The 57,671-nt window shown below is 71.2% G+C and carries 54 protein-coding genes (2 of these 54 only partly in view); 34 read left to right on the top strand and 20 right to left on the bottom strand.

From position 1 onward, the window contains the following. The 7 genes from AW274_RS28200 to AW274_RS28170 form a co-directional block, all read left to right on the top strand. Positions 1 to 654: the 3' portion of a hypothetical protein gene (locus AW274_RS28200; protein WP_062437824.1), read on the top strand. 195 nt of this gene lie to the left of the window's left edge; 654 of the gene's 849 nt are visible here — the last part of the coding sequence; its start codon lies beyond the left edge, outside the window; the stop codon is at positions 652 to 654. Then, positions 651 to 2,219, top strand: coding sequence for a murein biosynthesis integral membrane protein MurJ (gene murJ, locus AW274_RS28195; protein WP_062437821.1), 1,569 nt, complete (start codon positions 651 to 653; stop codon positions 2,217 to 2,219). Before AW274_RS28200 ends, murJ begins: the two co-directional genes overlap by 4 nt. Then, on the top strand, positions 2,216 to 3,232 hold the full coding sequence (locus tag AW274_RS28190) for a glycosyltransferase family 4 protein (RefSeq protein WP_062437819.1): 1,017 nt from the start codon (positions 2,216 to 2,218) through the stop codon (positions 3,230 to 3,232). The genes murJ and AW274_RS28190 overlap by 4 nt, the downstream gene beginning before the upstream one ends. A 245-nt stretch (positions 3,233 to 3,477) precedes the next feature. Then, a complete protein-coding gene (locus tag AW274_RS28185; protein ID WP_062437817.1) occupies positions 3,478 to 4,467 on the top strand; it encodes a TerC family protein in 990 nt (329 codons plus the stop codon). A gap of 139 nt (positions 4,468 to 4,606) precedes the next feature. Continuing rightward, the gene (locus AW274_RS28180; RefSeq protein ID WP_062437814.1) at positions 4,607 to 5,239 is read left to right on the top strand and encodes a phosphatidylserine decarboxylase; all 633 of its coding nucleotides are present in this window, start codon (positions 4,607 to 4,609) and stop codon (positions 5,237 to 5,239) included. Beyond that, on the top strand, positions 5,226 to 6,056 hold the full coding sequence (gene pssA / locus AW274_RS28175) for a CDP-diacylglycerol--serine O-phosphatidyltransferase (protein ID WP_062437812.1): 831 nt from the start codon (positions 5,226 to 5,228) through the stop codon (positions 6,054 to 6,056). The genes AW274_RS28180 and pssA overlap by 14 nt, the downstream gene beginning before the upstream one ends. Before the next feature lie 28 nt (positions 6,057 to 6,084). Next, positions 6,085 to 6,357, top strand: a complete 273-nt coding sequence (locus AW274_RS28170; protein ID WP_062437811.1) for a hypothetical protein — start codon at positions 6,085 to 6,087, stop codon at positions 6,355 to 6,357. On the opposite strand, the gene AW274_RS28165 is transcribed toward AW274_RS28170, so the two are convergent. Both AW274_RS28165 and AW274_RS28160 read right to left on the bottom strand, forming a co-directional pair. After that, positions 6,358 to 6,996, bottom strand: a complete 639-nt coding sequence (locus tag AW274_RS28165; RefSeq protein WP_062437809.1) for an MBL fold metallo-hydrolase — start codon at positions 6,994 to 6,996, stop codon at positions 6,358 to 6,360. Positions 6,997 to 7,000: 4 nt separating this feature from the next. Continuing rightward, entirely contained in the window at positions 7,001 to 7,702 is a 702-nt protein-coding gene (locus AW274_RS28160) for a maleylpyruvate isomerase N-terminal domain-containing protein (protein WP_062437806.1), read from the bottom strand. A gap of 147 nt (positions 7,703 to 7,849) precedes the next feature. Here AW274_RS28160 and uvrA point away from each other — a divergent pair, with 147 nt between their 5' ends. From uvrA to AW274_RS28145, 3 genes are all read left to right on the top strand, one after another. Then, the gene (gene uvrA / locus AW274_RS28155) at positions 7,850 to 10,690 is read left to right on the top strand and encodes an excinuclease ABC subunit UvrA (protein ID WP_062437803.1); all 2,841 of its coding nucleotides are present in this window, start codon (positions 7,850 to 7,852) and stop codon (positions 10,688 to 10,690) included. A gap of 107 nt (positions 10,691 to 10,797) precedes the next feature. Continuing rightward, positions 10,798 to 11,385 (top strand): Rieske (2Fe-2S) protein, encoded by a 588-nt coding sequence (locus AW274_RS28150; RefSeq protein ID WP_062437801.1) that lies wholly within the window; start codon positions 10,798 to 10,800, stop codon positions 11,383 to 11,385. 690 nt (positions 11,386 to 12,075) lie between these two features. Continuing rightward, on the top strand, positions 12,076 to 12,363 hold the full coding sequence (locus AW274_RS28145; RefSeq protein ID WP_062437799.1) for a hypothetical protein: 288 nt from the start codon (positions 12,076 to 12,078) through the stop codon (positions 12,361 to 12,363). Between the two features lie 958 nt (positions 12,364 to 13,321). Here the strand turns inward: AW274_RS28145 and AW274_RS28140 are convergent. Next, positions 13,322 to 14,185 carry a hypothetical protein gene (locus AW274_RS28140; protein ID WP_062437797.1) on the bottom strand — a complete coding sequence of 288 codons (864 nt, stop codon included), beginning with the start codon at positions 14,183 to 14,185 and terminating at the stop codon, positions 13,322 to 13,324. Between the two features lie 131 nt (positions 14,186 to 14,316). Between AW274_RS28140 and AW274_RS28135 the strand changes: the two genes are divergently transcribed. The 10 genes from AW274_RS28135 to AW274_RS28090 all read left to right on the top strand — a co-directional run bounded on the left by AW274_RS28135 (position 14,317) and on the right by AW274_RS28090 (position 24,087). Next, positions 14,317 to 15,375 (top strand): hypothetical protein, encoded by a 1,059-nt coding sequence (locus tag AW274_RS28135; protein ID WP_062437794.1) that lies wholly within the window; start codon positions 14,317 to 14,319, stop codon positions 15,373 to 15,375. A gap of 51 nt (positions 15,376 to 15,426) precedes the next feature. Then, a complete protein-coding gene (gene uvrC, locus AW274_RS28130) occupies positions 15,427 to 17,328 on the top strand; it encodes an excinuclease ABC subunit UvrC (RefSeq protein WP_062437791.1) in 1,902 nt (633 codons plus the stop codon). Next, positions 17,325 to 18,209 (top strand): RNase adapter RapZ, encoded by an 885-nt coding sequence (gene rapZ, locus AW274_RS28125; protein ID WP_062437789.1) that lies wholly within the window; start codon positions 17,325 to 17,327, stop codon positions 18,207 to 18,209. Before uvrC ends, rapZ begins: the two co-directional genes overlap by 4 nt. Then, the gene (locus AW274_RS28120; protein ID WP_062437786.1) at positions 18,206 to 19,153 is read left to right on the top strand and encodes a gluconeogenesis factor YvcK family protein; all 948 of its coding nucleotides are present in this window, start codon (positions 18,206 to 18,208) and stop codon (positions 19,151 to 19,153) included. The genes rapZ and AW274_RS28120 overlap by 4 nt, the downstream gene beginning before the upstream one ends. 63 nt (positions 19,154 to 19,216) lie before the next feature. Next, complete coding sequence (whiA, locus tag AW274_RS28115) at positions 19,217 to 20,197, top strand: DNA-binding protein WhiA (protein ID WP_030452232.1); 981 nt, start codon at positions 19,217 to 19,219, stop codon at positions 20,195 to 20,197. 165 nt (positions 20,198 to 20,362) lie between these two features. Continuing rightward, positions 20,363 to 21,367 (top strand): type I glyceraldehyde-3-phosphate dehydrogenase, encoded by a 1,005-nt coding sequence (gap, locus tag AW274_RS28110; RefSeq protein ID WP_062437783.1) that lies wholly within the window; start codon positions 20,363 to 20,365, stop codon positions 21,365 to 21,367. Further along, complete coding sequence (locus tag AW274_RS28105) at positions 21,367 to 22,554, top strand: phosphoglycerate kinase (RefSeq protein WP_062437780.1); 1,188 nt, start codon at positions 21,367 to 21,369, stop codon at positions 22,552 to 22,554. The genes gap and AW274_RS28105 overlap by 1 nt, the downstream gene beginning before the upstream one ends. A gap of 1 nt (position 22,555) precedes the next feature. After that, positions 22,556 to 23,320, top strand: a complete 765-nt coding sequence (tpiA, locus tag AW274_RS28100) for a triose-phosphate isomerase (RefSeq protein WP_083974893.1) — start codon at positions 22,556 to 22,558, stop codon at positions 23,318 to 23,320. A gap of 116 nt (positions 23,321 to 23,436) precedes the next feature. Further along, positions 23,437 to 23,667, top strand: a complete 231-nt coding sequence (gene secG / locus AW274_RS28095; protein ID WP_061300674.1) for a preprotein translocase subunit SecG — start codon at positions 23,437 to 23,439, stop codon at positions 23,665 to 23,667. Positions 23,668 to 23,739: 72 nt separating this feature from the next. Continuing rightward, positions 23,740 to 24,087, top strand: coding sequence for an RNA polymerase-binding protein RbpA (locus AW274_RS28090; protein ID WP_081898407.1), 348 nt, complete (start codon positions 23,740 to 23,742; stop codon positions 24,085 to 24,087). Between the two features lie 46 nt (positions 24,088 to 24,133). Here the strand turns inward: AW274_RS28090 and AW274_RS28085 are convergent, their stop codons facing one another. Beyond that, positions 24,134 to 25,723, bottom strand: coding sequence for an amidohydrolase (locus tag AW274_RS28085; RefSeq protein WP_062437777.1), 1,590 nt, complete (start codon positions 25,721 to 25,723; stop codon positions 24,134 to 24,136). 1 nt (position 25,724) lies between these two features. Continuing rightward, positions 25,725 to 27,113, bottom strand: coding sequence for an NAD(P)/FAD-dependent oxidoreductase (locus AW274_RS28080; protein ID WP_062437774.1), 1,389 nt, complete (start codon positions 27,111 to 27,113; stop codon positions 25,725 to 25,727). A 189-nt stretch (positions 27,114 to 27,302) separates the two neighbouring features. On the opposite strand from AW274_RS28080, the gene AW274_RS28075 reads away from it, so the two are divergent. Beyond that, entirely contained in the window at positions 27,303 to 28,334 is a 1,032-nt protein-coding gene (locus AW274_RS28075; protein WP_062437771.1) for a GNAT family N-acetyltransferase, read from the top strand. Between the two features lie 59 nt (positions 28,335 to 28,393). Here the strand turns inward: AW274_RS28075 and AW274_RS43195 are convergent, their stop codons facing one another. Next, a complete protein-coding gene (locus tag AW274_RS43195; protein ID WP_062437768.1) occupies positions 28,394 to 29,011 on the bottom strand; it encodes a Clp protease N-terminal domain-containing protein in 618 nt (205 codons plus the stop codon). Between the two features lie 38 nt (positions 29,012 to 29,049). Further along, positions 29,050 to 29,556 (bottom strand): GNAT family N-acetyltransferase, encoded by a 507-nt coding sequence (locus AW274_RS28065; RefSeq protein ID WP_062437765.1) that lies wholly within the window; start codon positions 29,554 to 29,556, stop codon positions 29,050 to 29,052. Positions 29,557 to 29,579: 23 nt separating this feature from the next. Here AW274_RS28065 and AW274_RS28060 point away from each other — a divergent pair, with 23 nt between their 5' ends. Beyond that, positions 29,580 to 30,332, top strand: coding sequence for a hypothetical protein (locus tag AW274_RS28060; protein WP_062437762.1), 753 nt, complete (start codon positions 29,580 to 29,582; stop codon positions 30,330 to 30,332). On the opposite strand, the gene AW274_RS28055 is transcribed toward AW274_RS28060, so the two are convergent. From AW274_RS28055 to tkt, 8 genes are all read right to left on the bottom strand, one after another. Next, complete coding sequence (locus tag AW274_RS28055) at positions 30,319 to 31,275, bottom strand: quinone oxidoreductase family protein (RefSeq protein WP_062437759.1); 957 nt, start codon at positions 31,273 to 31,275, stop codon at positions 30,319 to 30,321. The genes AW274_RS28060 and AW274_RS28055 overlap by 14 nt on opposite strands. Before the next feature lies 1 nt (position 31,276). Then, entirely contained in the window at positions 31,277 to 32,167 is an 891-nt protein-coding gene (locus AW274_RS28050) for a dioxygenase family protein (RefSeq protein WP_062437755.1), read from the bottom strand. Between the two features lie 164 nt (positions 32,168 to 32,331). Then, positions 32,332 to 33,057: a 6-phosphogluconolactonase gene (gene pgl, locus AW274_RS28045; protein ID WP_062437753.1), complete on the bottom strand. Its 726-nt coding sequence runs from the start codon at positions 33,055 to 33,057 to the stop codon at positions 32,332 to 32,334. Positions 33,058 to 33,120: 63 nt separating this feature from the next. Next, positions 33,121 to 34,026, bottom strand: a complete 906-nt coding sequence (locus tag AW274_RS28040; RefSeq protein ID WP_062437750.1) for a glucose-6-phosphate dehydrogenase assembly protein OpcA — start codon at positions 34,024 to 34,026, stop codon at positions 33,121 to 33,123. Next, the gene (gene zwf, locus AW274_RS28035; protein ID WP_232320423.1) at positions 34,023 to 35,633 is read right to left on the bottom strand and encodes a glucose-6-phosphate dehydrogenase; all 1,611 of its coding nucleotides are present in this window, start codon (positions 35,631 to 35,633) and stop codon (positions 34,023 to 34,025) included. Before zwf ends, AW274_RS28040 begins: the two co-directional genes overlap by 4 nt. A 53-nt stretch (positions 35,634 to 35,686) precedes the next feature. Beyond that, the gene (locus AW274_RS28030) at positions 35,687 to 37,297 is read right to left on the bottom strand and encodes a phosphoglucose isomerase-related protein (protein ID WP_062437747.1); all 1,611 of its coding nucleotides are present in this window, start codon (positions 37,295 to 37,297) and stop codon (positions 35,687 to 35,689) included. A gap of 3 nt (positions 37,298 to 37,300) precedes the next feature. After that, positions 37,301 to 38,407, bottom strand: coding sequence for a transaldolase (tal, locus tag AW274_RS28025; protein ID WP_062437745.1), 1,107 nt, complete (start codon positions 38,405 to 38,407; stop codon positions 37,301 to 37,303). Positions 38,408 to 38,409: 2 nt separating this feature from the next. After that, on the bottom strand, positions 38,410 to 40,512 hold the full coding sequence (gene tkt, locus AW274_RS28020; protein WP_062437742.1) for a transketolase: 2,103 nt from the start codon (positions 40,510 to 40,512) through the stop codon (positions 38,410 to 38,412). Positions 40,513 to 40,769: 257 nt separating this feature from the next. On the opposite strand from tkt, the gene AW274_RS28015 reads away from it, so the two are divergent. The 5 genes from AW274_RS28015 to AW274_RS42725 all read left to right on the top strand — a co-directional run bounded on the left by AW274_RS28015 (position 40,770) and on the right by AW274_RS42725 (position 47,449). After that, positions 40,770 to 41,693 (top strand): heme o synthase, encoded by a 924-nt coding sequence (locus tag AW274_RS28015; RefSeq protein ID WP_062340442.1) that lies wholly within the window; start codon positions 40,770 to 40,772, stop codon positions 41,691 to 41,693. Between the two features lie 60 nt (positions 41,694 to 41,753). After that, positions 41,754 to 42,890: a PrsW family intramembrane metalloprotease gene (locus AW274_RS28010; protein WP_232320421.1), complete on the top strand. Its 1,137-nt coding sequence runs from the start codon at positions 41,754 to 41,756 to the stop codon at positions 42,888 to 42,890. A 98-nt stretch (positions 42,891 to 42,988) separates the two neighbouring features. Continuing rightward, the gene (locus tag AW274_RS28005; RefSeq protein WP_083974889.1) at positions 42,989 to 45,592 is read left to right on the top strand and encodes a M14 family zinc carboxypeptidase; all 2,604 of its coding nucleotides are present in this window, start codon (positions 42,989 to 42,991) and stop codon (positions 45,590 to 45,592) included. Between the two features lie 111 nt (positions 45,593 to 45,703). Next, positions 45,704 to 46,135, top strand: coding sequence for a cellulose binding domain-containing protein (locus AW274_RS28000; protein ID WP_062437734.1), 432 nt, complete (start codon positions 45,704 to 45,706; stop codon positions 46,133 to 46,135). Positions 46,136 to 46,309: 174 nt separating this feature from the next. Beyond that, positions 46,310 to 47,449, top strand: coding sequence for a lytic polysaccharide monooxygenase (locus AW274_RS42725; protein WP_063813619.1), 1,140 nt, complete (start codon positions 46,310 to 46,312; stop codon positions 47,447 to 47,449). Positions 47,450 to 47,566: 117 nt separating this feature from the next. Here AW274_RS42725 and AW274_RS27990 read toward each other — a convergent pair whose 3' ends face one another. Then, positions 47,567 to 48,232, bottom strand: coding sequence for a SanA/YdcF family protein (locus AW274_RS27990; protein ID WP_062437732.1), 666 nt, complete (start codon positions 48,230 to 48,232; stop codon positions 47,567 to 47,569). A gap of 6 nt (positions 48,233 to 48,238) precedes the next feature. Continuing rightward, entirely contained in the window at positions 48,239 to 49,180 is a 942-nt protein-coding gene (locus tag AW274_RS27985) for a COX15/CtaA family protein (RefSeq protein WP_232320419.1), read from the bottom strand. Positions 49,181 to 49,252: 72 nt separating this feature from the next. Between AW274_RS27985 and AW274_RS27980 the strand changes: the two genes are divergently transcribed. The 6 genes from AW274_RS27980 (at position 49,253) to AW274_RS27955 (ending at position 54,431) form a co-directional block, all read left to right on the top strand. Next, positions 49,253 to 50,344 (top strand): NAD(P)/FAD-dependent oxidoreductase, encoded by a 1,092-nt coding sequence (locus AW274_RS27980; RefSeq protein ID WP_232320417.1) that lies wholly within the window; start codon positions 49,253 to 49,255, stop codon positions 50,342 to 50,344. Then, entirely contained in the window at positions 50,341 to 50,577 is a 237-nt protein-coding gene (locus AW274_RS27975; protein ID WP_062437726.1) for a (2Fe-2S)-binding protein, read from the top strand. Before AW274_RS27980 ends, AW274_RS27975 begins: the two co-directional genes overlap by 4 nt. Further along, complete coding sequence (locus AW274_RS42195) at positions 50,574 to 51,818, top strand: NAD(P)/FAD-dependent oxidoreductase (RefSeq protein WP_063813617.1); 1,245 nt, start codon at positions 50,574 to 50,576, stop codon at positions 51,816 to 51,818. Before AW274_RS27975 ends, AW274_RS42195 begins: the two co-directional genes overlap by 4 nt. Further along, positions 51,815 to 52,684: a dihydrodipicolinate synthase family protein gene (locus tag AW274_RS27965; RefSeq protein ID WP_232320415.1), complete on the top strand. Its 870-nt coding sequence runs from the start codon at positions 51,815 to 51,817 to the stop codon at positions 52,682 to 52,684. The genes AW274_RS42195 and AW274_RS27965 overlap by 4 nt, the downstream gene beginning before the upstream one ends. Position 52,685: 1 nt before the next feature. Continuing rightward, positions 52,686 to 53,687 (top strand): proline racemase family protein, encoded by a 1,002-nt coding sequence (locus AW274_RS27960; RefSeq protein WP_062437721.1) that lies wholly within the window; start codon positions 52,686 to 52,688, stop codon positions 53,685 to 53,687. 66 nt (positions 53,688 to 53,753) lie between these two features. Next, positions 53,754 to 54,431 carry a GntR family transcriptional regulator gene (locus AW274_RS27955; RefSeq protein ID WP_062437719.1) on the top strand — a complete coding sequence of 226 codons (678 nt, stop codon included), beginning with the start codon at positions 53,754 to 53,756 and terminating at the stop codon, positions 54,429 to 54,431. A 1-nt stretch (position 54,432) separates the two neighbouring features. Here the strand turns inward: AW274_RS27955 and AW274_RS27950 are convergent, their stop codons facing one another. The 3 genes from AW274_RS27950 to AW274_RS27940 form a co-directional block, all read right to left on the bottom strand. After that, positions 54,433 to 55,305, bottom strand: coding sequence for an EamA family transporter (locus tag AW274_RS27950; RefSeq protein ID WP_232320413.1), 873 nt, complete (start codon positions 55,303 to 55,305; stop codon positions 54,433 to 54,435). Positions 55,306 to 55,401: 96 nt separating this feature from the next. Further along, entirely contained in the window at positions 55,402 to 56,166 is a 765-nt protein-coding gene (locus AW274_RS27945; RefSeq protein WP_439648791.1) for an ABC transporter permease, read from the bottom strand. After that, positions 56,163 to 57,071, bottom strand: a complete 909-nt coding sequence (locus AW274_RS27940; protein WP_062437713.1) for an ABC transporter ATP-binding protein — start codon at positions 57,069 to 57,071, stop codon at positions 56,163 to 56,165. Before AW274_RS27940 ends, AW274_RS27945 begins: the two co-directional genes overlap by 4 nt. A gap of 150 nt (positions 57,072 to 57,221) precedes the next feature. Between AW274_RS27940 and AW274_RS27935 the strand changes: the two genes are divergently transcribed. Next, positions 57,222 to 57,671, top strand: partial view of a VOC family protein gene (locus tag AW274_RS27935; protein WP_063813615.1) — the 5' portion only. It continues 327 nt past the right edge of the window; the window shows 450 of its 777 coding nt (coding positions 1-450); it begins with the start codon at positions 57,222 to 57,224; its stop codon lies beyond the right edge, outside the window.

Below are 57,671 nucleotides of genomic sequence, written 5' to 3'. Positions count from 1 at the left end.
GCGCTCACGCCCGGCCTGCCGCCGAAGGTGAAGGCCGCCGGGGTGCTGACCTCCCTGGCCTGCGGCGCGCTCGGCGCCTACGACGACGTGTTCGGCACCAGCGCCTCCAAGGGCTTCAAGGGGCACCTGTCGGCGCTGCGCCGGGGGCAGGTCACCAGCGGTGCGGTGAAGATCCTCGGCATCGGCGCGACCGGCCTGGCCGCCGCCGCGCTGACCCGCCGGAACGTGGCCGACATCGCCATCGACGGCCTGCTGATCGCCGGGTCGGCCAACCTGGCCAACCTGTTCGACCTGCGGCCCGGCCGGGCGATCAAGGTCGGCCTGCTGGCCGGGGCGCCCCTCGTGGGCTCGCCGCTGGCGGCCGTGCCGCTCGGTGCGGCCGCGGCGCTGCTCCCCGACGACCTGGCCGAACGCGCGATGCTCGGCGACACCGGGGCCAACGCGCTCGGCGCGCTGCTGGGGCTGGCCGCCGCGCAGCGGCTGGGGCGTCCGGGCCGGCTGGCCGTGCTGGGCACGGTCGCGGCGCTGACGGCCGCCTCGGAGAAGGTGTCGTTCACCAAGGTCATCGCGGGGAATCCGGTGCTGAACCGGCTCGACATGCTCGGGCGGCGCCCGGTGCCGCCTCCGGCCGAGGTCATCCGGCCCACCCCTTGACCGCCCGGGGGGTCGCGGGCGCGGCCCTGCTCATCGGCGTCATCACGATCGCGGCGCGGGTCACCGGCTTCGCCAAGCAGCTCGTGTTCGCCAAGACGGTCGGCACCGGCTGCCTGTCGACGGCCTACTTCACCGCGAACGCGATGCCCAACCTGATCTTCGAGATCGTCGTCGGCGGCGCGCTGGCGGGCATGGTCGTGCCGGTGCTCGCGGGCGCGGCCGAGCGCGGCGACCGTGAGACCGCCGGGCGCATCGCGTCGGGGCTGCTGACCTGGGTCGTCGTGCTGCTGGTCCCGCTGAGCGTGCTGGCCGCGCTGTTCGCCGGCCCTGTCGTGGGGCTGTTCGTGCCCGGCACGCTCGACGGCTGCGACGCCGGCGACGTCGTGGTGCTCGCCGCCCACATGCTCGTCGTCTTCGCGCCGCAGATCCTCCTGTACGGTCTGGCGGTCGTCCTCTACGGCGTCCTGCAGGCCCACCGGCGCTTCGCCGGGCCCGCGCTGGCCCCGCTGATCTCCAGTGTCGTCGTCATCGCGGCCTATCTGGCGTTCGTCCCGCTCGGCGGCACGGTCGACGTCGCCGGGCTGCCCCGTGCGGCCGAACTCGTGCTCTCGGTCGGCACCACCCTCGGCGTGCTGGCCCTGGTGCTGACCGTGGTGGGGCCGGTCGCCCGGCTCGGTCTGCGCTGGCGGCCGACGCTGAGCTTCCCGCCCGGGGTCGCGCCCCAGGTCAAGCGCCTGGCGGCGGCCGGGCTGAGCGCCCTGCTCGCCCAGCAGGCGGCGATGGCCGTGGTGGTCAAGCTCGCCAACGAGGGCGGCTCGGGGCGGCTGGCCGCCTACAACTACGCGTGGGCCGTCTATCTGGTCCCGTACGCCGTCCTCGCCGTCCCCATCGCGACCAGCGCGTTCCCCGTGTTGTCTGCGCGCTGGGAGGCGGGCGACCGCCGGGCGTTCGCCGAGCTGGCCGCCCGCACCACCCGCGCGGTGGTCCTCATCTCGGGCCTGGCGGCGGGTGCGCTGGTCGCGGTCGCCGTTCCGGTCGCCGAGGTGTTCCTGACGACCAAGTCCGACGTGCCGCCCGACCAGCTGGCGCTCGGCATCGCCGCCTTCGCCCCCGGCCTGATCGGCTACGGCCTGATGGCCCACCTGTCCCGCGTCCTGTACGCGGGCGGCCACGGCCGTCCGGCCGCCCGAGACCAGGTGGTCGGCTGGCTCGTGGTGATCGTCGCCCAGGTCGCCCTGGTGCTCACGCTGCCCGACCACTGGGCGGTCGGCGCCCTCGGCCTGGGCGGCACGATCGGCATGACCACCGCGGGCGTGCTGCTGCTGCTGGCGGTCAGGCGGGCGTACGGCCCGCTGGAGGGCCTGCCCCGGGCCGCGCTCGCCTCGGTCGCCGGGGGCGTGACGGGGGCGGCGGCCGGGTCGGCCGTCGTCTGGCTGCTCGGCACCCCCGGCCTGTGGGGCAGTGTGCTGGTGGCGGGCCTGGCCGGGATCGTGGCGGCCGGCTTCGGCGGAGCGGTCGCCGCCGCGATCGACCGCGACGACCTCAGGGAAGTGATCAGACGGTGAAGATCCTGCTGACCCTCGGCACCAGCGCCGGGGGAGTGGGCCGCCACGTGCGCACCCTCGCCGACGGCTTCGCGGCCAGGGGGCACGAGGTCGTCGTCGCCGGCCCGGCCGAGACCCGCGAGCGGTTCGGCTTCACCCAGACCTTCGCCGCGATCCCGGTCTCCGACCGGCCCCACCCGGTCAACGACGCCCGCACCGTGGCCCTGCTGCGCCGGATCACCGCCGACGTCGTGCACGCCCACGGGCTGCGCGCCGGGGCGCTGGCCGCACTGGCCCGGCCGCGCCGGCTCGTGGTCACCCTGCACAACGCGGTCACCGCCGGGGGCGCGATCGGCGCGGTCTACGCGACCCTCGAACGGGTGGTCGCCCGGCGGGCCGACGTGGTCCTGGGCGTCTCACCCGACCTGTGCGACCGCATGACGGCGCTCGGCGCGCGGGCCGTCGGCCCGGCCGTGGTGCCCGCGCCGCCTTTGGCTGACTTGCCCGCCACCACCGAGTTCGGCGGCAAGAGGGTGCTGCTGACCGTGGCGCGGCTGGCCCAGCAGAAAGGGCTGGAGACGCTGCTCGACGCGGCGGCGGGGCCGTACCCGCCCGAGGTGCTCTTCGCCGTCGCCGGAGAGGGACCGCTGCGCGGCGCGCTCCAGGAGCGCGTGAGCCGCGAGAACCTGCCGGTGGTCCTGCTCGGCCCGCGCGACGACGTGGCGGCGCTGCTGAAGGCGGCCACCGCCCTGGTGGTGCCGAGCCGGTGGGAGGGGCAGCCGCTGACCGTCCAGGAGGCGCTGCGGGCCGGGGTGCCCGTCGTGGGCTTCGCGGTGGGAGGCGTCCCCCCGATGGTGGGCGACGCGGGCCTGCTGGCGCCGCCCGGCGACGCGGAGGGGCTGCGGTCGGCGCTGCTGCGGCTGCTGGGCGACGACGGCCTGGCGGGAGAGCTGCGGGCGGCCGCTTCGGCGCGCGGGAAGACGCTGCCGGACGAGGCCGACGCCGTTGAAGCGGCCTTGAAGAACTACGGCTGAGCGGGGAATCACCCGGGCTTGTTCCGGGTTGAGAGGAATAATTCGTTCAGGAAACCTGCCCCTGGGGTTCAGTAGCCCTTGCGGCGGGTCTCTATACTGTTCGCGTTGGGGGGGAGTATCCCTTCGCGACGGTCCCGTCATCACGGTGTCAGCACCCGGGGCCGTCGGTCCGTGTCTGGAGCTTTTCCAGGGGCGGGAGAGACCTCCGGCAGTGTGTTTCGTCGCGCGCCGGAGGGATTAAGGAATTGGACATTCCCGTGTGGGGTTGGGCTGCCGTCATCATCGGCCTGCTCGTGGTCATCGCCGTCGACCTGTGGGTCGTCGACAGAGGAGAGCCCAAGGAGTTCTCCCTCCGTCAGGCGGGCTTCTGGGTGGGTCTGTACGTCGCGCTCGCCGTGCTGTTCGGGATCGGCCTGCTGATCTTCGCCGGTCCGCAGCAGTCGGGTGAGTTCTTCGCCGGTTACATCACCGAATACAGCCTGAGCATCGACAACCTGTTCGTGTTCTTCATCATCATGTCCAGGTTCGCGGTGCCGAAGGCCTACCAGCACAAGGTGCTGACGATCGGCATCCTGATCGCGCTGGTCATGCGCGGGTTCTTCATCGTCGTCGGCGCCGCCGCCCTCAACTCCTTCCACTGGCTCTTCTACGTGTTCGGCGCGATCCTCCTGTACACCGCGTACACGATGATCCGCGACCACAACAAGAGCGAGGACGACTTCGACGAGAACATCCTGCTGCGCTACGCGCGCCGGGCGTTCCCGACCACCCCCGACTACGTCGGCTCCAAGATGATCGTCCGGGTCGACGGCAAGAAGATGGTCACCCCGATGCTGATCGTCATGATCGCCATCGGCAGCACCGACCTGCTGTTCGCCCTCGACTCGATCCCCGCGATCTTCGGTCTGACCACCGACGCGTTCATCGTCTTCACCGCCAACGCGTTCGCCCTGATGGGCCTGCGGCAGCTGTACTTCCTGCTCGGCGGCCTGCTCCAGCGCCTGGTCTACCTCAGCTACGGCCTGGCGTTCATCCTCGCCTTCATCGGCGCGAAGCTGATCCTCGAGGCCATGCACGACGTGGTCGACTGGGCGCCGAAGATCCCGATCCAGGTCTCGCTGGGCGTCATCATCGGCACGATGGTGATCACGACGGTGGCGAGCATCGTCAAGTCCCGCCGCACCCCGCCGGCCGTCGAGAAGGACGCCGCCGCGGAGCAGGCGGAGCACCACTGAGCCTCGAAACCCCTCTGGGGTGCCGCGCTTGACGCGAAAGAGGACGGTTAGGGACTGTGGCATCGGTAACATAACTGCTTAAGTCGCAAATCCGTCCTCTAGTCGCAAAAGAGTACAAAGGCTCCTAGTGTCGAACGAAATGGAAAGTCCTCGCCCGCGCGTACGGCTCGCGCGCGGTGTGTCGCCGTGGCTGGCCCCGACTGCGGCCGCGGCGGCCGTGACCGCGGCCCTGACCGCTCGGTCTCCCAAGTGGGCTCTCGCGGCGGTGCCGCTGACGGCCCTCACGGGAGGGATGCTCTGGTTCTTCCGCGATCCTGACCGTTCGCCCGGCGCCGGGCGGCTGCTCTCGCCCGCCGACGGCGTCGTGCAGAGCGTCGACCCCTGGTCCGACGGCCGCACCCGCGTCGCCATCTTCATGAGCCCGCTGAACGTCCACGTCAACCGCGCCCCCGCCGCCGGGACCGTCGTCTCGGTCGAGCACGTCGCGGGGGGCTTCGTGCCCGCGTTCAACAAGGACAGCGACAAGAACGAACGTGTGGTGTGGCACATCGACACCGCACTCGGCGACATCGAGATGGTCCAGATCGCCGGGGCCGTCGCGCGCCGAATCGTCCCCTACCTGCAGGCCGGCGCGAAGGTCGCCCAGGGCGACCGCGTCGGGTTGATCCGATTGGGCTCCCGGGTCGACCTCTACCTGCCCGAGGGCGTCGAGCCCGCCGTGACCGTCGGCGACAAGACCGTGGCTGGGGTGACCCGCATTGACCGCGCCTGATATCAGGGCCGGAGGCTGGTCCGTCGAAGACGAGGAAGAACCGATAGGGCCGGTCGGCAAGGCGTTCCGGCTGTCGGCCGCCGACCTGCTCTCGCTGGGCAACGCGCTGTCGGGCTTCCTGTCGGTGGTCGTGCTGGCGTACAGCGCGATCGACCAGCTCAGGACGACCGGCAAGTTCGAGCCCGACCCCCGGTTCTTCGGCACCGCCGTCGTGCTGCTGCTCGTCGGGGCGACCTGTGACCTGTTCGACGGGCTGGTGGCCCGCCGGTTCCGGGCCTCGGCGATGGGCGCCGAGCTCGACAACCTCGCCGACGTGATCAGCTTCGGCTTCGCGCCGGCGTTCATGATCGTGATCTGGGGCGGTTTCGACGCCCCGCTTCCCCTGTGGCTCGTGCTGGCCGCCGCGGCGTCGGTGCTGCTCGCGGGGGTGACCCGGCTCGCCCGGTTCGCCTGCGTGAAGACCAAGAGCGGCGACTTCATGGGCCTGCCCATCCCCATGGGCGCGATGACGATCGTCTCGATCGTGCTGCTGTTCCAGCCGACGATCTGGACCGTCCTCGGCATCTTCGCCACGTCCTACCTGATGATCAGCCGGATCGAGTACCCCAAGCCCAAGGGCAACCTGGCGGCGGTCGTCCTCGGCTGGATGATGATCAACGTCGCCTGCCTCACGATCTGGGCGGCCGGGCTGCCCGGCGGCGACCAGCTCATCCAGGTCGGCGCGATCATGCAGATCGCGATCGTGTCGGCGATCCCGCTGCGGGTGCTGATGTTCCGGCGCGCCAAGCGCAAAGAGCGCTTGTCGAGCTCTGGTTAGCCGACCTCGCCGGGCGTTCAATGAAGGTATGGCGACCGCCCCGCGTGAGCTCACCCGGTCCTACTTCCTCGGCAAGCTGGCGCGTGAGCTCGAACAGCGCGGCTTCGACGTCACCCTGCGGCTCGCCCCTCCGTCGCTGAAGGTGAGCGACCCCGAGGCCGCCCTGCTCAACGAGACCGTCGACTGCGTCTCGCTGCAGGGCGGCTGGTTCTACCGGTGGTCGTGGGGCGAGGTCGTCGAGAGCGCCGACGACCCCGACGCCGCCGCGGCGCTCATCGCCAAGGTGCTGGGCGCGCGCTGACTACCAGCCGCGCGCCTTCCACTCGGGCAGCGCGGGGCGCTCGGCCCCGAGCGTGGTGTCCTTGCCGTGGCCCGGGTAGACCCACGTGTCGTCGTCGAACCGGTCGAAGATGCGCTCCACGACGTCGGTGTAGAGCTGGGTGAAGCGCTCCGGGTCCTTCATCGTGTTGCCCACGCCGCCCGGGAACAGCGAGTCTCCTGTGAAGACGTGCCCCGGGTAGTAGAGGGCGATCGAGCCGGGCGTGTGCCCGCGCAGGTGGATCACCTCCAGGTCGGTCACGCCGACGGTCACCCGGTCGCCGCCGTCGACGGGCCGGGCCTCGACCGGCAGCGCGGCGGCGTCTTCACGGCCCGCCACCACGGTCGCGCCGGTCGCCCTGGCGACCTCCTCCAGCGCGCCCCAGTGGTCGCCGTGCTGGTGGGTGGTCACGATCACGCTGATGGGCTGGCGCCCGATCAGCTCCAGGATGCGCTCGGGCTCGGCGGCGGCGTCGATCAGCATGCCGTCGCCGGTCTCGCGGCAGCGGATCAGGTAGGCGTTGTTGCCGAAGTCGCCGACCTCCATCTTGGCGATGGTGATCTTCTCCAGCTCCCGGACGTCGGCCGGGCCGCCCTTGGACACGTCTCCCGTATAGGTCATGGGATCACGCTAGGCCGTCGGGGGCGGTGCGGACCATCCAGGGCGGGGGAGCGGGGAAACCGTCGGGCACGTGGCGGCCGATCATCCAGGCGACCAGCTCCCGTTTGGGGGCCTGGAGGTCGGGGCCGTCGGTCCCGCCGATCTTCTCGCCGGTGTCGGTCGCGGTGACGCTCCGGTACGTCGGCTCGCCGAGCAGCGCCGGGGAGTCGCGCCACTCCCAGTCGACGTAGCGCTCGGGCCAGTCGCGCCAGGTGTAGGCCGTGCCGAGGTCGCCGTGGTGGATCTCGACCTCGCGCAGGCGGCGCATCACGACGTACCAGGCCGGGTGCTCGGGCGGGCGGGTGCCGCTGATCAGGACGCTCCAGCGCTCCGGCGGGACGGCGTCCACGGCCGCCGCGAAGCGGGCGGTGCTCTCCTCCAGGTCGGCGAGCTGCTCCCCGGCGGGTCTGGCGTGGCCCGCCTCGATGCCGGCGTCGCGTTCGGCGGCGTCGCGGTACTGCGGGGTGACCACGCCCGTGCGGGCCCAGGTGAGCAGGTTGACCAGGGAGTCGGCGTTGCGGGCGACGTGGGTGACCACGTGGCCCCGGGTCCAGCCGGGCAGCGCCGAGGGGGCGCGCATCTCCGCGTCGGACAGGGCGGCCACGGTGGAGATCAGCCGGGCGTCGGCCGCGGTCAGCTCCGCCCGGTAGTCGTCAAGAAGGGACATGTCTTCATCCTGGTCCACGGGACACGGGTTTGACCGCCTGCATACTCTGGATGAGCAGGGGGAGACCGGCCCGGCCGGTTTTTGTCGGTGGCGGCGGATAGCCTGCCCGACGCACACCTGTAGACCCCAACGACCATCGGGAACGCTGTGGCTGACCGTCTCGTCGTGCGTGGCGCGCGCGAACACAATTTGAAGGACGTCTCTCTCGATCTCCCCCGAGACGCCCTGATCGTCTTCACCGGGCTGAGCGGCTCAGGCAAGTCGAGCCTGGCCTTCGACACGATCTTCGCCGAGGGCCAGCGGCGCTATGTCGAGTCGCTGTCGGCGTACGCCCGGCAGTTCCTCGGCCAGATGGACAAGCCCGACGTCGACTTCATCGAGGGCCTGTCGCCCGCGGTCTCGATCGACCAGAAGTCGACCAGCCGCAACCCCCGGTCGACCGTCGGCACGATCACCGAGGTGTACGACTACCTGCGGCTCCTCTGGGCCCGCATCGGCAAGCCCCACTGCCCGACCTGCGGGCGGCCGATCGCCCGGCAGACCCCGCAGCAGATCGTCGACCGCGTCCTGGAGCTGGAGGAGGGCACCCGCTTCCAGGTGCTCGCGCCGGTCATCCGGGGCCGCAAGGGCGAATACGCCGAGTTGTTCCGCGAGCTCCAGACCAAGGGCTACGCCCGCGCCCGCGTCGACGGCACGATCATCCGCCTCGAAGAGCCGCCGACCCTCAAGAAGTACGAGAAGCACGACATCGAGGTGATCGTCGACCGGCTGGCGGTCAAGGAGTCGGCCCGCCGCCGCCTGACCGACTCGGTCGAGACCGCGCTGCAGCTGTCGGGCGGCACGATCACCCTCGACTTCGTCGACCTGGAGGCCGACGACCCCAACCGCGAGCGCTTCTACTCCGAGCACCTCTACTGCCCCTACGACGACCTGTCGTTCGAGGAGCTGGAGCCCCGCTCGTTCTCGTTCAACTCGCCGTTCGGCGCCTGCCCCGAGTGCACCGGCCTCGGCACCCGCATGGAGGTCGACCCCGAGCTGGTCGTGCCCGACCCCGAGAAGACCCTCGGCGACGGCGCGCTCACCCCGTGGGCGGGCGGCCACACCAGCGACTACTTCGAGAAGCTGATGGAGGGCCTGGGCAACGCGCTCGGGTTCGACCTCGACACCCCGTGGGAGAAGCTGACCAAGGCCCAGCAGAACGCCCTGCTCCACGGCCACGACGAACAGGTCCACATCCGCTACAGCAACCGGTTCGGCCGCCAGCGGTCCTACTACACCGACTTCGACGGCGTGATCCCGTGGATCCAGCGCCGCCACGCCGAGTCCGAGAGCGACGCGGTGCGGGAGAAGTTCGAGGGCTACATGCGGGAGATCCCGTGCCCGGCCTGCAAGGGCCGCCGCCTGAAGCCGGTCTCGCTCGCGGTGACCGTCGGCGGGTCGTCGATCGCCGAGGTCGCGGCCCTGTCGATCGGCGAGTGCGCCAGGTTCCTGTCGGGGTTCAAGCTCTCCGAGCGCGACATGCACATCGCCGAGCGGGTGGTCAAGGAGATCAACGCCCGCCTGGGCTTCCTGCTCGACGTCGGCCTCGACTACCTGACCCTCAACCGGGCCGCCGGCACCCTCGCCGGCGGCGAGGCCCAGCGCATCAGGCTCGCCACCCAGATCGGCTCGGGCCTGGTCGGGGTCCTGTACGTCCTGGACGAACCCTCGATCGGCCTCCACCAGCGTGACAACATGCGCCTGCTGGAGACCCTGATCCGGCTGCGCGACATGGGCAACACCCTGATCGTCGTCGAGCACGACGAAGACACCATCGCGGCGGCCGACTGGGTCGTCGACATCGGCCCCGGCGCGGGGGAGCACGGCGGCCAGGTGGTCGTGTCGGGCACCGTCGAGGAGCTGCTGTCCAGCGAAGAATCGCTGACCGGCGCCTACCTGTCGGGGCGGCGGGCCATCGCGGTGCCGAAGAAGCGCCGCAAGCGCGACCGCAAGCGCCAGCTGGTGGTCAAGGGCGCCCGCGAGCACAACCTGGGCGGCATCGACGTCGAGTTCCCGCTCGGCGTCTTCACCGCCGTGACCGGGGTGTCCGGGTCGGGCAAGTCGACGCTGGTCAACGACATCCTCTACAACGCGCTGGCCAAGGAGCTGCACGGCGCGAAGACCGTGCCGGGGCGGCACTCGCGGGTGAACGGCGTCGACCAGCTCGACAAGGTCGTCCACGTCGACCAGTCGCCGATCGGGCGCACCCCGCGCTCCAACCCGGCCACCTACACCGGGGTGTTCGACCACGTCCGCAAGCTGTTCGCGCAGACGACCGAGGCCAAGATCCGGGGCTACCAGCAGGGCCGGTTCAGCTTCAACGTCAAGGGCGGCCGCTGCGAGGCGTGCGCCGGCGACGGCACCATCAAGATCGAGATGAACTTCCTGCCCGACGTGTACGTCCCCTGCGAGGTCTGCCACGGCGCCCGCTACAACCGGGAGACGCTGGAGGTCCACTACAAGGGCAAGACGATCGCCGAGATCCTCGACATGCCGATCGAGGAGGCGCTCGAGTTCTTCGAGGCCATCCCGGCCATCAGCCGCCACCTGCGCACCCTCAACGACGTCGGCCTCGGCTACGTCCGGCTCGGGCAGCCCGCCACCACCCTGTCGGGCGGCGAGGCCCAGCGCGTGAAGCTCGCCTCCGAGCTCCAGCGGCGGTCGACCGGCCGCACGATCTACGTGCTCGACGAGCCGACCACCGGCCTCCACTTCGAGGACATCCGGCGGCTGCTGGGCGTGCTCGAACGGCTGGTCGACGCCGGCAACACGGTCATCGTGATCGAGCACAACCTCGACGTCATCAAGACGGCCGACTGGGTGATCGACATGGGCCCCGAGGGCGGTTCGGGCGGCGGCCGCGTGGTCGCGACCGGCACCCCCGAAGACGTCGCGCTGGTCGACGGCAGCCACACCGGGCTGTTCCTGCGAAAGATCCTCGGCCTGTAAGTGCATTTCTTCATATTCCGGTGGGATCCGGTAGGCCAGGCTGAACCGCGAACGGGGTTGGGCCCGTACCTACCAATGATCGGGAAGTCCCCCAGCGGAGGATGGAAATGAACGTTAACGGCACCTCTGAGCAGGATCAGGTCACGAGCGCGCTGACGCGGCGGGGCCTGGTCTTCGCGGTGGGCGGCGCCGGGCTGGCCGCCGCCCTGACGGCGTGCACCGGCTACTCCTCCGGCACGGCCACCAGCGCCGAGCCGCCGGGGTCGGTGCCCGCCGACCAGGCGAAGCCGGCCTGGGGCGACGACCCGCCCCCCGCCGGCGACGCCGAGTCGGAGGCGCCCCCGGCCGACCAGCCGGAAGAGGAGCCCGCCGACCCGCCCGCCGAGGAGGAGCCGCCCGCGCAGGCCGCCAACGCCTTCGCCAAGACCGCCGACATCCCCGAGGGAGGCGGCAAGATCTTCGAAGCGGAGAAGGTCGTCATCACCCAGCCGACGCCGGGCAACTTCAAGTGCTTCACCGCGGTCTGCACCCACGCGGGCTGCACGGTGGCCAGCATCTCGGGCGGCACCATCAACTGCCCGTGCCACGGCAGCAAGTTCAAGATCGCCGACGGGTCGGTGGCGGGCGGCCCGGCGCCGTCGCCGCTGGAGGAGAAGAAGATCACGGTGAGCGGGGACAGCATCGTCCTCGCGTGATCTACTGCGCGTGCTCCGCACGCGCGGCTCGGCTGCGCCTGTGTCTTCCCTCGTGGTTCCGGTTCGCTTCGCTCTCCTGTGCTCCTCGGCGCTTGACCAGAGGTCGAAGGGGTTACCCGCCTCTCTGCTCTCCGGCGATGATCTGCCGGGGAGTGGAGAGCTGACGGGCAGGAAGTATCTGCGTGTGTGAGGACCGGGCTCGGCGTATGAAGTCGCCGGGTCAGCAGCACGAGGATGTGTCGAAGGGTCGTTATTCGGCTCGGCGGCGTCGGCATCGCCAGTGCGTGATCTGACGCACCCGCTTGAATCGCCGAATTGTTCTCATAGATGTCAGGGGCGACGCTCCGCGCCGCCACCGCCGCGCACGGCGGGCGAACCTGGGCGACCTGCCGGCCGATCCCCGCCTCCGTCAGGCCCTTAGCCGCCGCCAAACCGGCGAGCATGCGGCCTTTCGGGCCGACCCCCGGACCGCCCGGCGGCCACCATGTCCACCCTTGATCTTAAGATCATTGAGAATAGAGTTGCGGAGGCCCTTCAAGATCAGCCCACTCGCTCGTGACCAGGAGACGCGGACTCCGCGACCGCCGGTCCATCTCCCCGATTGCCTATCTGCGCCTTTCGGATTACAAGGCCGCTCCTCCGTCGCCCACCTCTCTTCTCAGGGAATCCAGGCGCTGTCACAGTGATCACATGACAGAACAGGTAGAGGCCGCCGGCCGGGTCGGTCGCCGCCCCCGGTTCCAGTCCTTACGTGCTGTGCTCAACATCCTGGTGATCATCTTCGGTGTGCTTGTGATCATCGTCCAGACATCCGGTCTACTTGCGGGCGAACCATCGGATGCTTTCGAGGTCATGTTCGGCTGGGACATGGGTTCCTGGTCGTGGATCGGCCGCGTCGTCATGATCATGGGATGGCTCGCCATCATCTACTACCGCATCCAGGCTCTCAGGCGCACACGTGCAGCAACGCAATCGTGAGCTCCTAACCTAGGTACCCGCCTCCCGAGTGCCGTCTCCACCTCATCCCGCAGATCGAGGGCATCAGAACGGGCGTATCCGATGTGGTGAGACAGATGCTCAGGCAGATCGACGCCGGGATGCTTGCTAACCGGACCGGTGCCCCGTGCCGAGCCAGTACCGCAATCAGGGAGAGCCTCGCTCACCGAAGGCCGATGCGATCATCGTCGCCCCGGCCATGTACAACACGATTGACCAATGGGCCCAGGGCGCCAGCGAGACCTACGCACTCGGCATCCTTGCCGAGGCTCCCGGACCTCGCATCCCCGTAGTGGTCTGCGAGGGCCACACGTGTGCCCTTTCAACGCACGTCACAGACCGACGTGCCGAAGGAGTTCCATACCTTGCTCGGGCCAGGAGAGTTCGAACCTCACCCCCCGGGCCAAGGTCGACATCTACCCCTGGCAACTAGCACTCGCCCCAGTCGAGAAGCAGTGCTGAGCAGAGACCAAGGCGAACTCGGATCGGCATCACCGTAAGCTCTGCACTCGCCGCCTGATTGCCCGGGTTCCGTCAAGGACCGGACTGCACGTAAGCCAACCACCGGGCGAGGAAGGCCGCCGGGCAGGGAACGCGCGAGGCCATCCTTGACTGGCCGCCGTCTGAAAGTCCCGGAAGGGGCAGCTAGCGGGAGCAGCGCCGGGTGGCACACGCGCCGGAAGCACGCACGAGAGACGTTCGGCTGAACCAGTTCTGTGGGGGGCGGCCCGGACTCGGGCACCGGATGGCACGCGAGGGTCATGGTTCGGCTGCGCCTGCAGATGGCCTATAAGCCCAGGTCAGGGTTTCGCTAGGTCACTCTAGAAGGTCCGTTCGTCCAGACACAGGCGCGCCCGAGCGGACCTTTCACGGGCAGGATGGCTCTCCGGCTTGCGGGGTTCTCCCACGCGGGTCTGTGTAGGCCATGGCGGGCGCGGTTTCACGGGCGGTCCCAATCGGCTCGTACGACTCCGTCCGGGTCCGGCACCACGGCGCATGAGGTGAACGCGGACTCCAGGAGGGTGAGGGAGAAACCGCTCGCCACGGTTCCTTCGACGTCTTCCGAGCCGCACGCGAAGAACCTGTGAGCGAGTCGTCCGGGTTGCGGGGACGGGGCGAAGGCCGTGAAGCCGTGTTCCGTCAGGTCCAGGTCGGGGCGCAGATCCGGCGCCACGGCGACGCAGATAAGGGAACGAGGGCTGACCGCCGACGCGATCAGCCGCACGTTGTCTTGTGTGACCCGGTACCACGTGGATCCGTGGGCCCCGTCGGCCCAGCGTTCGCACAGCAGCGTCAGCCGGTCGGCGGCGGCTTCGGCGACGGAATTCCAGAAGGCGTCGTCAGCGACCTCTTCGACGGGGTCGACCGCCGGTTCGTCCACGTCCAGGACTCCCGGCCTGGTTTCGATGATCAGAGCCTCGTCGTCGGTCGAGGGGAGCAGCATCCGGGCGGCCGCTTCCGCCGTCAGAAGAAGGTGGATCGCCCCGTCCCAGCCGCTGACGATCTGCAGTTTGCCGGGGTGCGAGAGCATGCAATACGGGCCATCGCCTCCTGCCATGCCGATGGCCAGCTCCGCCGCGCGGGCCGCCGTGATCTGCTGGCCGTTTCTCAGCGTGGAGTCGGGGCCGCTGGGCGGGGTGCTGACCATCAGGCCGCTGATCTCCAGCTCTCGGATTCCGCCGGCGTCGAGACTTCGCCGCAGCGTGCCGCGTAATGCCTGTGCGTAGGCGGGCCATCCCTGTGCGGTGGTGAGCCCGTCCTCCACCGTCTCGTCTCGGGGGCTGAGGATCATGTCGGTGATCACGCAGGTGTCCGTTTCGTTCCGGGGGCATGGGCGGCGTCGAGATCGTATGGATCGGCCGGTGTGGTTCGGGGGAAAGGGCGCGGCTTGGGGTGTCGGATACGGTCGGTTGAACGTCGGTTGATGATCATGGAGTGGTGTGGGGGTTCGCGCGGGCCGGTCGGTCGGGGTGGTTCGTCCTGGCCGCGGGGGCGGTGCTGGGGTGGGGGGTGCTCGTTGCCTTCCGGCACGCCTGGTTGTCCGATTGGGACCTGCACGTCGCCACCCTGCGGGCGATGCTCGACGAGCCGCCGGCCGGCGGCTGGACGCCGACGCCTTACGTGCTCGGGCTGGCGATGCTCGCGCGGATGTCCGGCGCGGAGCCGGAGACCGTGCTCGGGGCCGCCGGGATACTGAACGTCCTGTTGCTGCTCGTCGCGTTGCGGGGGTTCGGGCGGGAGCTCGGGGCGCGTGACTCCGTCGCGGCGCTGGCGGCGGTCTTCACCGTCGTGTTGTGGGGGGTCAGCGGCTTCGGGGCCACCGGGTTCCCCGGGCTGACCTCGTTGTCGTTCTCGTTCGCCTTTCCCTCCACGCCCGCGTTGGCGTTGATGGTGCTGACCTGGGCGGTGTTCGTGCGGTTCCGGGAGACCGGGCGCGGGCTGGTCGGGCTGGTGCTGCTGCCGCCGGTGATCCTGCTCGTCCATCCGTTCGCGGCGGTGGCGACGTTGCTCGGGGTGGTGGGCATCCTCGTCGCGCGGCGGTGGGAGTGGCGGCGGCTGGTGCTGATCGTGCCCGCGGGGGTGGGGGCGATCGCGCTGGCGCTCGCGTGGCCCTATCCCGACGTGACCGGGGTGCTCGCCGATTCGCCGGAGTTCTCCGAGGTGCACGCGCCGCTGCTGGAGGATCCGCTTCTTCGGTACGGCCTCGCGCTGATCGGCGTGCCCGCCCTCCTCTACGGGGTGCGCCGCCCGCTCGGGCGGGAACTGCTGATCATCGCGGCCCTGGGGACCGTGGTCGTGGGGGTGGCCGCGTGGCTCGGGCGGTACGAGTTCGCCCGCTTCGTTCCCGTCGTCGTGCTGGTGTGCCATCTGGCGCTGGCGCGGCATCTGGGGGAGCGGATGACGGGCTGGCGGCCCTACGCCGTCGTGACCGCGATCGGGTGTATCGCCGGGTTCGTGGCGGCGATGCCGCAGATGGTGGAGACGCTCCCGTGATGTCGTCGATCATGGAATCGGAATGTCAGCGGGGGCGGATAGTCTTTGGGGGTGGCTGATCCGGCAACCTATCGGCCCGCACCCGGATCGATCCCCGAGTCCCCCGGCGTCTACCGTTTCAGGGATCCCTCCGGCCGGGTGATCTACGTGGGCAAGGCGAAGAGCCTGCGGCAACGACTGAACTCCTACTTCGCCGACTTCGCGAGCCTCCACTTCCGCACGCAGTCGATGCTGACCACCGCCGCCCGCGTCGACTGGACCGTCGTCGGCACCGAGGTCGAGGCCCTCCAGCTCGAATACTCCTGGATCAAGGAGTTCGACCCCCACTTCAACGTCAAGTACCGCGACGACAAGTCCTATCCCTACCTCGCCGTGACGATGTCCGACGAGTTCCCCCGCGTCCAGGTCATGCGCGGCGCCAAGCGCAAGGGCACCCGCTACTTCGGGCCCTACAGCCACGCCTGGGCCATCCGCGAGACCGTCGACCTGCTGCTGCGGGTCTTCCCGGTGCGCACCTGCTCGGCGGGGGTGTTCAAGCGGGCCGGGCAGATCGGGCGGCCGTGCCTGCTCGGCTACATCGACAAGTGCTCGGCGCCCTGCGTCGGCCGGGTGACCCCCGAGGAGCACCGCGAGCTGGCCGAGGACTTCTGCGACTTCATGGCCGGCAACACCACCCGCTTCATCCGGCGCATCGAACAGGAGATGCGCGAGGCCGCCGCCGTCGAGGAGTACGAACGCGCGGCGCGGCTGCGCGACGACGTCCAGGCCCTGCAGAAGGCGCTGGAGAAGCAGGCCGTGGTGCTCGGCGACGCCACCGACGCCGACGTGGTGGCGCTGGCCGAAGACGACCTCGAGGCGGCCGTCCAGGTCTTCTACGTGCGCGGCGGGCGCATCCGGGGGCAGCGCGGGTGGGTCGTCGACAAGGTCGAGGAGTCCTCGTCCGGCGACCTGGTCGAGCACTTCCTCATCCAGATGTACTCCGAGGCCGAGATCCCGCGCGAGATCCTCGTGCCGGCCAACCCGCCCGACCTCGACGCCGTGGTCGAGCTGCTCTCCGAGGCGCGGGGCGCCCGCGTCCAGGTGCGGGTGCCGCAGCGCGGCGACAAGAAGGCGCTCATGGAGACCGTCGAGCGCAACGCCAAAGAGGCGCTCACCCAGCACAAGCTGCGCCGCTCCAGCGACCTGACCTCCCGCAGCAAGGCCCTCCAGGAACTCGCCGAGGGGCTCGCGCTCGACCAGGCGCCGCTGCGCGTCGAGTGTTACGACGTCTCCCACATCCAGGGCACCAACGTGGTCGCCTCGATGGTCGTCTTCGAAGACGGGCTGGCCCGTAAAAGCGAATACCGGCGGTTCCAGATCAAATCCGCCGAAGGCGACGTCGCGTCCATCCACGAGGTCATCACCCGGCGTTTCCGCCGCTACCTCGAGGAGCGCAGCGCCACCGGCGAGCTCGGCGGCGAACCGACGGGCGAGCCGATCGACCCCGAGACCGGCCGGCCGCGCAAGTTCGCCTACCCGCCCAACCTGGTCGTCGTCGACGGCGGTCCGGCGCAGGCGGCGGCCGCCCAGCGGGCCCTCGACGAGCTCGGCATCGACGACGTCGCGGTGTGCGGCCTGGCCAAGCGCCTCGAAGAGGTCTGGCTGCCGGGCGACGACCAGCCGGTGATCCTGCCGCGCACCAGCGAGGCCCTCTACCTTCTGCAGCGGCTCCGTGACGAAGCGCATCGCTTCGCGATCACCTACCATCGTGCCAAGAGGTCCCGATCGCTCAAAGAGAGCGCTCTGGACGCGGTCCCCGGTCTCGGTCCCGCCCGGCGGCAGGCTCTTCTCCGTCACTTCGGCTCCGTGAAACGCCTAGGTGACGCGACGGCCGCCGAGATATGCGAGGTTCCCGGCATCGGGCCGGCGACGGCCGAGGCCATCGTCGCGGCGTTGAAGGGGGAGAACGCATGACCGACACCAACGACGGCACCGGCGAGCCGGGATTCGTGATCGTCACCGGCATGTCCGGTGCGGGGCGCAGCACCGCGGCCAAGGCGCTGGAGGACCTGGGCTGGTTCGTCATCGACAACCTGCCGCCCGGCCTGCTGTTCTCGCTGGCCGAGGAGGCCGGGCGGGTGAAGCTGGCCGCCGACCACGTCGCGGCCGTCGTCGACGTGCGGTCGCTGGCGTTCACCACCGACCTCAACGCCGCCATCGAGGAGCTCGACGGGCGGGGCGTCGAGGTCCGCGTGGTGTTCCTGGAGGCCAGCGACGACGAGCTGGTGCGCCGGTTCGAGAACGTCCGCAGGCCCCACCCGCTCCAGGGGGAGAACCGCCTGGTCGACGGGATCGATCGCGAGCGGGGCATCCTGCGCGAGGTCCGGGCCAACGCCGACCTGGTGATCGACACCTCCAAGCTCAACGTCCACGAACTCCGCAAGAAGATCGTCTCGTTCTTCGGCGGGGAGGACCGGCCAGGCCTTAAGGTCAACGTGGTGTCGTTCGGTTACAAATACGGCCTTCCGGTCGATGCCGACCTCGTGGTCGACTGCCGTTTCCTGCCCAACCCTCACTGGGTGCCGGAACTGCGGCCGATGAACGGTCTCGACGTTCCGGTGAGGGAATATGTGCTCAGCCAGCCCGGCGCCAAGGAGTTCCTCGACGGCTACGAGGAGGTCTTCGGCGTCGTCGCCGCCGGTTACACCCGCGAGGGCAAGGGCTACGCCACCCTCGCCGTCGGCTGCACCGGCGGCAAGCACCGCAGCGTCGCCATGTCCGAGCAGCTCGGCGCGCGGCTGCGCGAACGCGGCATGGACGTCCAGGTCAGCCACCGCGATGTGGGTCGCGAGTGAGTGACGGCGACCCCGGGAGACCGAGGGTCGTAGCGCTCGGAGGCGGCCACGGTCTGCACGCCTCGCTCTCGGCCCTGCGCCGGGTCACCACCGACCTCACCGCGGTCGTCACGGTCGCCGACGACGGCGGCTCCAGCGGCCGGCTGCGCCGCGAGCTCGGCGTGCTGCCGCCCGGCGACCTGCGCATGGCGCTGGCCGCGCTCTGCGGCGACGACGAGTGGGGCCAGACGTGGTCCCGGGTCGTCCAGCACCGTTTCCACGGCGAAGGCGACCTGCAGGGACACGCGGTCGGCAACCTGCTCATCGTGGCGCTCTGGGAGCTCCTTGACGACCCTGTCAAGGCGCTCGAGTGGGTCGGCCGCCTCCTCGGCGCCCACGGGCGGGTGCTGCCGATGGCCTCGGTGCCGCTCGACATCCAGGCCGAGGTCGAGCTCGACGGCACGGTCACGACCGTCCGGGGGCAGGTCGCATGCGCCCTCACGCCCGGTCGTGTGCGGGCGATTTCGCTCGTTCCATCCGATCCGCCGGTGTCTCCCGAGGCGGTCGGCGCCATCCACGAGGCCGACTGGGTGGTGTTCGGGCCGGGCTCCTGGTTCACCAGCGTGCTGCCGCACCTGAAGGTGCCGGGCCTGGCCAGGGCGCTGGCGACCACCAGCGCCCGGCGGCTGGTCATCCTCAACCTGGCTCCCCAGCCGGGGGAGACCGACGGCTTCTCGCCCGAGAACCACCTCGAGGTGCTCCGCGACCACGCGCCGGGGCTGCTCATCGACGCCGTCGTCGCAGATCGGGGCGTGGTTCCCGAACCGGGCGAACTGGAGAAGGCCGTGGTGGCCCTCGGGGGGCGTCTGGTATTGGCGGATGTGGGCGCCTCTGACGGATCTCCCAGGCACGACGCACCACGCCTTGCCGCTGTCCTGGACGAGATTTTCCGCGAGAAGCGGTGATACCCCCTAGTCAGCGTGCGAGAGACTAACGGCCATAGTCTGTTTGGGGGAGGACACGCGCTAATGGCCATGACAGGCGTGGTAAAAGACGAGCTGAGCCGTCTGCCGGTGCTGAAGCCCTGCTGCCGCAAGGCCGAGGTGTCGACGCTGCTGAGGTTCGCCAGCGGGCTCCATCTGGTGGGCGGCCGGATCGTGATCGAGGCCGAGCTCGACACCAACGTGACGGCCCGCCGCCTGATCAAGGACATTGGCGAGGTGTTCGGCCACAAGGCCGAGGTCCTGGTGCTGGCCCCGGCCGGGCTCAGAAAGGGCTCCCGCTACGTCGTCCGGGTCTACAAGGACGGCGAGGCGCTGGCGCGGCAGACCGGTTTGATCGACAACCACGGCCGCCCGGTTCGGGGCCTGCCTCGACAGGTCGTGTCAGGAGCGACGTGCGACGCCGAGGCCGCCTGGCGGGGGGCGTTCCTGGCCCACGGCTCGCTGACCGAGCCGGGCCGGTCGATGTCGCTCGAGGTGACCTGCCCCGGCCCCGAGGCCGCCCTGGCGCTGGTCGGGTCGGCCCGCCGCCTGAAGATCCACGCCAAGGCGCGCGAGGTGCGCGGCGTCGACCGCGTGGTGGTCCGCGACGGCGACGCCATCAGCGCCCTGCTGACCCGCCTGGGCGCCCACGACAGCGTGCTGGCCTGGGAGGAGCGCCGGATGCGGCGCGAGGTCCGGGCCACCGCCAACCGCCTCGCCAACTTCGACGACGCCAACCTGCGCCGCTCGGCCCGCGCGGCCGTGGCCGCCGGGGCGCGTGTCCAGCGGGCCCTGGAGATCCTCGGCGACGACGCCCCCGAGCACCTCGTGATCGCCGGGCGGCTCCGCGTGGAGCACAAGCAGGCGTCACTGGAGGAACTGGGCCAGATCGCCGACCCGCCGCTGACGAAGGACGCCATCGCCGGCCGCATCCGCCGCCTGCTCGCCATGGCCGACAAGCGGGCCCAGGACCTCGGCCTGCCGACCACCGAGGCGAGCCTCACCGCCGACATGCTGAGCGGCTGAAGCCCCGGTTACGGCGCGATTTTTTACAGAAAGTCGCCCCGCTTTGCGGCTTTCTTACGCTGTGCCGCCCTGCGGCAGACCCACTTGGTCTAAACCAATTTGAGTCCGATAGGGTCTGCACCGAGGTTTCAGTCACGTAACGACGGACGAGGAGAACGGATCCCCGTGACCATCCGCGTAGGCATCAACGGCTTCGGCCGCATTGGCCGCAACTTCTGGCGAGCCGCCGCAGCCAGCGGCAAGGACATCGAGGTCGTCGCTGTCAACGACCTCACGGACAATGCCACGCTCGCGCACCTGCTCAAGTACGACAGCATCCTGGGCCGGCTGCCCTACGAGGTGAAGGCGACCGCCGACGAGATCATCGTCGACGGCAAGGCCATCAAGGCCTTCGCCGAGCGCGACCCGGCCAACCTTCCCTGGGGCGACCTGGGCGTCGACGTCGTCGTCGAGTCGACCGGCTTCTTCACCGACGCCAACAAGGCCAAGGTCCACGCCGAGAACGGCGCGAAGAAGGTCATCATCTCCGCTCCGGCGAAGAACGAGGACGTCACCGTCGTCATGGGTGTCAACCACACCTCGTACGACCCGGCGAACCACACGGTCATCTCCAACGCGTCGTGCACCACCAACTGCCTGGCCCCGCTGGGCAAGGTCCTCAATGACTCCTTCGGGATCGAAAAGGGCCTCATGACGACGATCCACGCGTACACGCAGGACCAGAACCTGCAGGACGGCCCGCACAGCGACCTCCGCCGTGCCCGCGCCGCCGCGCTGAACATCGTCCCCACCTCGACCGGCGCCGCCAAGGCGATCGGCCTGGTGCTGCCGGAGCTCAAGGGCAAGCTCGACGGCTTCGCGCTGCGCGTGCCGATCCCCACGGGCTCGGCGACCGACCTGACCGTCGAGCTCAAGCGCGACGTCACGGTCGAAGAGGTCAACGCCGCGTTCAAGGCCGCCGCCGAGGGGCCGCTGAAGGGCTACCTGACCTACACCGAGGACGACATCGTCTCCAGCGACATCGTCACCGACCCGAGCTCCTGCATCTTCGACGCCGGCCTGACCAAGGTCTTCGGCAACCAGGTGAAGGTCATCGGCTGGTACGACAACGAGTGGGGTTACAGCAACCGCCTCGTGGACCTCATCGAGTACGTGGGTGCCTCGCTCTGATGCGTGGTCTCGACGAGCTCGACGTGAAGGGTCGGCGCGTCCTGGTGCGCGCCGACCTGAACGTTCCCCTCGACGGGGACGTGATCACCGATGACGGCCGCATCCGCGCCTCGCTCCCGACGATCAAGGAGCTGGCCGGCAAGGGCGCCAAGGTGATCGTCTGCGCTCACCTGGGCCGTCCCAAGGGCCAGGTCAAGCCGGAGTTCTCGCTGGCCCCCGTGGCCGCGCGGCTCTCCGAGCTGCTGGGCGAGCCGGTCGCCTTCGCCGCCGACGTGGTGGGCGACTCCGCCCGCGCCACCGTCGCGGCGCTGGAAGAGGGCCAGGTGGCCCTGCTGGAGAACCTGCGCTACGAGCCGGGCGAGGAGTCCAAGGACGACGCCGCCCGCGCCGAGTTCGCGGCCCGCCTGGCCATGCTCGCCGACCTCTACGTCGGCGACGGCTTCGGAGCGGTCCACCGCAAGCACGCCTCGGTCTACGACGTGCCGCAGCAGCTTCCCCACGCCGTCGGCGGCCTGATCGCCGCCGAGGTCGAGGTGCTGAAGAAGCTGACCGAAGACCCGGCCCGCCCCTACGCGGTCGTGCTGGGCGGCGCGAAGGTCTCCGACAAGCTCAAGGTCATCGCGAACCTGCTGACCAAGGTCGACCGCCTGCTCATCGGCGGCGGCATGGCCTACACCTTCCTCAAGGCCCAGGGCTACGAGGTCGGCAAGTCCCTCCTGCAGGAGGAGCAGCTCGACACCGTCCGCGGGTTCCTGAACGAGGCCGCCTCGCGCGGCGTCGAGCTGGTCCTGCCGGTCGACATCCTCGCCGCGACCGAGTTCGCCGAGGACGCCGAGTACGAGGTCGTCGACGCCACGGCCATCCCGGCCGACCGTGAGGGCCTGGACATCGGCCCGCGCACCCGCGAGCTGTTCGCCCAGAAGCTGTCCGACGCCAAGACCGTGTTCTGGAACGGCCCGATGGGCGTGTTCGAGTTCGAGGCGTTCTCGGGCGGCACCCGCGCCGTCGCCGAGGCGCTCGTGCGCTCCGAGGCGTTCACCGTGGTCGGCGGCGGCGACTCCGCCGCGGCGGTGCGCAAGCTCGGCCTGCCGGAAGACGGCTTCTCGCACATCTCGACCGGCGGCGGCGCCTCTCTCGAATACCTCGAGGGCAAGGAACTGCCCGGCCTGATCGCGCTGGAGGACTGACGTGAGCCGCAAGCCGCTCATCGCCGGCAACTGGAAGATGAACAAGAACCACCTTGAGGCGATCAAGCTGGTTCAGGAACTCGCCTTCTCCCTGACCGACAAGGACTTCGACAAGGTCGAGGTCGCGGTGCTGCCGCCGTTCACCGACCTGCGCAGCGTCCAGACGCTGGTCGACGGCGACCGGCTCCGCATCGTCTACGGCGGCCAGGACGTGTCCGCCCACGACGGCGGCGCCTACACCGGGGAGATCTCCGGCGCCATGCTCGGCAAGCTCGGCTGCACCTTCGTGGCGATCGGCCACTCGGAGCGCCGGCAGTACCACGCCGAGGACGACGCACTGGTCAACGCCAAGGTCCAGGCGGCCTACCGGCACTCGGTGACGCCGATCCTGTGCGTCGGCGAGGGCCTGCCGGTCCGCCAGGCGGGCAACCAGGTCGAGCACACGCTCGCTCAGGTCGACGGCGCGCTCAAGGGCGTGTCGGCCGAGCAGGCGAAGACGATCGTGATCGCTTATGAGCCGGTCTGGGCGATCGGGACCGGCGAGGTCGCCACTCCCGACGACGCTCAGGAGGTCTGCGGCGCGATTCGCGTGCGACTCGCCGAGCTGTACGACGCGGAAATCGCCGACGCGGTCCGTATCCTCTACGGAGGCTCGGTGAAGTCTGACAACATCGCGGGGATCATGGCGCAGCCCGACGTCGACGGCGCTCTCGTCGGTGGGGCGAGCCTCGACCCGGCGGAGTTCGTGAAGATCTGCCGTTTTTAGCGCAGATGTCGGCCTAGCTGGGTCATTATGGGGGTGCGACTTGACACCAGGTCGTACCCTCATAGAGCACGTTTGAATCGTCATGCCGCTCAGGCGCTATCCGGAAAAGGTCTGCCGTGACTATCGGAATCTCCATCGCCCTCATTCTGTCGAGCGCTCTCATGGTGCTGCTGGTTCTGCTCCACAAGGGCAAGGGTGGCGGTCTGACGGACATGTTCGGCGGCGGCTTCGCGTCGTCGTTCGGCGGTTCGTCCGTCGTGGAGCGCAACCTTGACCGTCTGACGGTCATCACCGGCGTCGTGTGGTTCGTCTGCATCATCGCGCTCGGCCTGCTGCTCAAGCCGTAGCAGCCCCAAGCGTCACATAGGGTTCATTCTCTCCCCGTGTTCCCCGCGGGGCGATCGAGCGAGGAGTAATCCGTGGGTAGTGGCAACGCGATCCGTGGCAGTCGAGTCGGAGCCGGCCCGATGGGCGAGGCCGAGCGCGGCGAGGCGGCCCCTCGAGTGCGTGTCGCCTTCTGGTGCGCGAATCTTCACGAGACGCGCCCCAGTTTCGCCAGTGACGCGGCCGTCCCCGAGTTCTGGGACTGCCCCCGTTGCGGCCTGCCCGCCGGTCAGGACCAGGCCAACCCGCCTGCTCCGCCGCGCAATGAGCCCTACAAGACCCACCTTGCCTACGTGAAGGAGCGCCGGAGCGACAAGGACGGCGCGCAGATCCTCGCGGAGGCGCTGGAGCGGCTGCGTTCCTCCTCGCGTCCGATCTACTAGGACTCGCCGGAACGGCCCCGCTGCGCAGGCAGCGGGGCCGTTTCGTTTATCCGAAGACCTGCCGGCCGTCGATGAACGTGGCCCTGACCTCGGTGAGGGCGATCTCCCCGGCGGGCTGGGCGAAGGGGTCGCGGTCGAGCACGACCAGGTCGGCGGGCCGGCCCGGTTCGATCACGCCCGCCGGCGACCCGTTGAGCCAGGCGCTTCCCTCCGTGTACGCCGTCATGATCGTCCGCAGGTCGAGCGCCTGCCCCGGGAGGAACGGGGTCGCCGAGTGCCCGGCGTGGTGGGAGGCGGGCGGCTCGACCCGGTTGACCGCGACGTGCATGCCCTCGATGGGGTTGGCCGAGGACACCGGCCAGTCCGACCCCGCCGCCAGCCGGGCGCCCGAGGCGACCAGGTCGCCGAACGGGTACTGCCACGACGCCCGGGGTTCGCCCAGGTAGGGGATGGTCAGTTCGTCCATCTGGGGGCTGTGGGCGGCCCAGAGCGGCTGGAGGTTGGCGACCGCGCCGAGCTTGGCGAACCGGGGCACGTCGTCGGGCGTGATGATCTGCAGGTGCGCGATGTGGTGGCGGTTGGCGGGGTCGGTGCCCTCCAGGGAGTCGAGCACCTCCCTGACCGCGCGCTCGCCGATGGCGTGGAAGTGCACCTGGAAGCCCAGGGCGTCGAGCTCCCGCACATGGGTCTTCAGCAGGGCCGGATCGACGTAAGAGAGGCCCGTGCCGCCGCAGCGGCAGTAGGGCTCGATCACCGCCGCCGTGTAGTTCTCGGCGATGCCGTCCTGCATGATCTTGACGGCGCCGGCGCGGAAGCGGTCGAGGCCCTCCGCCGAGGCGCGGCGTTCGACCAGCGAGGGGATCTGCTCGGCGCCCTTCGTGCGGTCCCACCACAACGCGGCCACCACGCGGGCCGTCAGCAGGCCCTTCCCGGCCACCGACAGGTAGGTGGGCAGCTGGTCGTCGGAGCCCGCGTACGAGCCGACGATGGCGTCCTGCCAGCCCGTGATGCCCAGGGAGAACAGGTGCCGCTGGGCGTCCAGCAGCGCGGCCTCCTGGTTGGCGGCGGTGGGGCGGGGGGTGAGCAGGCCGACCAGGTCCATCGCGCCCTCGTGCAGGACGCCGGTCGGGGTGCCGTCGGGGTCGCGTTCGATACGCCCGTCGGCGGGGTCGGGGGTGTTTCTGGTGATGCCCGCCCGTTCCAGGGCGCGGGTGTTGACCCAGGCCGCGTGGTGGTCGCGCTGGATCAGGTAGGCCGGGCGGTCGAGGAAGTCGAGCTGCTCGCGGCGGGGCAGCCCGCCGGGGAAGGCGGCCATGTCCCAGCCGCCGCCCTGGATCCATTCGCGGTCGGGGTGGGCGGCGGCGTACTCCGCCACCACGCCGAGGTAGGCGTCCAGGCCGTACACCTCCGACAGCTCGCACAGCGCCCGTTCGAGGCCGGCCTGGACCGGGTGGACGTGGCTGTCGGTGAATCCCGGCGTCAGCAGGCCGCCGGCCAGGTCGAACGGCTCGGCGCCCGGGGTTCTGACGTCGTCGAGGGTTCCCACGGCGGCGACGGCACCGTCGCGGACGAGCGCCGCTTCGGCGAAGCCGCCGGGGGTGAAGACGCGGCCTCCGTGGAACAGGGTCTCGGTCAATTCAGTGTCCTGTGATCTTGTCGGCGATTCTGGCCAGCACGGACGTGCGGGGCACGCCCCCGGCCTCCCGGGCGTCGGCGAGCCGGTAGAGACGGTACATCGCGTGCACCCCCGTCCAGCGCAGGGGCTCGGGCTCCCACTTGCGCACCCGGCGGCCCACCCAGGGCAGCGCGGTCAAAGGGGTGTCGCGGCCCAGCACCAGGTCGCGCAGGGTGCGCCCGGCGACGTTGGTGGCGGTGACGCCGTGGCCGGTGTAGCCGCCGGCCCAGCCGAGGCCGGTCGAACGGTCCAGGCCGACGGTGGCGCACCAGTCGCGCGGCACGCCCAGCACCCCCGACCAGGCGTGCGCGATCCGGGTGGAGCGGGCGGCGGGGAAGAAGCCGAGCAGCAGCTGCCACAGGGCGTCGACGGTCCAGCCGTGGGTGTGGCCCCGGTCGTCGACCCGGGAGCCGTAGAGGTAGGGGCGGCCCCGGCCGCCGAAGGCGATGCGGTCGTCGGCGGTGCGCTGGGCGTACATGTAGTAGTGGGCGAAGTCGCCGAGGAGCTCGTGGCCCTGCCAGCCGACCTCGTCCCAGAAGCTCCGCGGGAGCGGCTCGGTGACGATCATGGAGCTGTTCATCGGCAGCCAGTCGCGGTGGTTGTCCTTCAGCGTCGCGGTGAAGCCCTCGGTGCAGCGCAGGATCACGTCGGCCCGGACCGCGCCGCGCGCCGTCGTCACCCGGCCGGGCGCGATCCCGGTCACCTCGGTGCCCTCGTAGAGCTCGACCCCCAGGTTCTGGACGACCCCCGCCAGCCCCCTGGCGAGCTTCGCCGGCTGCACCCGCGCGCAGTGGGGGCTCCAGGAGGCCGTGAGGGCCCCCTCGACCCGGATGCGGTCGGCGACCGGCACCACCGCCACGTCCTCGGGCCCCCAGCCCCAGGCGTGCTGCCCCTCGACCTCCTGCTCCAGGCGCAGCGCCTGCGCCGGGGTCCGGGCGACGTTCAGCACCCCGCCCTTGACCACGTCGGCGTCGATGCCCTCGGCCGTGCAGACGGAGATGACCTCGTCGACGGCGGTGAACAACTCCCGCTGGAACGCCCGCGCGGCCTCCGCGCCGTGGGTCTGGGCGTAGCGCCGGGGGCTGCCCGGCAGCAGCCCGGCCAGCCAGCCGCCGTTGCGGCCCGAGGCGCCGAACCCGGCGAACTCCTTCTCCAGCACGACGACGTGCAGCGAGGGGTCGGCCTTCACCAGGTAGTAGGCGGTCCACAGGCCCGTGTAGCCGCCGCCGACGATCGCCACGTCGGCCCGCAGGTCGCCGTCGAGGCGGTGGGCGGGCTCGGGGACGCCGAGCGCCCGGTACCAGTAGGAGACGTCACCGTTGGCGAAGGAATCGGAGAGCGGAGCGTTCATAGGGGCAATCCTGCTCTATTCGTCACCGACGCCGCATCTCACGACGGAACGCGTCGTCCAGGGTGGCATTAAGCCCCGTTATGCGAAGTCTTAACAGAATTTGTCATGACGAAACGGTCGGCATACCGGCATGTAGCAAATGCGTAACAACGCTGCTCCAGGCTGGGACGCAGCGGAGGGAGAGATGTTATGGGGTTTCTGCGGATCAGGACGACGGTCGACGAACGTCCCGGGCGGCTGGCGTCACTCGCGTCGGCGCTCGCGGCCAAGGGCGGCAACATCCTCGGACTGTCCGTGCAACCCGACTCCGACGGCACCGTCGACGAGTTCATCGCCGACATCCCGGCCTCGGCGGACGACGTGCGGGTCGCCCTCGAAGAAGCCGGCGGCCGCCGGGTCAGGGTCGTCCCGGCGACCGCCCACGAACTGACCGACGAGCCGACCCGGGTGCTGCTGCTGGCCGCGCGGCTGCGGGCGATGCCGTGGCGGCTCCCGGAGATCCTCGGCGACCTGCTGCGCGCCGACGACGCCCGCTGGGTGTTCGGCGCCGTCAAGGGCGAGCTGCCCGACCCGACCCTGCTGGTGGTGCCGGTGGCGCCGCGCCGGGCGATCCGGCTGCGCCGTACCGGCCTGCCCTTCACCATGACCGAGGCGGCCCGCGCCGCCGCGCTGGTCCGGCTGGCCCAGCCGCCGGCCGACCCCGTCTCGGCCGAGCGCGACCTGACGCTGGCCGACGGCACGCAGGCGCAGGTCAAGTCGCTGGCCCCGATCTACCGCGAGGCCGTACGGGACCTGCACGAACGCTGCTCCCCGGAGACCCGCAGGTTCCGCTACTTCACCTCCTCGCCCAGCCTGCCCCCGAGGGTCTTCGACCGGCTCTGCGACCGGTCGAAGGGCCACTCGCTGGTGGCCGGGCACGACGGCCAGGTGGTCGCGCTGGCGAGCCTGAACTTCGGCGCCGAACCCGGCACCGCCGAGTTCACCCTGCTGGTCGAGGACCGCTGGCAGGGCCGGGGTCTGGGGGCCGCCCTGACCCGGATGCTGCTGGAGGAGGCCCGGGACCTGGGCCTGGCCGAGGTGCGGGCCACGTTGCTCTCCGACAACACGCGCATGCGGAGTCTCCTGATCTCCCTCGGCGCCACGCTCGGCTACACCGATGACCCCGGTGTGGTCGAGGCGCGGATCGCCGTGGGTGTGCTGGCGCCGGTCGTCCCGGCCTAGACCGCGCCGCACGAGAACATTCCGGTCCGGGGCGGCTCAGGGGCCCCGGACCGGAATGATCACTTCTCCGGGTCGGGCGGCGCGCCCATCGCGTCGAGCCGCCGGTGCAGGCTTTCGAGGCTGTCGAGGACCTGCCTGAGCAACTGCCGGTCGGCGGTGTGGCGGCGCAGGGTGGTCCTGATGGCGTCGTCGCCGGGCGCGGTCAGCCGGTCCATGGCCGACCGGTCCTTGGCGGCCTGGTCGTCCATCCGGGCGAGGAGGGCCTGCCGGAGCACCTCGGGTTCGACGCCGCACTCCTGGAGGGCGAGCACGCCGGCGTTCCCGCCCTCGTTCAGCGCGCTCAGCAGCAGGTGCTCGGTGCCGATGTGCTTGTCGTAGCGCCGTAGGGCCTCCAGGTGCGACATCTCCAGGACCTTCTTCGCCCGTGGGGTGAAGGGGGTGTGGTTCGGCTTCGGGGAGCCCGGGTCGGACGCGCCGGTGAGACGGGCGACGGCGGCCCTCATCTCGTCGAGCCGCGCGCCGCAGTCGGCCAGGGCTTGGGCGGCGAGACCCTGACCCTCCCTGATCAGCCCCAGCACGATGTGCTCGACGCCGATGTGGTGGTGGTCCAGTTCCCGGGCTTCCTCGTTGGCGAGGACGACGACCTGGCGGGTGCGGTCGGTGAAACGCTCGAACACGGGTTTCCTCCGTGTGGAGTGTGGGGGGACTGCCCCCACTATGCGCCGGAAACGGCGGGCGCGCGAAGCGTGTAGACGTGGACGGGCCCGTGCTCGCCCGCCCGGGTGCGGGTGCGGATCATGCCGAGCTTCTCGGCCAGCCGCTGCGAGGCGGTGTTGGCGGCGTCGGTCTCGGCCACCACCTCGGGCGCGCCGCGCTTCTCGAAGGCGAACCCCACCACCAGCCGGGCCGCCTCCAGCGCGAGCCCCCGGCCCTGCCATCTTGGATCTACACTGTAAAGGAGCTCGGCCGCGTGGTCGTCGGTGGTGCGCAGCCCGCACACCCCGATCTCCTGCCCGTGGACGATCGCCCACAGCCCGTAGCCGTGGGAGCCGAAGTCCTCCCGGCTGTCGCCCACGATCTCGGTCACCAGCTCCGCCGAGACCAGCGCGTCGTCGAACAGGTGCCGCCGCACGCTCGGCTCGTTCCAGTGGACGAGCAGCCACGCGGCGTCCGAGGGCACGATCGGGCGGAGCGTCAGCCGGTCTCCGCGCAACTCGGTCATGCGGGCCAGGGTATGACCTCTCCGTGAACCGTGAAGAGGCTGCCGACCAGCTTTACGCCCTGCCCCCGGTGGAGTTCACCGCCGCACGGAACCGGCTCGTCAAGGAGACCGGCGACAAGGAGATCGGGAAGCTGCGCAAGCCCACCGTGCTGGCGTGGGCGGTCAACCAGGTGGTGCGCTCCCATCCCGCCGAGATCGGCGAGCTGCTGACCGTGGGGGAGGAGATGCGGGCCGCCTGGGCCTCCGGCGACGGCGACGCCCTGGCCGCGCTCGGCCCGCGCCGCTCCGCCGCCGTGGCCGCCGTCTCCCGCCTGGTGCTGGCCGCCGCGTCCGGGCGGTTGACCTCGCCGGCCGAACTGGAGCAGACCCTCGACGCCGCCGTGGTCGACGCCGGCGCGGCCGCCCAGGTCCGTTCGGGGCGGCTGGCGGGGGCCCTGAGCTACAGCGGCTTCGTGCCCACCGCCGTCCCGCCCACCTCTTCGGTACGCCGCCCGCCCGCCGCCCCCGACCCGTCGATCAGGGCCGCGGCCGAGGCGGCGGTGGAGTCGGCCAGGGAACGCCACGCCGAATGGGCCGACCAACTCGGACCGGCCGTCGCGGAGCGCGACGCGGCCCTCGACGGCGTCGCCGAGGCCGAACGCGATTTGGCCAAGGCGCGCAAACGGGCGACGGCGGCCGGGCAGCGCCACGACGTCGTCGCGAAGGAGGAGGCCAAGGCCCGGCAGGCGCTCGCCGACGCCGAGAGCGCCCTGCGGCGCGCCGCTACGGGCAGATGACGACCCGCCCGGGAGGCCGCTTCGCGACCGCCTCGTAGGCGTCCCCGGCCAGCTCCAGGCCGAAGGTGAACGCGATCGGCGGCGGCCGGAAGTCGCCCGACTCCAGGTAGGACGCCACCAGGGCGAGCCGCTTGCCGCACTGCATCGCGCACAACCGCCGGCTGTCGACGCCCAGCATGCGCACCTCGCGGTGGTAGAAGTCGGGCAGGTCGATCTCGACCTTCCGCGTCCCGGTCGAGCCGATGACGACCAGCCGGCCGCCGTGGGCCAGGCAGGCCAGCGCTGCCGGAGTGGTGACGCCGCCGACGGCGTCGTACACGACCTCGGCCCCGATGCCCCGGGTCAGCCGCCGCACCTCGCCCGCGACGTCGTCGTGCAGCAGGACGAAATCGTCGAGGGCGGCGTCGTCGAGCGGGGGCTTGCGGGCGATGCCGATGACTTTCGCCCCCCTGACCCGGCCGATCTGCGCCACCGCCGAGCCGACGCCGCCGTCGACGCCGAAGATCACGATCGTCTCGCCCTCGTCCAGCTGGGCGATCTCGACCGCGCCGAGCCAGCCGACGACGAAGTTGACCCCGATGACCGACGCCTCGGCGAAGCTGAGCCGGTCGGGCTTGCGGATCAGCGCCGAGGTGGGCACCACGACGAGTTCGGCGTGCGAGCCGTCGCGGGTGTAGCCCAGGTCGCCGCCGGTGCCCCACACCTCGGCCCCGATCCAGTCATGCGGCCCGCCGACGACCACCCCGGCGAAGTCGCGGCCGGGCACCCGCGGCAACGAGGTGCCCGGGATGTAGCCGGAGACGGTCTTCAGGTCAGACGGGGTGACCGAGGCGGCCTTGATCGCGACGAGGGCGTCGCCGCCGTTCAGTTCGGGTTCGGTGACGTCGACGACCTCCAGCACCTCGGCGGGCGAGCCGTAGCGGGCGAACCGCAGCGCGCGCATGTCACGCCCTCCTCTCCGGCGGCCGGCTCCTGCTGAGCGTGAACGTCCAGTCGAGCGTCTCGAACGGCTCGCCCACCTCGGTGCCGTCGGGGGCGGTGCCGGATTCGTGCCGGACGAAGTCGGCCACCAGCGACCGCTTCACCGCGAAGACGGCGTCGTGTTCGAGGTAGTCGTCGTCGCGGCGGAACAACATGGTGATCAGCGGCTGGTAGCCGTCGGCGTGCAGCCGGAAGTGGACGTGCTCCGGCCGCATGGGCGAGCGGTCGGCGGCGCGCATGATCTCCCCGCACGGCCCGTCGACCGGCACCGGGTAGAAGCGCGGCGCGATCGACCGGTACCAGAAGCGGCCGTCGTCGTCGGTGGTCAGCAGCGCGCGCATGGCCGGGCGGCCGTGCAGCCGCTCCTCCTGCTGGACGTCGTAGTGCCCCTCGCCGTCGCTGTGCCAGGTGTCGACCCTCACACCCGCGACGGGCTCCCCATCAGGGCCGACGACCCGGCCGGTGACGAACATCGGCGTGCCCGGCACCCCGCCGGAGATGTCGGAGCCGTTGGCCGCGCTCGGCCGCCCCTCGACGAAGAAGGGGCCGAGCAGGGTGCCGTCGGTGGCGTGCGGCCCGTGGTGCTCGTTGATCAGGTCGACCAGGACGCTCAGCCCGAGGATGTCCGACAGCAGGACGTACTCCTGGCGCGCGGGCGTGGTGACCGCGCCGACGCGGGCCAGGAAGTCCATCGCGGTGAACCACTCGTCGCCGGTGAGGCGCGTCTCGCGGGCGAAGTCGTGCAGGTGCCGGACCAGCTCGACGAACAACTCGCGGGTGCGCTGGTCGCGGCATCCGTCGAAGGTGCTCTGCACCTCTTTGGTGATGGTGTCCTCGGACAGGTCGATCGACATACTTTCGACACTATCCCCAGGTCACAGAGGGGTTCGGGGCCTCCGGGGCGGGCCGGTAAAGGCGGGGCAAGGCCGGGCCAGGAGGCGCCGGGAGGGGCCGTCTGCCCGCAAGGCCGGGCTCCGGGCCCGGCCAAGCGGCGGCAGCGCCCGCGTAAAACCCGGCTTTACCCGGGGATCTCGGCCGAGGCCGCCCGGTCGATCAGGAACAGCGTGCGCTCCCGCCCCCGGGCGCCCGCCGCCGGGGCCGAGAGCTGGTCGCACGTCAGGCCGACCCGCACCGCGGCCGCCTTCTCCGCGCCTGAGGCGATCACCCACACCTCGCGGGCCGCCTGGATGGCCGGGAAGGTCAGCGACACCCGCGTGGGCGGCGGCTTGGGGGAGTCGTGCACGGCCACGACCTGCCGGTCGTCCACGTGCAGGGCGGGGTGTTCCGGGAACAGCGAGGCCACGTGGGAGTCGGGGCCCATGCCCAGCATCAGCACGTCGAACGCCACCCCGGAGCCCAGCGCCGCCGCGTAGCGGTCGGCGGCCTCCTCGGCCGACAGGCCGGTGTCCGAGGCGGGCATCGGGTGCACCCGCGCCGGGTCGAGGTCGAGCACGTCGAGCAGGGCCTCGCGGGCCTGCTTCACGTTGCGGTCGGGGGAGCCGGCCGGGACGAACCGCTCGTCGCCCCACCAGACGTCCACGGCGCTCCAGTCGACCGCGTCGCGGGCCGGGGAGGCGGCCACGGCGGCCAGAGAGGCGATGCCGATCGTCCCGCCGGTCAGCACGACCGAGGCCGTCCCCCGTTCCGCCTGCACGTCGGCCAGCCGGGTGATCAGCCGGGCGGCCACGGCCTGGGCCAGGACGCCCGGGTCCCGGTGGACCACGACGAAGGGGACTGCGCTCATGACGTACCTCCGATAAAAGAGAAACCGCCCGTCTCCCGAAGGGGAGACGGGCGGTCGACGATCTTATTGTCCGGCGAGATGCTTCAGCGCGCCCGCGTAGATCTCGTCGGGGTCGAGCCGCCGCAGCTCCTCGGCCAGCAGCTCCGACTCGGTGCGGCGGGCCAGCGCGACGTTGCGGTCAGGCTGCCCCGGCCGCGACAGGGTCGCCAGCCGCGCGTCGCCGCGCACCAGCGACAGCTCGCCGCCCTTGGCCAGCGTCAGCCGCACGGACGTCAGGCCCGGCCCCTGCGACTCGCCGACGGCGATGTCGGTGCCGAGCTTGTCGGACAACCACGACGCCAGCAGGCAGGCACTCGGGTGCCCGGCCGTCGCCTCGACGACGCCGCCGGTGACCGGGCCGACCGGGAGGTCGAACGCCGCCGCCAGAAGCGAACGCCACGGCGTCAGACGGGTCCAGGCCAGGTCGGTGTCGCCCGGGACGTACCCCTCCCAGCGCGACCGGATGACCTTGGCGCCGTCGTGGGCGGTGCGGGCGTCGACGATCCGCCGCGTGGCGAGGTGCCCGATCGGGTCCTTCGCCGGCGCGGACGGCCCGTCGGCCGGCCACCAGACCACCACCGGGGTGTCGGTCAGCAGCAGCGGGCTGAGCACCGAGTCGGCGTGCTTGGTCAGCTCGCCGTAGAGGCGCAGGATGACGACCTCGCCGGGCGACGACTCGCCGACGCGCAGTTCCGCGTCGAGCCGGTCGGCCTCCCGGGCGTCGCGCCGGATCACCACGAGGATCCTCGACGGGTGCTCGCGCGCCGCGTCGGTGGCCGCGCGCACCGCGTCGTACTGGCCGGCCTCGTCGGAGACCACCACCAGCGTGAGCACCATGCCGACGGCCGGGGCCCCCATCTGGTGGCGCAGCTTGGTCAGCGCCGAGCTGATCTTCGAGGCGGTGGTCGCGGTCAGGTTGAAACTGGTCACAGCCGCCTCCAGACACGCCCGTCGCGGGCGAGCATCTCGTCGGCGCCCGCGGGACCCCACGTGCCGGCCGGGTAGCCCTCGGGACGGCCGTGGGTGGCCCAGTACTCCTCGATCGGGTCGAGGATCTGCCACGACAGCTCCACCTCCCGCTGGTGCGGGAACAGCGGCGGGTCGCCGATCAGCACGTCGAGCAGCAGCCGCTCGTACGCCTCCGGGCTGCTCTCCATGAACGACTCGCCGTAGGCGAAGTCCATGGACACGTCGCGGACCTCCATGGCCGTGCCGGGCACCTTCGACCCGAACCGCACCGTGATGCCCTCGTCGGGCTGGACGCGGATCACCAGGGCGTTCTGGCCCAGGATCTCGGTGTCGTCCTTGCTGAACGGCAGGTGCGGCGCCCGCTGGAACACCACGGCGACCTCGGTCACCCGGCGGCCCAGGCGCTTGCCCGCGCGCAGGTAGAACGGCACCCCGGCCCAGCGCCGGTTGGCCACCTCGAGCTTGATGGCGGCGTAGGTGTCGGTCAGCGAGTCCTTCGGGATGCCGTCTTCCTCGAGGTAGCCGATGACCTTGTCACCACCCTGCCAGCCCGCGGTGTACTGGCCCCGGATCGCGCCGGTCGCCAGGTCGTCGGGCAGCCTGACCGCCTTGAGGACCTTCTCCTTCTCGCGGCGCAGCGAGTTGGCGTCGAAGGACGTCGGGTCCTCCATCGCGACCAGCGCCAGGAGCTGGAGCAGGTGGTTCTGGATGACGTCGCGGGCCGCGCCGATGCCGTCGTAGTAGCCCGCCCGCGAACCGATGCCGATGTCCTCGGCCATCGTGATCTGCACGTGGTCGACGAAGCTGCGGTTCCAGATGGGCTCGTAGAGGTTGTTGGCGAAGCGCAGGGCCAGGATGTTCTGGACCGTCTCCTTGCCCAGGTAGTGGTCGATCCGGAAGACCGAGCTCTCCGGGAAGACCGCGCTGGTGATCCGGTTGAGGTCCTGCGCGCTGGCCAGGTCGTGGCCGAACGGCTTCTCGATCACCACGCGGCGCCACGACCCGTCGGGGTGCTGCGCCAGGCCGGTGCGCTTGAGCTGCTCGACGACGGTCGGGAAGAACTTCGGCGGGACCGACAGGTAGAAGGCGTAGTTGCCGCCCGTGCCCCGGGTCTCGTCGATCTCCTTCAGCATCATCGCCAGGCAGTCGAACGCGCCGTCGTCGTGGAACTCGCCGGGGCAGAAGTGGATGCCCTCGGAGATCTGCTTCCAGACCTCCTCACGGAACGGGGTCCGGGCGTGCTCCTTGACCGCGTCGTAGGTGACGGCGGCGAAGTCCTCGTGCGCCCAGTCGCGGCGGGCGAAGCCGACCAGGGAGAAGCCCGGCGGCAGCAGGCCGCGGTTGCCCAGGTCGTAGATCGCCGGCAGCAGCTTGCGCTTGGCCAGGTCGCCGGTCACGCCGAACAGCACCAGGACGCACGGCCCCGCCACCCGGGGCAGCCGCTTGTCTCTGGGGTCGCGCAGCGGGTTGGCGGCGATGGTCTCCTCGTTGGTCGCCACCGCCGCGACGGCCGCGGTGGCGACCTGCGTCTCCTCCGCGAGCGCGGCGGGCTCGTTGTCAGACATCATTCGGCGCCCTCCTGTACGACGGCTCCGTTTTGATCTCATGCGCTCTCATCGGGTCAGAGCTCCTCCGCCACCGCCAGCAGATGGGCGACGCCCGCCCGCCGGTCGGTGAGGTGGAGCCGCACGGTCGGACGACCCCGGGACTGGAGCGCCCCCAGGTCGCCCAGCGCCTGCGCGAACTGGAGCTCGGCCAGGCCGTAGGGCTTGCCCGGGACCTCCACGTCGTCGCCATTGGCGCCGGTGATCTGCAGGAACACGCCGACCTGCGGGCCGCCCTTGTGGTACTGGCCGGTCGAGTGCAGGAAGCGCGGGCCCCACCCGAAGGTGACGGCCCGCTCGGTGCGGTAGTCGAGCAGGTTGCGCAGCGTCGCGACGTCGGCCCTGGCCCACGCCTCGGTGGTCTGCTCGAAGTCGGCCCCGCCGAGCACCGCGGCGTCGAAGGCGGCCTCGCGGTCGAGGTAGGCCATGATCGCCAGGTAGCCGTCGGAGGGGATCTCCCGCAGCAGCAGGGTCAGCACGTCGGCCAGGTTGCGCGAGTCGCCGACCTCGCCGTAGATCTCGACCGGGCCGTCGACCAGCGCCGGGGCGCCGACCTGCGGGGCGGACGAGAGGATCTTGCTGGTGTTCTCCTTCGACTCGGCCACGTTGGGCTGGTTGAAGGGGTCGATCTCGAGCACCCGGCCGGCGATCGCGGTGGCGTACTCCCAGACCAGGAACTGCGCGCCCAGCGGGCCGTCGACGCGGACGTCGCCCTCGGGGCCGATGTCGACCGCGAACTGGTCGTGGCCCTCGGCCGAGTCGGCGCCGACGACGGGCAGGATGCCCTTGCCGGACTTGCCGGTCGACTCGGCGATGAGCTGCTCGATCCAGTCGGGCAGCCCGGCGATGTCGGTCAGCGCGTCGCGCAGGATGAGCTTGTCGCGCCCGCCCAGCGCCTGGGCCCCCAGCAGGGCGCCCAGGTCGAGACCCGGGTTGCCCTCGTTCTGGCCCAGCAGCGCGGCGATCTCGGCGGCGTCGTCGAGCAGCCTGCCGACGTCGGCGCCGGCCAGCGCGCTCGGCACCAGGCCGAACGCGCTGAGCGCGCTGTAGCGCCCGCCGACGTTCGGGTCGGCCAGGAAGACCTGGTAACCCGCCTCGGTGGCGGACTTCTCGAGAGGTGAACCCGGGTCGGTCACGACGACGATCCGCTCGGCCGGGTCGATGCCGGCGTCACGGAAGGCCTTCTCGTAGATCCGGCGGTGGCTGTCGGTCTCGACGGTGCCGCCGCTCTTCGACGCGACCACCACGACCGTGTTCTCCAGCCGGTCGCCCAGGGCGCGCAGCACCTGGCCGGGGTCGGTGGTGTCGAGCACGGTCAGCGGCACGTCCTCGGTCGCGCAGATGACCTCCGGCGCCAGCGACGAGCCGCCCATGCCGGCCAGCACGACGTGGTCGAGCCCTTCGGCCCGCACCCGCTCCACCAGTTTGGTCAGCTCGGGAAGCAGCTCCCGGCTGGTGGTGGGCAGGGTCAGCCAGCCGAGGCGGATCGCCGCCTCGGTCTGCGCCTCGGGCCCCCAGAGGGTCGAGTCGCCCGCCGCGAGCGCGGCCGGCACGCCCTCGGCGACCAGCTTGTCCTTGACGGCCGCCGCGGCTTCGGCCACGGGACCCAGGGTCACCTCTACCGCCATGAGTTATCGGGCCTTCCCCAGCTCGGTGGTGACGGTCTCCAGCAGTTCGTTCCACGAGACGGCGAACTTGTCGACGCCTTCGTCCTCGAGCGCCTTCACGACGTCGTCGTAGTCGATGCCGACGTTCTTCAGGGCGGCCATGGCGTTCCAGGCGGCCTCGTAGAACGGGCGGATCGTGTCGCCCGAGATACGGCCGTGGTCGGCCACGGCGTTCAGCGTCTTCTCCGGCATCGTGTTGACGGTGCCGGCGGTGACGAGCTCGTCGACGTAGAGGGTGTCGGGGTAGTCGGGGCTCTTGGTGCCCGTGGAGGCCCACAGCGGGCGCTGGGGACGCGCCCCGGCCGCGCGAAGCTCCTGCCAGCGCGGGGTGTTGACGATCTCCTCGAAGGCGGCGTACGCCAGGCGCGCGTTGGCGACGGCGGCCTTGCCCTTGAGCTCCAGCGCCTCGGGAGTGCCGATCTTGTCGAGCCGGGCGTCGATCTCGGAGTCGACACGGCTGACGAAGAACGACGCCACCGACTCGATCTTGGACAGGTCGAGGCCCTTGGCCTTGGCCTGCTCCAGGCCGTCGAGCCAGGCGTCCATGACCGCGCGGTAGCGCTCGAGGGAGAAGATCAGCGTGACGTTGACGCTGATGCCCTCGGCGATGGCCGCGGTGATCGCGGGCAGGCCCTCGACGGTCGCCGGGATCTTGATGAACAGGTTCTCGCGGTCGACGAGCCACCACAGGGCGCGGGCCTCGGCGATGGTCGCCTCGGTCTCGCGGGCCAGGCGGGGGTCGACCTCGATCGACACGCGGCCGTCGACGCCGGAGGTGGCGTCGAAGACCGGGCGCAGCACGTCGGCGGCCCAGCGGATGTCGAACGTGGTGATCGCGCGCACGGCCTCGTCGACCGAGACCTTGCGGACCGCCAGGTCGTGGAGCTGGGTGTCGTAGGCGTCGCCCTTGCTCAGCGCGGACGCGAAGATCGTCGGGTTGGACGTGACACCGGTCACGTTCTTCTCGCGGATCAGCGCCGCGAGGTTGCCGGTGCGCAGACGCTCGCGGCTGATGTCGTCGAGCCAGATCGACACGCCGAACTTGGTCAGCTTGGAGAGGTTCTCACTCATATTCAGTTTCCCGTCGTCTCGCCCTTGTCGGCGCCGGTCTTGGCGAGCGAGGCCTTCGCCGCCGCGGCCACGCGCTCCGCCGTGAGGCCGAACTGCTCGTAGAGGGTCTTGTAGGGGGCCGAGGCGCCGAAGTGCTCCAGGCCCACCACGACGCCATCGTCTCCTACGAACTCACGCCAGCCCAGCGCGATTCCCGCCTCCACGGCGACCCTCGCGTGAACATTCGGTGGCAGGACCTCCTGCCGGTAGGCGGCGTCCTGCGCGTGGAACCACTCGACGCACGGCATCGAGACGACGCGCGTCGGGATGCCCTGCTCCTCCAGGCTCTTGCGGGCGCCGAGAGCGATCTCGACCTCGGAGCCGGTGCCGATGATGACCACCTTCGGCTGCCCGTTCGAGGCGTCTTCAAGCACGTAGCCGCCCTTGGCGACCTTGCTCGCGTCGGCGGTGCCGGCGTAGACCGGCAGGTTCTGCCTGGTCAGCGCGAGCGCGGCGGGACGGTCGTTGTGCTCCATGATGATGCGCCAGACGGCGGCGGTCTCGTTGGCGTCGGCCGGGCGGACGACGTCGAGGCCCGGGATGGCGCGCAGCGCCCACAGGTGCTCGACCGGCTGGTGGGTCGGGCCGTCTTCGCCGAGGCCGATGGAGTCGTGCGTCCAGACGTAGGTGACCGGCAGCTTCATCAGCGCGGCCAGGCGCACCGCGGGGCGCATGTAGTCGCTGAAGACCAGGAAGGTGCCGCCGTAGGGGCGGGTGCCGCCGTGCAGGGCGATGCCGTTGAGGATCGCGCCCATGCCGTGCTCGCGGATGCCGAAGTGGAGGGTGCGGCCGTAGGGCCCGCCGGGGAACTCCTTGGTCTGGAACTCCTCGGGGATGAACGACGGCTCGCCCTTCATCGTGGTGTTGTTCGACTCGGCCAGGTCGGCCGAACCGCCCCACAGCTCGGGCAGCACCGGCGCCAGGGCGCTCAGCACCTCGCCCGACGCCTTGCGGGTGGCCATCGAACCGCCGGCCTCGAAGGTCGGCAGCGCCTCGGTCCAGCCGATGGGCAGTTCCTTGGCGCTCAGGCGGTCGAGCAGGGCGGCCCGCTCGGGGTTGGCGGCGCGCCACTCCTGGTAGCCCTTGTCCCATTCGGCGTGGGCGGCCCGGCCGCGCTCGACGACGCCGCGGGCGTGCTCCAGCACGGCCTCGGGCACGACGAACGACTCGTTCGGGTCCATGCCGAGGACCTTCTTGGTGGCGGCGATCTCGTCGGCGCCCAGCGCCGAGCCGTGGATCTTGCCGGTGTTCTGCTTGTTCGGGGCCGGCCAGCCGATGATCGTGCGCAGCCGGATGAACGAGGGCCGGTCGGTCTCGGCGCGGGCGGCCTCCAGAGCGGCGTGGAGGGCGGCGACGTCCTCCACGTAGTCGCCGGTCTGGGTCCAGTCGACGGTCTGGGTGTGCCAGCCGTAGGCGGCGTAGCGGGCCACCACGTCCTCGGAGAGGGCGATCTGGGTGTCGTCCTCGATCGAGATGTGGTTGGAGTCGAAGACCACGGTCAGGTTGCCCAGGCGCTGGTGGCCGGCCAGGGCGCTGACCTCGTGGCTGATGCCCTCTTCGATGTCGCCCTCGGAGGCCACGCACCAGATGTGGTGGTCGAAGGGCGAGGTGCCGGGGGCGGCGTCGGGGTCGTAGAGGCCCCGCTCGCGGCGGGCGGCCATGGCCATGCCCACGGCGTTGCCGATGCCCTGGCCCAGCGGGCCGGTGGTGGTCTCGACGCCGAGCGTGTGGCCGTGCTCGGGGTGACCGGGGGTCAGGCTGTCCCAGGTGCGCAGGGCCTTGATGTCGTCGAGGCTCAGGCCGTATCCGGACAGGTACAGCTGGATGTACAGTGTCAGGCTCGAATGGCCACAGGACAGTACAAATCGGTCACGACCCACCCAGTGGGAATCGGTGGGGTCGTGTCGCATCGTCTTCTGGAACAGCAGGTAGGCGGCGGGGGCCAGGCTCATCGCCGTACCGGGGTGTCCCGAGCCCGCCTTCTCGACAGCGTCCATCGCCAGGGCGCGCACCACGTCGACGGCCTGCCGATCGAGGTCGCTCCACTCAAGACCAGCACTGCTCACTCGCTCGATCCCCTCTTGTTTCACTCACGCGGTTCAGGCGTTCCCGCCCACACGGGACCCTAACGGGTGCGGATGCGTACCGTCTGGTAGGCACCCCCCAAACGATCAGGGGGTGGGTGAGCAGCCCCGATTCAGGGACCACGGGCCCGTCCCACTACAGTGATTTCCCTAGTTCCGGCTGCTTGCCCGGAGATCCCGCTCTAATCCCGAGGTTACGCGTTGACCCCGCACGTGCTGGAAGCGCCTTGACGGTGCTCATGAAGAACGAAGCGATGGCCCCCGCCGCGGTTCGCCGCGGCGCCGGCGAGGTCATCCGGGCCTATGTGGCGCTGACCAAGCCGCGGATCATCGAGCTGCTCCTGATCACCACGCTGCCGGTCATGTTCCTCGCCGCCAAGGGCCTTCCCGATCTGTGGCTGGCGATCAACACCATGGTGTTCGGCACCCTGTCGGCGGGCAGCGCCAACGCGCTGAACTGCTACATCGACCGCGACATCGACGAGGTGATGCGCCGCACCCGGCGCCGCCCGCTGGCCCGCCACACGGTGTCCCCGAGGGGCGCGCTCACTTTTGGCGTGATTTTGGGCGCGGCTTCCACGCTGGGCCTCGGCCTGACCGTCAACTGGCTGGCCGCCGCCCTGTCCTTGGGGGCGATCCTCTTCTACGTCCTGGTCTATTCGATGTTCCTGAAGCGGCGCACGTCGCAGAACATCGTCTGGGGCGGAATCGCCGGGTGCATGCCCGTGCTCATCGGCTGGGCCGGCATCACCGGCGGCATGTCGTGGGCCCCGGTCGTGCTGTTCGGCGTGGTGTTCTTCTGGACGCCGCCGCACACCTGGACCCTGGCGATGCGCTACCGCGAGGACTACGCCGCCGCGAAGGTGCCGATGCTCCCGACGGTGGCCTCCGAGGCCACGGTCGTGAAGCAGGTCATCTGGTACACGTGGGCGACCGTGGTCTGCTCGCTGCTGCTCTGGCCGGTGGCCGGGACCTCCCTGTTCTACCCCGCCGTCGCGGCCGTGCTGGGCGCCGCCTGCCTGTTCGAGGTGTACGCCCTGCGTCACCGCCTCAAGGCGGGCAAGACCGGCGTCGACCTGCGCCCGATGCGGTTCTTCCACTGGTCGAACATCTACCTGGCGCTGCTGTTCCTGGCCGTGGCGATCGACTCCCTGATCGCCTGAGCGGACAGCGCGTCGAGGTTCCGTTACGCTCACGGAATGGCGAGCCGTGATCCACGATCGGTGTTGAGGGGGCGCCCGTCCTTCGGGCTCATCATCGGGCTCGTGGTGGCGGGCATCTGCGCGACCGTGTCGTTCTCGTTCGACATCCTCAACGGCGATCCGGTCGAGTTCTTCATCGCGCTGGCGGCGGCGATCGCGCCCGTTCCGCTGCTGCTGGCGGGGGTCCTGGCGCTCGACCGCATGGAGCCCGAGCCGCGCAGCAACCTGATCTTCGCCTTCATGTGGGGCGCGGGCATCGCGGTGCTGTTCGCCGGCCTGCTCAACTCGCTCAACCTGATCTACGTCGAGAACGCGCTGGGCGACCCCGAGGGCGCCCGCAACTACGTCGCCACCTTCGGCGCCCCGCTGGTCGAGGAGTCGATGAAGGGCCTGGTGCTGGTGGGGTTCCTGCGCTTCCGGCGGCAGGAGCTCGACGGCCCGACCGACGGCATCATCTACGCCAGCATGGTGGGCCTGGGCTTCGCGATGTCCGAGAACGTCAGCTACTACCTGGCGGCGCTGACCGAGAACGGCCCCGAGGGCCTGGCCGCCACGGTGGTGCTGCGCGGGGTGCTCTCGCCGCTGGCCCACCCGCTGTTCACCTCGCTGATCGGGATCGCGGTGGCCTACGCCGCCCAGCCGCAGAACCGGGGCGCGCGGGGCGTCTGGATGGTCGTCTTCGGCTGGATCGGCGCGATGTTCCTCCACGGCCTCTGGAACGGGTTCGCCTCGTTCGCCGGCTTCAACGGGCTGATCGTCGCCTACCTGATCCTGATGGCGCTGCTCTTCGTGGAGCTCTGGGTCATCGTGCGCGACCGGAAGCGGGTGGTCGGCATGATCCAGCACTACCTGCCGCCCTACGAGCGCACCGGGCTGATCACCTCCGCCGACATCGTCATGCTCTCGTCGCTGAAGCACCGGCGTGAGGCCCGCAAGTGGGCCCGCCAGCACGGCGGGCGGCGCGGGCAGCAGGCGATGAGCGACTACCAGCTGGCCGCGACCGAGCTCGGGCTGCTCCACGAGCGGGCGGTGCGCGGCGGGGTCTCCGAAGACGACTTCCTCACCACCCAGCGCTCGCTGGCCGACCTGATGGCCTATTCGCGGGGCCTGTTCCCGGTGCCGCCGCCGCGGGTCGCCGTGCCGCCGCCCTGGGCGTGAAATCTTCCGACGAAGAGAGCTTTCCTCACAAATCTTGCGCAAATACCCCAATGATCATTATGAATTGAGGCACGCACTCTGATCACGGAGGTTCTCTGTTGCGTGCCCCCACCGCCCTTCTGAGCGTCGCCGTCGCGGCCACGCTCCTCGTCCCGACGGGTTCGGCCTCCGCCGAGCCGACCCCGCCGCCCGGGGTGACCACCCGCGACTTCGGCAACGGTCCCGAGCGCAACGAGGAGGCCGCCGGCGTCGCCGATCCGGCCGCCGCCACGTTACGCGCCCCGGCGGGCGACACGACCCCCGCGGCCGCCGCCGAGCGGCTCAGGCAGTTCCCCTTCTTCCGCGACTTCAAGGACAAGGAGCGCGGCTACCCCCGCCAGACCCGCCTGCCGGTCCCCGCCGAGAACCCGGCCGACGCCTCCCTCAAGCTGGGCCTGACGCCCTACCACGCCATCGCCGGCCGGCTGAACGCCCTCCAGTCGCGCAGCGACCGCGTCAGCGTCGAGATCATCGCCCAGTCCCACCAGGGCCGCGACCTCTACCTCGTGACGGTCACCGCGCCCGAGAGCAAGCACCAGGCCCGCGAGCAGGACGCCATCCGCGACCGGATCGAGAACGACCCCGCCGGGGCCGCCAGAGACCGGAAGCTGCCCGGGAAATACAAAGCGCCGGTCTTCGTCAACAACAACATCCACGGCAACGAGTGGGAGGGCACCGACGCCGCCCTGCGCGTGATCGAGGAGCTCGCCACCAGCCGCGACAAGAAGATCGCCGACCTGCTGAACCGCACCCGGCTCTACTTCAACGTCACCGCCAACCCCGACGGCCGTTTCGGCAACACCCGGGCCAACGGCGCCGGCTTCGACATGAACCGCGACTTCATCACCGCCTCGCAGCCCGAGGTCCAGGCGATGCGCCAGGTCATGATCGACACCCAGCCGGTCGCCATGATCGACCTGCACGGCTACGTCAACGGCACCCTCATCGAGCCGACGACCCCGCCCCACGGCGCCAACTACGAGTACGACGTGTTCATCAAGAACACCTACGCCAACGGCCTGGCCATGGAGCAGGCGGTGCTCGGCCTCGGCCTCACGCCCGAGAAGGACGGCGTGAACCCGCCGACCATCCCGTTCCGCGACGACGCCGAGGGCTGGGACGACTGGCCCCCGATCTTCACCCCGCAGTACGCCCCCTTCCAGGGCGCGGTGGCCTCGCACACCATCGAGTTCCCGATGCGGGTCAACAACGCCGACTACAACAACCTCCCGGTCGAGGAGCTGCGGCGGCGCTCGGCCATCAACACCGACATCGCGGCGGCGGTGATGCGGGCGACGTACACCTTCGTGCAGGAGCGCCACGACCAGCTGATCGCCGACCAGATCGAGGTGTTCCGCCGGGGCGCCGCCGGTGAGCCGGCCAAGCAGGTGCCGCTCGGCATCGTGCCCGGCTTCGGTCCCGAGGACGTCTACACCACCACCTTCCCGCGCGCCTACGTGATCCCGGCGGGCGACGGGCAGCGCTCGGCCACCGCCGCCGCGCGCCTGGTCGACCACCTGATCGCCAACGACGTCCGGGTCGGGAAGGCCAAGCGCGCCTTCCAGGCGAACGGCAGGCGGTACGCCGAGGGCTCCTACGTCGTCGACATGCACCAGCCCAAGCGCGGCCTCGCCAACGTGATGCTGGAGCCGGGCGCCGACATCACCCCGCGCGTCGACTCCATGTACGACATCTCCGGCTGGAGCCACGCCCTGCTCTGGGGCGCCACGGTCGACTCGGTGAGCTCGCTGAAGGCCGACGTGAAGCCCGTCGACCGGGCCGCCCTCGACGGCTCGGTGCCGAGGACGCACCGCTCGTTGTCGCTGCGGGTCACCGACGGCCGCGAGATCCGGGCCGTCAACACGCTGCTCGGCCAGGGCGTCCCGGTCACCTGGGCGGCCGACGGCACCGCCGTGATCCCCGCCTCGGCCCGCCGCCAGGCGGAGGCGGTCGCCCGTGAACACGGCGTCTCCTTCGGCGAGGCGGCCACCACCGCCGGTGCCAAGCTGGGCCAGGTCCGGATCGCCGCCGCCGTCTCGGCCGACGAGCTGTTCACCCTGCGTGAGCTGGGCTTCCAGGTCACGCCGGTGTCGACGGCGGTGCTGAACGCCGGGTTCGACTGGAGCACGACCGACGTGCTGTTCGTCTCCAGCGGCCTCAGCTACACCCAGCTCACCCCCGAGGCCAGGGCGGCGCTCGACGCCTACCTGACGACCGGCGGCGTGGTCACCCGGGGCGCCACCGGGGCGACCTTCAACGGCGCGGCCGGCCTGCTCACCCTGACCCCGGTCGCGGGCCGCGGCGACGCCAACGGCGTGGTGAAGGTGACCTCGCCCGGCGGCCCGGTCGGCGGCGACGCCCCGGCGAACTCGTTCGTCTACTCGCCCCGCTGGTTCACCGCCCTCGGCCCGGAGGTCCGCGTCGAGCAGGCGTACGCGGCCGACGGCCCGCTGGTCAGCGGCCACTGGCGGGCCAACGCCAACGGCACGGGAGGCCAGGAGGCGGCCCGCGGCCAGGCGGCCGTGGTCAGCGGCCGGGACGAACGCGGCGCGGCCGTGGTCCTGTTCGGCACCGAGCCGATGTTCCGCAACCACCCCAAGGGCCTGTTCGCCCAGGTGGCCAAGGCGCTCTACTGGTCGTCCTCCGCGGCCGACGTGAAGTGATCACGGAGTGAGGCACGGCCCCTGGCGCTCCGGCCGGGGGCCGTGTTTCAATTCCGGCGGGCCCGGACCCACGTGACGATCCGTCGATCCGTCATGCCTGGAGGGCCCCCGTTGAAGAGAAACCCCCTCACCGCCCTTGCCGTCGTCGTGCTGGTCGTCGGGGCGGCCCTGGTCGCCTGGCGGATCGTGGGGGTGTCCGCCGAGCCGGTGCACTTCCACCCCGCGCCCTCGCCCACGATCGAGGCCGCCAAGTGCACCGCCGACGTGCAGCTGATCACCACCTGGCCTGGGGGTTTCCAGGGTGAGGCCAAGATCACCAACACCGGCACGGTGCCGATCAACGACTGGTACGTCCAGTGGAACGTCCCGCTGGAGGCGAAGATCAACCAGTCGTGGAACGGCACCTGGATGCAGAGCGGGCCCTCGGTGATGATCCACGCCGAGAAGTGGAACAAGGTGCTCAAGCCCGGCGCGACCGAGGTGGCGGGCTTCAAGGGCGACGCGAAAGAGACCCCGACCATCGCCGACATCTACTGCGGCTGAAACGTTCAGCGATATCCGCAGGTCAGCGCCGTTCGCCGGGCCGTCTCCTCGACGGCCCGGCCGGGCCGGTGCCATCGTCCGGATCGTCACGCAGGTCATCGGGCCCCCCGCATCCGGGTGGGCCGTCTTTCCGGAGGGCGTACCACGCATGCCCCCGATCGAGAGGACCGCATTGTGACCCGACCCCTGATCGCCGTGGTGGCCGCCGTGGCGGCACTCGTGGCGATGGTCGTCGCATCGCCGTCGGCGCAGGCCCACGGCGCCACCACCAATCCGGCCAGCCGCACCTACGCCTGCTACGTCGACGGCCTGACCGGCGGCCAGATCATCCCGAAGAACGCCGCCTGCGCCGCCGCCGTCGCCCAGGGCGGCACCCAGCCCCTCTACGACTGGTACGGCGTGCTGCGCTCCGACGGCGCCGGCCGCACCCGGGGCTACATCCCCGACGGGCAGATCTGCTCCGGCGGCAACACCAAGTACGCCGCCTACGACCTGCCCCGGACCGACTGGCCCTCGACCAACCTGACCTCGGGCGCCCGGTACAACTTCGTGTACGGCGCCTGGGTGCCCCACCCCGGCTCGTTCCGCCTGTACGTCACCAAGCAGGGCTACGACCCGACCCAGCAGCTGACCTGGTCGATGATGGAGGAGAACCCCTTCTTCACCGCCGACCCGCAGCCCGCCCTCGACAACGGCGCCTACCGCTGGACCGCCACCCTGCCGGTCCGGACCGGCCGCCACGTGATCTACGCCGTCTGGACCCGCAGCGACAGCGCCGAGACCTTCTACAGCTGCTCCGACGTGGTCTTCGGCGGCACCGCGACCCCCACCCCCACGCCCAGCCCCTCGTACCCGCCGGGATGCCAGCCCGGCGCGCCCACCCCCGCGCCGTCGTGCCCGCCGGTCACCCCCAGCCCCAGCCCGTCGTACCCGGCCGGATGCCAGCCCGGCGCGCCCACCCCGGCCCCGTCGTGCCCGCCGGTCAGCCCCAGCCCGACGCCCACCCCCACGGGCCAGTGCACCGTCACCGCCGGTGTCGCGAGCGCCTGGGGCGGCGGCTTCCAGGGCAGCGTGACCATCCGCAACACCGGCTCGACCCCGCTCTCGTCGTGGACGGCCACCGTGACCGTCGCCTTCGGCACCACGGTCACCTCGGCCTGGAACGCCGCCCACACCCAGAGCGGCACGACGCTGACGTTCCGGCCGTTGTCGTGGAACACCACGATCCCGCCGAACGGCACGGTCACGATCGGTTTCCTGTCGAACTTCAGCGGCGGCGGCACGCCGATCGTCACGCCCGGCACCTGCGGGTAGGACGCGCGAAGCCCGCCACGGCGATGCGTGGCGGGCTTCCGCGGTCACGAGGTCACGCGCACCATAAACCGGCGGCCGGAATCCTGACCACCGCCGGCGACGTCGGCGCAGGTGGGTCTATGAACGTTTCGCCAGCGCGGTGTCGAGCGAGGTCTCGTAGGGCCCCAGGAACGTGGGGTCGGACTTGAGCACGACCGAGTCGAGGAACGCCTTGCCGGTCGCGAAGAACTCGCGGGCGGCGTAGACGTAGGTCGTCATCGCGTACTTGCGCTGGGAGTCGTCGCCGACCCCGAAGGTCGCCAGGCCGGCTTCGCGGCACAAGGTCACCGCGCGGGGGAGGTGGAAGGTCTGGGTGACCACGGTCACCCGCGACGCGCCGAAGATCTTCTTGGCGCGGACGCAGGAGTCCCAGGTGTCCAGGCCCGCGTAGTCGAGCACGAGGGCGTCGGCCGGGACCCCCTTGGCCAGCAGGTAGTCGCGCATGACCGTGGGCTCGTCGTAGTCCTTGACGTGGTTGGTGCCCGACAGCAGCAGCGCCCGGACCTTCCCGGCCCGGTAGAGCGCCACGCCGATGTCGAGGCGGTCGCGCAACATCGCGGTCGGCCAGTCGCCGACCACCCCCGCGCCCAGCACCAGCGCGACCGGCGCGGCCGGGACCCCGGCGGTCCAGCGGGGGTCGTTGGTGTCGACGCGGAGGCCGTCGCTCGACAACCAGGCCCAGGTCATGGGGGCGAGGGCGGCCAGGCTGGCCGCGACCGCGCCCCGGAAGACGGCTCGTTTCACGAAGGGTCAGACGCGGGCGACCCTCTCGTGGTTCGCGAACTCGGTGATCTCGCTGCGCTCCCGCAGCGTGTGGACGACGTGGAGGGTGGCGATCCACACGAGGGCCGCCCCCAGCACGTGGAACCCGACCAGCAGGGCGGGCACGGCGAGGAAGTACTGGACGTACCCGATGATCCCCTGCGCGATCTCCACGCCGAACAGGATCAGCGCGGCCTGCCGGGCCCGCTCGGGGGCCTTGGTCAGGTAGAGGGCGAACAGCAGGGCGAAGGTCAGCCCGACGACGACCCACACGACGTCGGCGTGGATGCGGGCCACGATCTCGATGTCGAAGTCGAACCGGCTGGCCCGCTCGTCGCCGGAGTGGGGGCCGGTGCCCGTCGTGACGACGCCCGCGACCAGCAGCACCAGCATGGCCCCGGTCAGCACCCGGCCCAGCACGACGATCCACGGATGCACGACCGGCACCGTCGGCCCGTCGCCCTCGGCCGACCGGGCGAACAGCATGTACGCCGCCGCGATCATCCCGATCGACACCAGGAAGTGCACGCTCACGGTGACCGGGTTGAGCGCGGTGCGGACCACCAGCCCGCCCCAGAGGGCCTGGAACACCACGCCGAGCGGCTGGACCAGCGCCAGCGGGATCAGCGACCGCCGCTTCAGCCTCCACGCGGCCAGGAACACCGCGATGGCGACCGCCAGCACCAGGAGGCTGAACATGCGGTTGCCGAACTCGATCGCGGTGTTGATGGGCGAGTGGTCCGGATGGGGGACCGGGACGAAACTGTCGGCGGTGCACCGGGGCCAGGTCGGGCAGCCGAGCCCCGAACCCGTGAGCCGCACCGCCGCGCCCGTGACGGTGATGCCCGCGTTGACCACGACCGCCGCCAGCGCCCAGAGCCGCATGTCACGGGCGGCGGGGGACCAGACGGAGGAGAAGAGACGCTTCACGGCGTCAATGCTAGGTGCGGTGGGGGCCGGTCCCTCTTGCGGGCCGATATGTCATGTGACATGGTACAAACCGTGGACGTTCTCGTGGTCGGAGCCGGGATCGTGGGCGCTTCGTGCGCCTATGCCCTGACCCGTGCCGGTGTGCGAGTAACGGTAGTCGATCGCGGGGGAGTGGCGTCGGGCACGACCGGCGCCGGCGAGGGCAACGTCCTGGTGTCCGACAAGGAACCGGGACCCGAACTGGAGCTGGCCCTCCGGTCCAACACGCTCTGGCGCGAGCTCGACGCCGAGTGCGGCGGCTTCGAGTGGGAGGCCAAGGGCGGCCTGGTCGTTGCCGAGACCCCGGAGGTCCTCGACGCCCTCACGGCCTTCGCCGCGAGCCAGCAGGGGGTCGAGTCGGCCGTGGTCGACCCCCGCGACCTCGAGCCGCACCTCGCCGAGGGTCTCGCCGGGGGCGTCCACTACCCGCAGGACGCGCAGGTGCAGCCCATGCTGGCCGCCGCCCGCCTGCTCAGGGCGTCCGGCGCGCGCCTGGTCCAGACCGCCGTGGAGCGTTTTCTCGTCTCCGGCGACCGGGTGACCGGCGTGCGCACGGGTCAGGGCGACCTGTACGCCGACGCCGTCGTCAACGCCGCGGGAACGTGGGCCGGAAGCTTCGCGCAGGCGCCCCTGCCGATCCGGCCGCGCAAGGGGTTCATCCTGGTCACCCAGCCGTTCGCCGTCCCGCCGGTCCGGCACAAGGTCTACACGGCGGCCTACGTCACCAACGTCGCCAGCGACGCCGAGGGGCTGGAGACCTCCGGCGTCATCGAGTCGACCCAAGCGGGCACCGTGCTCATCGGGGCCTCCCGCCAGCGGGTCGGCTACGACACCGCCATCGACTACACCGTCCTGGCCAAACTCGCCCGGCAGGCGGTCGGGCTGTTCCCGGTGCTGGCGGACGCGCAGGTCATGCGGGCCTACGCGGGGCTGCGGCCGTACTCGCCCGATCACCTGCCGGTCATCGGGCCCGACCACCGGCTCGGCGGCCTCTTCCACGCCTGCGGGCACGAGGGCGCGGGCATCGGCCTGGCTCCGGCCACCGCCGAGATGATCACCGCGCAGGTCGCCGGCGGGACGCCGCCGGTCGACCCGGCGCCCTTCGCCCCCGGGAGGTTCGCGTGATCGAGTTCCGCTTCGAAGGCCGTGCGATCAGCGCCGAGGAAGGCCAGTCGATCGGGGCCGCCCTGCACGCCGCCGGGATCCGGTCGTGGCGCACCACCCGGTTCGGCGGCCGGCCGCGCGGCCTCTTCTGCGCCATCGGCGCCTGCTTCGACTGCCTGCTCACCGTCAACGGCGTCCCCGACCAGCGGGCCTGCCAGACCGTGGCGCGCGCGGGCGACGAGGTGGGCCCGTGAGCTACGACCTCGCCGTCGTCGGGGCCGGTCCCGCCGGGCTGACCGCCGCCCGGGTGGCGGCAAAGCGCGGGCTGCGCGTCGCCCTGATCGACGGCTACGCCCGCACCGGCGGCCAGTTCCTCCGGGGGGCCGCGCAGCCCCGCCTGACCGGCGTCGAGGTGAAGCTGGGGCAGCGGGTGTGGGCGGTGGAGAAGTCGCCGGGCGGCTTCCAGGTCCACGCGTCCGCCACCACGACCGCCGCCACCCTGCTGATCGCGACCGGCGCCCACGACACGGTGCTGCCGTTCCCGGGCTGGGACCTGCCCGGCGTCCTGACCGCCGGGGGCGCGCAGGCCCTGGTCAAGGGGGAGCGGATCAGGCCCGGCGCCGAGATGGTGGTGGCCGGGACCGGGCCGTTCCTGCTGCCCGTGGCGGTCACGCTGCTGGAGGCGGGGGTGCGGGTCAAGGAGGTCCTGGAGGCCAACCGGCCCTCGCCCCTGATGGCCGCCGCCCTGGCCCGCAACCCGTCGAAGGCCGCGGAGGCGCTGGCCTACGTCCGGCGGCTGGCGGCGGCGCGGGTGCCGTACCGGACCGGGCACGCCGTGGTCGCCGCCCACGGCAAGGACTCCGTCGAGGGCGTCACCGTCGCCCGGCTCACCCCCGAATGGCGGCCCTACGCCTGGCGCACCGTCGACTGTGACACCGTCGCGGTCGGCTACGGCTTCACCCCGCAGGTCGACCTGGCCCTCCAGCTCGGCTGTGAGCTCAGCGGCGACCACGTCGTCGCCGACGACCGGCAGCGCACCTCCGTCGAGGGCGTGCTGGCCGCCGGAGAGGTGACCGGGGTCGCGGGCGCGCCGAGCGCCGTCGTCGAGGGCGCGCTGGCCGTCCACTCCCTGGTCGGGGAACCGCCGCCCCGGCTGCTCGCCGAGAAGGCGCGGCTGCGCCGCTTCGCGCGGGCCCTCGAACGCTCCTATCCGGTCCGCGACGGCTGGCGTGACTGGCTCACGCCCGACACCGTCGTGTGCCGCTGCGAGGAGGTCACCCTGCGCGCGATCGACGAGGCCCGCGACCTCGGCGCGCACGACCCCCGCACCCTCAAGCTGCTGGCCCGGCCCGGAATGGGCTGGTGCCAGGGCCGCATGTGCGGCCACGCCGTCGCCAGGCTCACCGGGCATGAGCCGGCCCCCCAGAAACGGCCGTTCGCCCAGCCGATCACCCTCGCAGACCTGACCCTGCACGATCGAGAGGACAACGCGTGATCCGACCTTGGCACGGAATCATGGTGGCCACCGCGCTCCCCTTCACCCGCGACCTGACCGTCGACTACGACGCCTTCGGCGCCCACTGCCGGCGGCTCGTCGACGAGGGGTGCGACGGCGTGGTCCCCAACGGCTCCCTGGGCGAATACCAGACCCTGACGCCCGACGAGCGGGCCCGGGTGGTCCGGACCGCCGTCGAGGCCGTCGGCGGCGAGCGGGTGATGCCCGGCGTGGCCGCCTACGGCTCCCGCGAGGCCCTGAGCTGGGCCGAACAGGCCCGCGACGCCGGGTGCGCCAGCGTCATGCTGCTGCCGCCCAACGCCTACCGGGCCGACGAGGGCGCGGTGTTCGAGCACTACCGGACCGTCGCCAAGGCCGGGTTGCCGATCGTCGCCTACAACAACCCGATCGACACCAAGGTCGACCTGACCCCGGCGCTGCTGGCCCGGCTCTTCGGCGAGGGCCTGATCGTGGCGGTCAAGGAGTTCACCGGTGACGTGCGGCGGGCGTACATGATCAGAGAGCTCGCGCCCGAGCTCGACCTGCTCGTGGGCTCCGACGACGTGGTGCTGGAGCTGCTCACCGCCGGGGCGAAGGGGTGGATCGCCGGCTTCCCCAACTCGGTGACGCGCAAGTGCGTCGACCTCTACCGGGCCGCCGCCGAGGGCGACCTGACCACGGCGCTGCCGCTCTACCGCGATCTGCACCCTCTGCTCAGATGGGACGCGCGGGTAGAATTCGTGCAGGCGATCAAGTTGTCGATGGACGTGGCCGGCCTCAACGGCGGCGCGTGCCGGCCGCCCCGCCTGCCGCTCCCCGCCGACGTCGCGGCCGAGATCAGCGCCGCCACAGAAAAGGTCATGTGACGTGCGCACCCGAAGGATCTTCCACGCCGTCGACTCCCACACCGAGGGCATGCCCACCCGCGTGATCACCGGCGGCGTCGGGGTGATCCCCGGCGCGACCATGGCCGAGCGCCGCGAGCACTTCATGGCCCACCTCGATCACGTCCGCACCCTGCTCATGTACGAGCCCCGGGGGCACGCCGCCATGAGCGGCGCCATCCTCCAGCCGCCCACCCGGCCCGACGCCGACTGGGGCGTGCTCTACATCGAGGTCTCCGGCTGCCTGCCGATGTGCGGCCACGGCACGATCGGCGTGGCGACCGTGCTGGTGGAGACCGGCATGGTCGAGGTCGTCGAGCCCGTGACGACGATCCGGCTCGACACCCCGGCCGGGCTGGTCACCGCGTCGGTGGCGGTGCGCGACGGCGTCGCCGAGTCGGTCACGATCGAGAACGTGCCCTCGTTCGCGGTGGCCCTCGACCAGACGGTCAAGGTCCCGGGGTTCGGCGAGCTCACCTACGACCTGGCCTACGGCGGCAACTTCTACGCGATCCTGCCGATCGAGTCGGTGGGGCTGCCGTTCGACCGGGCGTACAAGCAGCAGATCCTGGACGCCGGCCTGGCGGTCATGGAGGCGATCAACGAGGGCGGCGAGCCGGTCCATCCCCTCGATCCGGGCATCCGGGGCTGCCACCACGTGCAGTTCCTCGCCCCCGGCTCGACCGCGCGGCACTCCCGGCACGCCATGGCCATCCACCCCGGCTGGTTCGACCGCTCTCCGTGCGGGACGGGCACCAGCGCCCGCATGGCCCAGCTCCACGCCCGGGGCGACTTGCCCATCGATGCCGATTTCACCAATGAGTCGTTCATCGGCACGACCTTCACGGGCCGCCTGGTCGCCGAGGCCGCCGTGGGAGATCACCAGGCCGTGGTGCCCCACATCACCGGCCGCGGCTGGCTCACCGGCACCGCCCAGTACTTCCTTGATCCACGCGACCCCTTCCCGGAGGGATTCCTGCTGTGACCAGGCGGTCGCGTACCGGTCCGAACCGGTACGATCACCAGATCCGATGTCACGGATGGGAGCGGAATGGCGACGGGAGCAGAGGGACTCGGCCTGCCGGTCGTGGGTGAACGGCAGAGCCTGCGCGAACAGGTCGCGCAAGCCCTCAGAGACGCGCTGGTCGCGGGTGAGATGAGGCCGGGGGTCGTCTACTCCGCGCCGGTGCTCGCGGCCCAGTTCGGCGTGTCCGCGACCCCGGTCCGCGAGGCGATGCTCGACCTGGCGAAAGAGGGCCTGGTCGAGGCGGTGCGCAACAAGGGGTTCCGGGTCACCGAGATGTCCGACTCCGACCTCGACGACATCACCGAGATCCGCCGCCTCATCGAGGTGCCCACGGTCGCCCGGCTGGCCGACTCGGGGCGCGGGGCCGACTTCGAGCGGCTGCGCCCCCTGGCCAGGGAGATCGTCACCTCCGCCGAACGCGGCGACCTGCTCACCTACGTCAACGCCGACCTGCGGTTCCACGTCGAGCTGCTGAGCCTGGCGGGCAACGCCCACCTGGTCGAGGTGGTGCGCGAACTGCGCGGCCGGGCCCGCCTCTACGGGCTGAAGGGCCTGGCCGACGCCGGGAAGCTGGTCGACTCGGCCCGCGAGCACGTCGAACTCCTCGACGCCCTGATCAAGGGCGACCGCGCCGCGGCCGAACACATCATGAGCCACCACATCCAGCACGTCCGAGGCATCTGGGCCAACAAGCCCGAGTGACCTAGCCCGAGCGCGCGGCCCCGACCGAGGCCACCACCACACACCCGATGGCGGCCCACTCGCGCAGGTGCAGGATCTCGCCGAGCACGACCAGCCCCACGAGGGCGGCGACGGCGGGCTCCAGCGACATCAGGATGCCGAAGACCCGCTTCGGCATCCGGCGCAGCGCCTCCATCTCCAGCGAGTAGGGGATCACCGACGACAGCAGCCCGACCCCGAGCCCGATCAGCAGGATCGTGGGGTCGAGCAGCCCCATGCCGCCCGAGACGATGCCCGGCGGCGCGATCACGAGGGTTGCCACGATCATCGCGAAGGCCAGCCCCGACGTGCCGGGGAACCGCTGCCCGACCGACGCCGACAGCAGGATGTAGGCGCCCCAGCAGACACCGGCCCCGGCGGCGAAGGCGATGCCGACCCAGTCGGCGTTGGCGGCGTCGCCCCAGGGGGCGAGCAGCACGATCCCGGTCGCGGCCAGCCCGACCCACAGCAGGTCGAGCTTGCGGCGGGAGGCCGCCACGGCCACCGCCAGCGGCCCCATGAACTCGATGGCGACCGCGATGCCGATGGGCAGCCGGGCCAGCGCCTCGTAGAACGAGAGGTTCATCAGCGCGAGGATCGCCCCGAAGGCCAGCCCGATCCCGATGCTCTGCCACGAGAGCCCCCGGACCCGGGGGCGGACGAAGGCCACCAGCACGAGCGTGCCGGCCGCGATCCTCAGGAAGACCACGGCGGTCGGGGAGAGCTGCGCGAACAGGTTCTTGGCCAGGCCCGCGCCGATCTGCACCGACACGATGCCCAGCATCACCAGCAGCGGCGGCGGAACGGCGTCGGCGAGCCGGAACGATCCCTTGTACGCCCCCGCGTCAGCGGTCACCGTCGACTCACCCCTCACCCGAAATCAGCGGATCTCACTGTAAGGGGCAAACACCAAGATCGCTCCTGATTCCGCCCTGTGAGACGGCCCGGGGAGCTACTCCCAGCGGAACCAGCGGGCGGCCGCAGCCAGGGCCAGCACGGCCCACGACAGCAGCACCAGCGCCGCGCCCATGGGGAAGCCGCCCACCCCGGTCAGCACCGACCGCACGCCGTCGGTCAGGGCGGTGATGGGGAGGATCTCCAGCAGCGGCCGGATGCTCTCGGGGAAGGCCGAGACGGGCAGCACCACGCCGCCCAGCGCGAGCAGCAGCAGGTAGACCAGGTTGGCCCCGGCGAGCGTCGCCTCGGCCCGCAGGGTGCCGGCCATCAGCAGCCCGAGGCCGCTGAAGGCCGCCGTGCCCAGGATGACCAGCAGCGCCACCGTCAGCGGGTTGCCGTGGGGCGACCAGCCGAGCGCGAGCGCCACCAGCACCAGCACCACGATCTGGAGCAGCTCGACGACGATCACCGCGGCGGTCTTGGCCAGCATCAGGCCGGTCCGCGACAGGGGAGTGGCCCCCAGGCGCTTCAGGACGCCGTAGCGCCGCTCGAAGCCGGTCGCGATGGCCTGGCCGGTGAACGCCGTCGACAACACCGCCAGGGCCAGCACGCCGGGCGCGACGAAGTCGACCCGGGGCCCCTCGACGTCGAGGAACGGCGCCTTGGAGAAGCCCACGAGCAGCAGGATCGGGATGATCAGGGTCAGCAGGAGCTGCTCGCCGTTGCGCAGCGTGGCGCGGATCTCCGCGCCCGCCTGGGCGAGCACCATCTGCGCGAGCGGGGCCGCCCCGGGCGCCGGCGACAGGTCGAGGGTGGTCAACGTAGCTCCCGTCCGGTCAGCTCCAGGAAGACGTCTTCCAGGGTGCGCCGCTCGATGCTGAGGTCTTCGGTCGTCACGCCCTCGGTCGCGCACCACGCGGTCACCGTGGCCAGCAGCGACGGGTCGACCTGGCCTTCGATGATGTAGTGGCCGGCCGGGGACTCCTTGGCCGCGCTCCCGGGCGGCAGGGCGCTGAGCACCTCGTCGAGGTTGAGCCCCGGGCGGGCGCGGAACCGGAGCTGGCGCTCGGCGCCGGTCAGCTCGGCGGGCGACCCCTCGGCGACCACCCGGCCCCGGTCGATGATCACGACGTGGTCGGAGAGCTTCTCGGCCTCGTCCATGTGGTGGGTGGTCAGCACCACCGACACCCCGGCGGCGCGCAGCTCGCGCACCATGTCCCAGCAGGCGTGCCGGGCCTGCGGGTCGAGCCCGGCCGTCGGTTCGTCGAGGAAGACCAGTTCGGGACGGCCGATCACGGCCGCCGCGAGCCCGAGCCGCTGCTGCTGGCCCCCGGAGAGCCGCCGGTAGGGGGTGCGGGCGTGGTCGGCGAGGCCGAGCCGGTCGAGCAGCGCCGCCGGGTCGAGCGGGTGGGCGTGGAAACGCGAGACCAGCCGCAGCCACTCTCCGGCGCGGGCCGCCTGGGGCACCCCGCCCGACTGGAGCATGATCCCGATCCGCGGCTTCAGCTCGGGGTCCTCGGGTGCGCGCCCGAGGACCCGCACCGAACCGGAGTCGGCCGTGCGGAAGCCCTCGCAGATCTCGATGGTGGACGTCTTCCCGGCGCCGTTGGGGCCGAGCACGGCGGTCACCTCGCCCCGGCGGCAGCGCAGGTCGAGGTGGTCGACCGCGGTCACCCGGCCGTAGCGCTTGACCAGATCGCGGACCTCGACCGCGGCGTCTTCCATGCCTTCGAGTGTAGGGAGTGAGCACCCCGCCTCCGTCCGCGACCGGGCCGGTAAAGGCTTCCTCCGGGTACGCCCACGGTCGCCGACAGCGGGGTTTGTGCATGTAAGGGTGGAAATGTCCCCATAGCTCAAACGCAAGGAGGGTGGCGCATGTCCGAATTCACGAGCTATGCACCCGGCGTGCCGTGTTGGGTGGACCTGTCCACCCCCGACATCGACGCGTCCACGGAGTTCTACACCGAGCTCTTCGGCTGGACGGCCGTCTTCGACGAGGCGAGCGAGGACTACGGCGGCTACGGCGTCTTCCACCTGCACGGCAAGTACGTCGCCGGGATCGGCCCCGTCTACCAGGAGGGCATGCCCGCCGCCTGGAACACCTACGTCTGCACCGACGACGTCGCCAAGACCACCGAGCTGGTCCGTGAGAACGGCGGCACCATCGTCACCGAACCCACGCAGATCATGAACGAGGGCCGCATGGCCGCCTACCTCGACCCCGCCGGGGCCTACATCTGCGCGTGGCAGCCGATCGACAAGCCGGGGGCCCAGCTCGCCAACGAGCCCGGCACGCTCAACTGGAGCGAGCTGATGACCCGCGAC

The sequence above is a fragment of the Herbidospora daliensis genome, assembly GCF_001570585.1.
Taxonomy (GTDB): domain Bacteria; phylum Actinomycetota; class Actinomycetes; order Streptosporangiales; family Streptosporangiaceae; genus Herbidospora; species Herbidospora daliensis.
The sequence above is the reverse complement of the archived record's forward strand: the minus strand, read 5'-3'. Positions and strand labels throughout refer to the sequence as shown.

Bases quoted from the DNA above. Each gene is read 5' to 3' on its own strand.
- AW274_RS28180 (WP_062437814.1), top strand. From the start codon at position 4,607: ATGGAAAGTCCTCGCCCGCGCGTACGGCTCGCGCGCGGTGTGTCGCCG.
- AW274_RS28170 (WP_062437811.1), top strand. From the start codon at position 6,085: ATGGCGACCGCCCCGCGTGAGCTCACCCGGTCCTACTTCCTCGGCAAG.
- AW274_RS28165 (WP_062437809.1), bottom strand. From the start codon at position 6,996: ATGACCTATACGGGAGACGTGTCCAAGGGCGGCCCGGCCGACGTCCGG.
- AW274_RS28160 (WP_062437806.1), bottom strand. From the start codon at position 7,702: ATGTCCCTTCTTGACGACTACCGGGCGGAGCTGACCGCGGCCGACGCC.
- AW274_RS28150 (WP_062437801.1), top strand. From the start codon at position 10,798: ATGAACGTTAACGGCACCTCTGAGCAGGATCAGGTCACGAGCGCGCTG.
- AW274_RS28145 (WP_062437799.1), top strand. From the start codon at position 12,076: ATGACAGAACAGGTAGAGGCCGCCGGCCGGGTCGGTCGCCGCCCCCGG.
- rapZ (WP_062437789.1), top strand. From the start codon at position 17,325: ATGACCGACACCAACGACGGCACCGGCGAGCCGGGATTCGTGATCGTC.
- whiA (WP_030452232.1), top strand. From the start codon at position 19,217: ATGGCCATGACAGGCGTGGTAAAAGACGAGCTGAGCCGTCTGCCGGTG.
- AW274_RS28105 (WP_062437780.1), top strand. From the start codon at position 21,367: ATGCGTGGTCTCGACGAGCTCGACGTGAAGGGTCGGCGCGTCCTGGTG.
- AW274_RS28080 (WP_062437774.1), bottom strand. From the start codon at position 27,113: ATGAACGCTCCGCTCTCCGATTCCTTCGCCAACGGTGACGTCTCCTAC.
- AW274_RS28075 (WP_062437771.1), top strand. From the start codon at position 27,303: ATGGGGTTTCTGCGGATCAGGACGACGGTCGACGAACGTCCCGGGCGG.
- AW274_RS28065 (WP_062437765.1), bottom strand. From the start codon at position 29,556: ATGACCGAGTTGCGCGGAGACCGGCTGACGCTCCGCCCGATCGTGCCC.
- AW274_RS28055 (WP_062437759.1), bottom strand. From the start codon at position 31,275: ATGCGCGCGCTGCGGTTCGCCCGCTACGGCTCGCCCGCCGAGGTGCTG.
- AW274_RS28050 (WP_062437755.1), bottom strand. From the start codon at position 32,167: ATGTCGATCGACCTGTCCGAGGACACCATCACCAAAGAGGTGCAGAGC.
- pgl (WP_062437753.1), bottom strand. From the start codon at position 33,057: ATGAGCGCAGTCCCCTTCGTCGTGGTCCACCGGGACCCGGGCGTCCTG.
- zwf (WP_232320423.1), bottom strand. From the start codon at position 35,633: ATGATGTCTGACAACGAGCCCGCCGCGCTCGCGGAGGAGACGCAGGTC.
- AW274_RS28030 (WP_062437747.1), bottom strand. From the start codon at position 37,297: ATGGCGGTAGAGGTGACCCTGGGTCCCGTGGCCGAAGCCGCGGCGGCC.
- tal (WP_062437745.1), bottom strand. From the start codon at position 38,407: ATGAGTGAGAACCTCTCCAAGCTGACCAAGTTCGGCGTGTCGATCTGG.
- AW274_RS28015 (WP_062340442.1), top strand. From the start codon at position 40,770: ATGAAGAACGAAGCGATGGCCCCCGCCGCGGTTCGCCGCGGCGCCGGC.
- AW274_RS27955 (WP_062437719.1), top strand. From the start codon at position 53,754: ATGGCGACGGGAGCAGAGGGACTCGGCCTGCCGGTCGTGGGTGAACGG.
- AW274_RS27940 (WP_062437713.1), bottom strand. From the start codon at position 57,071: ATGGAAGACGCCGCGGTCGAGGTCCGCGATCTGGTCAAGCGCTACGGC.